This is a genomic window from Comamonas sp. JUb58 (genome assembly GCF_004364775.1).
In the GTDB taxonomy this organism is placed as follows: Bacteria; Pseudomonadota; Gammaproteobacteria; order Burkholderiales; family Burkholderiaceae_C; genus Comamonas.
Genome location: NZ_SOAL01000006.1, coordinates 168,120 through 225,525, shown reverse-complemented (window position 1 = coordinate 225,525; position 57,406 = coordinate 168,120). Strand labels below are relative to the sequence as shown.

Sequence of the window (57,406 nt, the reverse complement as noted above, 5' to 3'; positions counted from 1 at the left end):
TGGCATTGCACAGCCAACCCCCCTCTTTTATTGCTCTATAGATGACCAAACAATATGCACAAGGCAGGCAATTAGCCGCAAATAAGGGGTGTCCAATGTCTTCGAGCGTTCAGCTGGGCCGCTGCCCTGCGCTAATACGCTATCTAGTCAATTACTACTGGCACTATTTGGGAATTTATTGACGCCAGCACCCCGTTTTAGCCCCGGCGGTGCTGAGGGTCTTTGGAGATATCGGGCATAAAAAAGCCGCAACGGCGTGCGGCTGTGGTTGGGTTTGCAGGGCGCTTAGCTGCCTGCGCTCTCCGATGTTTCCGGCAGCTCTTCAAAAAACACCAGATGGTTGCCAAAGGGATCGGCAATGCGCATCTCCAGCATGCCCCAGGGCATGCGCTCCAGCCCAGGCTTGGCATAGCGGTAGTTCTTGGCCAGCAGGCTTTGCTGAAAGGCCTCCAGTTGCGGCCAGGCAATGCGCACCGTGCTGCCGGGGCAGGCATCGCCATGGTGCTCGCTCACATGCAGCAAGCAGGCCAGCCCCGCAGCACTGCGCAGGCTGAGCTGTTGGTAGAGCGGAAAGTCGTCGCCAAAGCGGTGTGTCCAGTCCTGCGCAAAGCCCAGAAACTCCTGGTAAAACTCGGCGGCGCGCTGGGCATCAAAGCTGCGCAGCACCGGGATTACGCAGGGCTGAAAGCTGGAGGTATCGGCCATCGCAGCGATCTCCTTAACCCAGTGCGGCAATGACATCGGCCGGCGCTTGCACCAGCTCGATCAGCACGCCCTCACCCGCGATGGGGAACTCGTCATTGCTCTTGGGATGCAGAAAGCAGATGTCATGGCCTGCGGCGCCTGGCCGAATGCCGCCTGGCGCAAAACGCACGCCCTGGGCCGTGAGCCATTCGACAGCCTTGGGCAGGTCGTCAATCCACAGACCGATGTGGTTCAGCGGCGTGACATGCACCGCAGGCTTTTTGTCGATATCCAGCGGCTGCATGATGTCCACCTCGACCGCAAAAGCGCCCTTGCCCATCGCCAGAATGTCTTCATCGACGTTTTCGCGTTCGCTGCGGAAGGTACCTGTTTGTGACAAGCCCAGCATGTCCACCCAGAGTTTTTTCATGCGGTCTTTGTCGGTGCCGCCGACGGCCACTTGCTGGATTCCCAAAACCTTGAACGGACGCTGTGCTGACATGCTGAATGGCTCCTTGTGTGAGATGGTGTGTGGCTTGTGCCGTGGCGGTCATTGTGCCAAGGCTTGGCAGCTTGGGCAGTAGAACGCGCGACGAAAACCGGTGGAATATAGCGCTTGCGCATCTGTATGAATTGATCGACATTGCTTACATATTGCAGCCAAATGCCGATCAGAAAAGTGCCCGGTGTTTACCCTAGATAATTACAATTGAAAGAAGTCAAACAGCGAATAGAGTATTACTATACTTGAATGGCTTTTTGAGTCCGCGGTTTTCCCAGCCCCCTCCCCACCATGTTTGCCACCCCGCTCTGTTTGATGCACCGATCGCTTGCCCAGCCGGCAGCGCAGAAGGCATGCCAACGATCCCTCGCGGGACAGCCATGCCGCGATTAAGTCCGCCAATGCCGGCAATGCCCGTGAGCAACGCCAAGCCTGCGCGCAGCTTTGTCGTGCCCAAGCGCAAGCGCAGCTTGCTGCTGAGCATCTGGCCTTTTGTGGCGCTGGCGATTGTGCAGACCGTGCTGGCCATCTCCAGCCTGCACATTCTGGGGGCTATGCGGGCTTTCAGCTCGGGCGAGAGCCAGTGGAGCAAGGGCCAAAAGGACGCCACCTATGCCCTGGCTCGCTATGCGGTCAGCGGAGACCCTGCTGCCTATGATCAATTTCACCAAGGCCTGCACATCCCCATGAGCGACATGCAGGCGCGGCTGATGCTGGAAGACCGTGGCTATGCTGCGCGGCACCAGGCTGCTTTGTTGCTGTTGCAAGGCCACAATGAGCCCGAAGAAATCAATGCGCTGATCTGGCTGACGGTGTATTTCAAGCACACCCAATCCATTGGCCAGTTGCTGGGTCGTTGGCAAGATGCAGATGAGCCGCTGCAGGAGCTCCAGACCCTCGCCGGCGATATCCATTCCAGCCTGCAACTGGCTCCCCCAACCCCAGAGCAAAAGCAAAGCTGGCTAGCACAGATCAATGGGCTGCAGATTCAGCTGTCGGAGGCCGAGCGGGCTTTCAACAAGGTGCTGGGTGATACCTCGCGGGCGATGAACAAATGGCTGTGGTCCATCAATATCGGCATTGCGCTGGCCATGTTAAGCCTGCTGATGGGCCATACCTGGCGCCTGCAGCGCAAGACGGCCCGCGCCGAAGATGCGCTGGACCTGGTCAGCGAGCGCGCCTCGACCACCCTGGCCGCCATAGGCGAGGCCGTCATCACCACCGATGCGGCCGGCCATGTGATGTACATGAACCGTGCCGCCGAAGAGCTGCTAGGGGAGAGTCTGGAACAACTGGTCACGATGGAGCTGGTCAAGCATATCCATGCCCCACCCTCCTTTGCAGGCAGCGACAGAGACAATGCGATCCCACTGGTGCAGACGGCCATTGCCGATGCGTTGCAAGGGCGTGAGCACCCGCGCGAGACGATCTTCCGTCTCTATGATGCGCAATACCATGTGCGCGAGGTCAGGCTGGCTTTCACCCCCATTGGGGACGACACCGGAACCACCGAGGCCGTGTTTGTGCTGCACGATGTGAGCCAGGAGCAAAGCTATATTCGTGAGCTGGCCTGGCAGGCGACCCATGACCAGTTGACCGGCCTTGTCAACCGCTATGAGTTCGAGCGTCTGCTCGGCGTGCTGTTGGCGCAGACCAAGGATGCCCGCACCGCACCTGCCAACCATGCGATCATGTACCTGGACCTGGACCAGTTCAAGGTGATCAATGACACGGCCGGCCATATCGCTGGCGACGCCATGCTGCGCGCCATGAGTGCCATGCTGCAGCGCTGCCTGCGCACCGGGGACACGCTCGCTCGTGTGGGTGGCGATGAGTTCGCCATCTTGCTGACGCAGTGCTCTTTCGATGAAGCCAAGCGCATTGCCGAGCAGATCCGCGATGCAGCGCAGAATGTGCGCATCCAGTGGGGCGAGCGCAGCCTGAGCGCGGGCATCAGCATCGGCCTGGTCAAGCTGGCGGCGCCACTGGCCTCCGTGGAAGAAGTACTGCGCGTGGCCGACATGGCCAGTTACGGCGCCAAGCAGCGCGGCCGCAACAATGTCTACGCCTACGATCCTGGTGTGGACCAGGAAATTGCCCGCTATGTCGGCGAGATGGAATGGGTGGAGCGCATCAAGGCCGCCCTCGAAGGCGGGCATTTCTGCCTCTATGCCCAGTCGATTGTGGCGCTCAGCCCTGCGGCCGACGACATCGCAGGCGGTGGCCTGCATATCGAGGTGCAAATCCGCATGCGCCTGCCCGATGGCAACATCATCAGCCCAGTGCTGTTCATTCCTGCAGCAGAGCGCTACGGGCTGATGCCGATGGTGGACCGCTGGGTAGTCAAGCAGACCTTGCGGACCTTGGTCCATCTGCAGAAAACAGGACAAAGCCCGGCCATCTCTTGCTGCGCCATCAACCTGTCGGGCACCTCGCTGGGCGATGAACGACTGCTGGACTTTTTGCAGGAGCAGATTGCGTTCTATGGCGTGGACCCAGGCACGCTGTGCTTCGAGATCACCGAGACCGCTGCCATCACCCACCTGCCCAATGCCATCCGTCTGGTCAAGGCCTTGAAGGCGCTGGGCTGCCGCTTCTCGATGGACGACTTTGGCGCCGGTGTTTCTTCTTTCGGCTCCTTGAAGAACCTGCCCGTGGATTTCCTCAAGATCGATGGCGCCATCGTTGCGGACATGCTCAACGAGCCGGCACACCGCGCGATGGTCGATGCCATCAACCACCTGGGCCATGCGCTGGGCATGAAGACCATCGCAGAATTCGCCTCCACGCCCGAGATTGTCGAAACCTTGCGCAGCATGGATATCGACTATGCCCAGGGCTATGCGGTAGGTCGGCCGCAGCCTTTTTCCGACACGGCCGTCAAGCCAATTCCTGGTTCCTCCTAGTCAGCTGCCGAAGCATCCGCTTGAACAACATGGGACTCGCGTTGCTTGCCAAGGCGCTTGCCTCAACCATGCATGGCTTAGCCTCAGGGCTGAACTGGCTCTCAGGCATGCATTCAACGGTCTGATCTGACCAAGCCGCCATCAGCAACCGCGCACCTGGGCGGCTAGTACCGTCAAATGCCGACAATCCTAAGCCCTTAATTTTTCATATTTACTTTATTAAGTCCCTTCGTTAAATTGATGTTTTCAATCAATAGATTGAAAACGATCGTGTCTCACAATACTAAAAATTCCCTCCGAAGCTCTCTGCGTCTGACCAGTGCCCTCGTTCTTTGCGCCCTCGCCGGGATAGCCCAAGCTGCCCCATTTACCTATGTGTTGAACCGCTATGACAACAATGTCTCGGTGGTCGATCTGGCCAGCAATAGCATTGTCTCGAGCATGCCAGCGGGGATGATTACACCTACCGAGATCGCCATCGACAGCGATGGGAGCCGTGCCTACCTCTCCAGCACTTGGTCAACCGTCGTGTCCGTCCTGGATTTGAAAAAGGGCAGTTTGCTGCACACCATTTCGCTAGGGAACTCAGGGGCCGACGTCGCCCTCAGCGCATCGGGCGATACAGCTTACGCGGGCATGACCAGCTCCAGCGGCCCAGCAATCGCAGTGATTGACACTGCAACAAACCAGATCACGCGCACCATCGCTATTAGCGCGATCAACTCCAGCGCCATTGCCCTTCACCCTGATGGCTCAAGGCTGTACTCGCTGGAGATGCGGGACACCCCGAATACAGGGACGGTCGCCGTGATTGACTTGGCCAGCCATACGGTAGTGGACTGTCTTGCTGTCGGCATAGAATCCACCGACATCAAGGTCAGCCCTGCCGGCACTTTTGCTTATGTGGTCAACCGCGATTCCATGCAAGCGAATGGCAGCATCACGGTAATTGATACACGAACCAATACCGTCGATGCAACGATTCCGGTAGGCCTGCGCCCTTCGGGGCTGAGCTTCAACCCCACAGGTAGCCAAGCTTATGTCACCAATTCCGGAGACAACACGGTGTCGGTCATCGACACCACCAGCCATGCCGTGGTCGGATTGATCACAGCCGGAAACGGCCCTAAACATGTGGCCTTCAACCCCTCTGGATCGCGCGCCTATGTGACGAACCAGCTTGGCAACACCATGTCTATCATCGACACCGCCACCCAACGGGTGACTGCATCCGTTCCAGTGGGCAGGGATCCTTGGGGCATTGCCTTTGTGGGTGAAGCAACGGGTCCAATCGTGAACATCACCATGGCGCCTGCCATCAACTCGCCCAACCAAGCCCAGTACGGCATTGCGGGCACCTGTACACCTGGCGCGGTCGATGTCCGTATTGAGCTGACGGATGGAAGCCTGAGCATCGGCCCCCTGACCAGCACCTGCAGCCCCACCGGCCAATGGACGCTCAGCAACCTCTGGCCGATGGCCCTATCTCCATCACCGCCGAGCAAACCGACAGTGAGGGCGCTACCGGCTCTTCGCAGACCTCCGTTACCGAGCATACTGTTGACGGCACCGACAACGGTGGCAACAAGCCGGGAAATGTACAAGCGGTACCCGTTAGCGGCGTTTGGGCAGGTCTGCTCCTGATGGTGGCCGGCCTGGGTGCCATCCACCGCAAGCGCCAAAAGCTGCAGGATTAAGGATGACCAAGGGGCCCCCACATCCCCTTTTTCGAGTCTAAAAAACAAAGGCGCCAAGCGAAAACTTGGCGCCTTTTTTGGCTATCTCAGCGCGGCAATGCCGCCGTCTTAGCGGCCGCTCTTGCGCGCGGGGCTAGACTTCTTGGCCGCACCAGGCTTGCCTGCGCCGGAACGCACACCTGCACGGGGTGGCAGACCGGTGTGCTGGGTCAGCAACTGACCCGGCTTGGGCTGCGCACTGCGGAAGCGCACATCGCCCTTGGGCTCTTGCTGCTCTTGCGGGCGGCGCGGTGCCATCGCCACGGCCTTGCCATCCTTGTTGGTGGTGTAGCCCAGGCCGATGCCACCCTTGGAGGCAGTGCTGTTCTTCTTGCGCGCACTCTGGTAGCTGCCGTCGACCAGCGGTTGGAAGGTCGGGATCAAGTGCTGCTTGCCGTTGCCGATCAGGTCCGAGCGGCCCATGGTCTTGAGCGCCTCGCGCAGCAGCGGCCAGTTGTTCGGGTCGTGGTAACGCAAAAACGCCTTGTGCAGACGGCGGCGCTTTTCACCGCGCACGATGTCCACCCGCTCTTCGGCCTCGTCGCGCATCTGGCGCCGCACCTTGGTGAGCGTATTGCGGCCGCTGTGGTACATGGCCGTGGCCGTGGCCATCGGGCTGGGGTAGAAGGTCTGCACCTGGTCGGCGCGGAAGCCATTCTTCTTCAGCCAGATCGCCAGGTTCATCATGTCCTCATCGCTGGTGCCAGGGTGGGCGGCAATGAAGTAGGGAATCAGAAACTGCTTCTTGCCCGCCTCTTCGCTGAATTTTTCAAACAGCTGCTTGAAGCGGTCATAGCTGCCAATGCCCGGCTTCATCATCTTGTTCAGCGGGCCGGCCTCGGTGTGCTCAGGGGCGATCTTCAGGTAGCCGCCCACATGGTGCTGCACCAGCTCCTTGATGTACTCGGGCGACTTGACGGCCAGGTCATAGCGCAGGCCCGAGCCGATCAGAATCTTCTTGATGCCGGGCAGCTTGCGCGCGCGGCGGTAGATCTTGATCAGTGGACCGTGGTCGGTGTGCAGGTTCGGGCAGATGCCGGGGAACACGCAGCTGGGCTTGCGGCAGGCCGCCTCGATCTGAGGGCTCTTGCAACCCAGGCGGTACATATTGGCCGTGGGCCCACCCAGGTCGGAGATGGTGCCGGTGAAGCCCTTGACCTTGTCGCGAATGTCTTCCAGCTCCTGGATGATGGAGTCTTCCGAACGGCTCTGGATGATGCGGCCTTCGTGCTCGGTGATGGAGCAGAAGGTGCAGCCACCAAAGCAGCCGCGCATGATGTTGACCGAGGTGCGAATCATCTCCCAGGCCGGGATCTTGGTCGCGCCTTCGTGGCTACCCGTCTCATCGGCATAGGCGGGGTGCGGGCTGCGCGCATAGGGCAGGCCAAACACCCAGTCCATTTCGGCGGTGGTCAGCGGGATGGGGGGCGGGTTCATCCACACATCGCGGGCCGTGGTGCCTTCACCATGGGCCTGCACCAGTGCGCGGGCGTTGCCGGGGTTGGTCTCCAGGTGCAGCACACGGTTGGCGTGGGCGTAGAGAATCGGGTCGCTCTTGACCTCTTCAAAGCTGGGCAGGCGCAGCACGGTGCGGTCGCGCGCCGGCATCTTGGACTTGTGGCGCAGCGACAGGTTGGGCACAAACTGCAGCGGCTGCACATTCGACAGCGTGGGTGCGCTGGTGCTGGCAGCGCCTGCTGCCGTGCCACAGGCCGCGGCGGCGGGAGCTGCATCAGCGCCCTGCTTTTCTGCGTCTTCCTTCGCGCAGCTTTGGCCCTGGGCCTCCGCCTGCTCGCTGGTCGTCATGTAGGGGTTGATGTGGGGCTCCACCTCACCGGGCTCGTCGACGGTGGTGGAGTCCACCTCGAACCAGCCCTCTTCCGATGCGCGGCGGAAGAACGAGGTGCCGCGCACATCGGTGATGTTCTCTACCGGCTCGCGTGCGGCGATGCGGTGGGCCACTTCCACCAACGCACGTTCGGCGTTGCCATACAGCAAGATGTCGCACTTGCTGTCCACCACGATGGAGCGGCGCACCTTGTCGCTCCAGTAGTCGTAATGCGCGATGCGGCGCAGCGAGCCTTCGATGCCACCCAGCACAATGGGCACATCCTTGTAGGCTTCGCGGCAGCGCTGGCTGTAGACGATGGCCGCACGGTCCGGGCGCTTGCCACCCACATCGCCAGGCGTGTAGGCGTCGTCGGAGCGGATCTTGCGGTCAGCCGTATAGCGGTTGATCATCGAATCCATATTGCCCGCTGTCACGCCCCAGAACAGGTTGGGCTTGCCCAGCGCCTTGAAGGCCTCGGCACTTTGCCAATCCGGCTGCGCAATAATGCCCACGCGAAAACCCTGGGCCTCCAGCACACGGCCAATGACGGCCATGCCAAAGCTGGGGTGGTCCACATAGGCGTCGCCGGTGACCAGGATGATGTCGCAGCTGTCCCAGCCCAGCTGGTCCATCTCGGCACGGCTCATCGGCAGAAATGGCGCAGCACCAAAGCGCTTGGCCCAGTACGGCTTGTAGCTGGTCAGCGGCTTGGCAGCACGTTCAAAAAAAGAAACATCAATCGGGGCAGACATGGGCAACAACAGTCGTGGAGTAATGCACGCGGGGCTCGGTGCCAGCGGTGGCAGGGTCCGATATTCTAAAAAAATAGCCCGTAGCGCGCATTTGTACGGGTATTGATGCTATGTATTTGGAAGCATCTGCGGGGGCAAAGCCCCAGTTCAGACCAGGGCGGTCAAGGCATTGCAGCGCGGCTCCAGGTTTGGGCAATTGCTGGCACCGGGCTTGCGGGGCCATGGCCATCAAGGCATGGGGTGCTAAAACCGCATTTTTTGCGCTGCATCAAATAGCCCGCCATTGTCGCATGGCTCAGCATGGCACCGCAAATAAAAAAGGCAGCTCAGGCTGCCTATGGCGTTCATGCGATGCGGGTTCTATCTATTAACTTGCACCGAAGCCTGGCGCTCTTGTTCAGCGCCTTACCACTCACCGCCTTCGCGAACGCGTTGGGCCAGGTCCACATAGCTGCCATCGTCATTGGCACTGGGGGTCGTTGGCAGCGCTGCCAATACTTCAGTCACATAGGCGGGCGTCTCCAAACCTGCACGTCCGAACCCATGGTTGTTCAAGGAATCCAAATTGGTTTGCAGTTGGTGTTGCATGGTCGCTCCGGGTAATGTGTCAATCGGTGGTATGAAATGGTTCTTAAAAAATCGGGGTAGACTCGCGCCTGGCTGCGCCTGAGGTCTCCACTGCGGTCAGCCACTCCATCACTGGAGCGCGCTCCCGTCATTGAAACAATGATATGTGTCTAACGCATGACATCTAGGCGACGTTGACGCATCACAGTGTAAGCAAACGTCTTGTCCACGCAACGCATGCCCTACACCCTCGCCCAGGCTGTTCACAGCGAACTGATCATCAAGAAAAGCCGCTTCATCGGCTGCGTTCAGCCAGTGCAGGACCGCGCACAGGCCCTGGTCATTGTTCAAAGTCTGCGCGAGCAACACCCCGGTGCCAACCATGTCTGCTGGGCGCTGATGGCGGGCGGGCAGTCTGCCGCGGTCGATGATGGCGAGCCCAGCGGCACTGCCGGCCGGCCTATGCTCGATGTACTGCGTCACCAACAGATCGAAGGCGCTCTGGCCACCGTGGTGCGCTACTTTGGTGGCGTCAAGCTGGGTGCTGGCGGCCTTGTCCGCGCCTATACCGATGCGATTGCGCAGGCCATGCTAAAGGCCGAGAAAATCGAGCGCCAGGCGATGACCCGCTTGCAATGCCGGTTACCCTATGCACTGGAAGGCGGCATGCGGCGCGAAGTCAGTAGCGCCAATGCGCAGTTGCTCAATGTGAGCCATGGCGATGATGTGCTGGCCGAGATTGAACTGGTCGCATCGCAGGCGCCTGACTTTGTGGCCAGGATGAATGAGCTGGGCCAAGGCCGCCTGACCTGGATCGACGAGCCCATCTGAATCCAGGCGACCGGAGCCAGGTACCGCGTGTGCACTCGCTTCCATGTAAAAGAGTAATTCAATATTGCTCTCAGACATGCATGCGCTTTTCAGTGCCGTTATCATCAAACGCGACCGGTATGCGCTAGCGGGTAGCGCATGGAAATAGCGAGACTAACTATGGCGATTCATTTATGGGATTACGCACCTGACGCGCTGGAAGTATCGATGAGCGAGCTGCTGGTGGCCACGGCCGAAGGCGCCGACGACCTGATCGACCAGAACGTGAAAGAGGTACTGCATGGCCTGCGCGAGCATCTGAAAATGGACGTGATCTTTGTTTCTGAGATCCGCAATGGCCAGCGCACCTTCAAGCATGTGGACCACAGCCCCGACAAGGCCTTGATCGAGACCGGTGGCGGCTCCTCGCTGGAGCAGTCCTTCTGCCAGTGCGTGCTGGACGGCCGCCTGCCGCCGCTGGTGCATGACGCCGCAGAACATATCGAATCGGCCAAGCTCCCTGCCACGCCCTTCCGCGTCGGCGCTCATATCAGCACCCCTATCATCCTCGCCGATGGCCAGATCTACGGGACCCTGTGCTGCTTCAGCACCGAGCCCGATCCTACGCTGCGCGATACCGATCTGCAGAAGCTGGCCGTCGTTGCCAAGCACACCGCCAAGCGCATTGATGTGCGGCGCGAGACGGAGCGCGATGCCGAGCTGGAGAACTGGAAGCTGCAGCCGCTGGATGAGAAAAAGCAGGGCTGGCAGTTCCCGACCAAGAAGGGAAACTGAGCGGCCAACGCTGCTGTAGCCAATGCAGCAGCGCCGCAATAGGCGCTGCCGTTTCTCTCGCTACAATGGGCCGATTCGCGGGTGTCGTTCAGTGGTAGGACTCTTGCTTCCCAAGCAAATAATGTGGGTTCGATTCCCATCACCCGCTCCAGACAAAACAAAACGCGCCTCGAGAGGCGCGTTTTTCATGGGCTGCTGCTGCGGCGATCAGTGGGTGTGCAAACCACCGTTGACCGAGAACTCAGCGCCGGTTGCATAACCGCCATCTTCCGATGCCAGCCAGGCAATGATTGCAGCGATCTCGGTGGGTTCACCCAGGCGCTTCATCGGGATGGTGCCGACGATCTTCTCCAGCACATCGGGGCGGATGGCCTTGACCATGTCGGTGCCGATATAGCCGGGGCTGACGGTGTTCACCGTCACACCCTTGCCTGCCAACTCCTGGGCCAAGGCCATCGAGAAGCCGTGCATACCCGCCTTGGCGGCCGAGTAGTTGGTCTGGCCCGCCTGGCCCTTGGCGCCATTGACGGAGCTGATGTTGACGATGCGACCCCAGCCCTTTTCCACCATGTCGGCGACGACCTGCTTGGTCACGTTGAACATGGAGTTCAGGTTGGTTTCGATCACCGCTTGCCAGTCCTCTGGCGTCATCTTGATGAACATGCGGTCGCGGGTAATGCCGGCGTTGTTCACCAGCACATCGATGGTGCCATGCTCAGCCTTGGTCTTGTTGAAGGCTTCCACCGTGGATTCCCAATTACCGACATTGCCGACCGAAGCATGGAATTCATAGCCAAGCGCCTTTTGCTCGCCCAACCATTTTTGGAAATCGCGCGTGGGCCCGCAGCCCGCAATCACCTTGAATCCATCTTTGTGCAAACGCTGGCAAATGGCCGTCCCAATGCCTCCCATACCGCCGGTTACGTAGGCCACTTTTTGACTCATTCACATCTCCTTGGTTTCGCTTGAAATGCTTGTGCACTACCACTGTAACCAAGAAAAGAGGTGCGGAAACGCTCGTTTACGCCAAGCGAACAATTTCTTGCAGTACCTATAAATTTCGGTGATTTTGACCGTGGATTGCAACAAAAACGCGCCTGATTAAAGCGCGCTTCTGATCGTTTTCGCGCCGCCTCATCGCAAACCCTATTACGAAGCAGACAGCCATAGTCAGGTATTTGAAGGACCGATGGATGGCAGCAACGCCCGCACCTACCCCGACTACGCTAAACCGTTGAACGCATGAAACCGCCCTAGAGGCGGTTTGTGCTGAAGCAGATTTGCGGGAAGCTCAGACGCGTTCCACCGCCAGCGCCACGCCCATGCCGCCGCCGATGCACAGGCCAGCGATACCGCGCTTGGAGCCACGGCGCTTCATCTCGTGCAGCAAGGTGACCAAGATGCGCGCACCGGATGCACCGATGGGGTGGCCGATGGCGATCGCGCCGCCGTTGACGTTGACCTTGCTGGTGTCCAGACCCAGCTCTTGGTTCACCGCACAGGCCTGGGCTGCAAAGGCTTCGTTGAGTTCGAACAGATCGACGTCCCCCGCTTTCCAGCCGGTCTTGGCCAGCACCTTGCGCACGGCATGCATGGGGCCCATGCCCATGATCTTCGGGTCCAGGCCCACGGTCGCAAAACCGGCGATGCGTGCCAGCGGCTCAGCTCCCAGCTCTTTGGCCTTCTTACCGCTGGCAATCACCAGCGCAGCAGCGCCGTCGTTCAGACCCGAGGCATTGCCAGCGGTGACCGAGCCGGCCTTGTCAAAAGCGGGCTTCAGGCTGGCCAGGGCCTCGCCATTGGTCTTGCGGTTGATGTACTCATCCGCCTTGAAGGCCACCGGGTCACCCTTGCGCTGCGGGATTTGCACGGTGACGATTTCTTCGTCGAACTTGCCAGCGTCCTGCGCAGCCGCAGCTTTTTGCTGGCTGGCCAGCGCAAAGGCGTCTTGCTGGTCGCGGTCGATATGGAATTCCTTGGCCACGTTCTCGGCCGTGATGCCCATGTGGTACTGGTTGTACACGTCCCAGAGGCCGTCAACGATCATTGTGTCGGTCATCTTCCAGTCGCCCATGCGCTGGCCGTCACGCGAGCCGTTCAGCACGTGGGGCGAGAGGCTCATGTTTTCCTGGCCGCCGGCCACGATGATCTCGGCATCACCCTGGCCAATGGCCTGGGCCGCCAGCATCACCGACTTCAGGCCCGAGCCGCAGACCGCGTTGATGGTCAGCGCCGGGGTCTTCTTGTCCACGCCGGCCTTGATCATCGCCTGGCGTGCGGGGTTCTGGCCCACGCCAGCGGCCAGCACCTGGCCCATGATGACTTCATCGACCTGGTCCGCGCCGACCTTGGCACGGGCCAATGCTTCCTGGATAACGGTGGCACCCAGGTCCGTCGCCGGCACCTTGGCCAGCGAGCCACCAAACTTAGCAACTGCCGTGCGCACGGCGGAGATGATGACGATGTCTTCCATGATTCTTCCTTTTCAAAATGGCACGGATGCCGTTGTCTCAGACGGCCCTGCGGTGCTGATTATTGCACCGCAGCATTTGAATGGCGACCCAGAAATTGCAACCAGACTGACAAGCCACTGGCGATCAGGCCTTGGCCTGCACATAGCTGCCGGGCGCCGGCTCCAGCTCACGGTAGTCGGTGCGCGCGCGGCCATAGCTCTTGGGTGCAGCCACTTTTTTGCCAGCATGCTGGGCCAGCCACTGGCTCCAGTCGGTCCACCAGCTGCCGGGCAGCTCATCAGCACCGTCGATCCAGGCATCGATGTCGGCCGGCAGCTGACCATCTTCACGCAGCCAGTGGCTGCGCTTGTTCTTGGCAGGCGGATTGATAACGCCGGCAATATGGCCTGAGGCGCCCATGACAAAGCGCTTGTCACCGCCCAGTACCTGGGTGGATGCGTAGGCCGCGCCAATCGGCACGATATGGTCTTCGCGCGAGCCATAGATGTAGATCGGCATGTCGATCTTGCCAACATCGAGCTTTTCGCCGCAGACACTGAGCGCGCCGGGCTGCACCAGCTTGTTTTCCAGGTAGAAATTGCGCAGGTACCAGGCGTAGTAAGGCCCAGGCAGGTTGGTGCAATCGCTGTTCCAGTACAGCAGGTCGAAGGGCGGCGGGGTCTCGCCCTTGAGGTAGTTGCCCACCACATAGTTCCAGACCAGGTCTACCGGGCGCAGAAAGCTGAAGGTCGAGGCCAGTTCCTGCCCGGGCATCAGGCCGTTCTGGCCCATGGTCAGCTCGCGGAACTTGACGAAGTTCTCGTCGATAAACACGTCGAGAATGCCGGTGTCCTTGAAATCCACCAAGGTGGTGAGCAAGGTGGCACTGGCCACCGAGTCATCGCCGCGTGCCGCCAGCACCGCCAGCGCGTTGACCAGCATGGTGCCGCCCACGCAAAAGCCCAGCGCGTTGATCTGGGGCTTGCCGGAGATGGCCTTGACCACCTCGATCGCTTCCAGCACGGCGCTGCCGATGTAGTCGTCCCAGCCCTTGTCGCCAAGGCTGGCATCCGGATTGCGCCAACTGACCACAAAGGTACGGTGGCCCTGGGCCACGCTGTAGCGGATTAGCGAGTTGTCCGGCTGCAGGTCGAGGATGTAGTACTTGTTGATGCAGGGCGGCACAAACAGCATCGGCCGCTCATAGACCTGGGTGGTCAGCGGCTTGTATTCGATGAGCTGGAACAGCTCGCTCTGGAAGACCACGGCCCCTTCGCTGGTGGCCACATTGCGCCCCACTTCGAACAGCGACTCATCGGTCATCGAGACATGGCCCTGGCGCATATCGGCCAGCATGTTCTGCAAGCCCTGGGCGATGCTCTGGCCCTGGGTATCCAGCGCCTTTTTCTGCGCTTCGGCGTTGAAGGCCAGGAAGTTGCTGGGCGCCGTGGCCGCCAGCCACTGCTCCACCCCAAAGCGGACACGGGCCCGGGTTTTCTCGTCGCCTTGCACGGCATCGACCATGTCCATCATGGTTTTGGCATGCAGCGCATAGCTGGCGGCTGTGAAGCTGGAGACCGGATTTTGCTGCCAGGCCTCGCCGGCAAAGCGCCGGTCCTTGGGCAAGGCCACCTCGCCTTTGGCGCCTTCGGTCCACAGCGCCAGGGCCGCTTGTGCGTATTGCGCCTGGATGGCCTGGAGCTTTTCCATGTCAAAGCTGACTGGTGGCGTGCCGCCTGGCAGGGCCCCCAGGCCCGGCAGGCCGGCGCTGAGGCCCTTAGGTGCGCCTACGGCATTGAAGGGAGATGCCATGGTCTGCAAGGACTGCAGGCGTTCCATCCATTGCTGGGTCATCTGGCTGAGTTGCTGGAACTGGTCGCTGCCCAGTCCCCAATACGGTTGCTGCGTCATCGTCGTCTCCCTGAACAGGCTCCATGCGTGGCGTGGGCTTGTGCCCATCTTAGGCGCAAAAAATGGCAGCCGTGTGCTGGTGGGCAGCAAGTTCGGGTAAATTCCAGGGCATGTACCTGATAGCGATAGCCTGGCTTTATGTGGTGGTGCTGATGGCGGTGGTCGAAGCGGCCAGCCCGCAGGGCAGCCTGCTGGGTGCTTTTTTCACCTTGCTGCTGTACGGCGCGCTGCCGCTGGGTTTGCTGCTGTTCATCGCCGGCACGCCCGCGCGGCGCCGGATGCGCCACCGGGCGGATGCCGAAGCGCAACAGCCCCCTGCCCCACCGCCGCCCGATGCCCCTTAATGCGCTGAATGCCGCAGGCGCAAGCTGCTGAACACACCCGACATCGCGGCAAAGCCGGCTGCCAGGTACAGCGCCACCGTCGTGCCATGGCCGCTGGCCACCGGCCACAAGGTGAAGATAATGGCCACCAGCACAGCACCCAGCGATTGCCCGGTCAGCCGCGCCGTGCCCAGCATGCCGCTGGCCGCGCCGGCACGGGCCAGCGGTGCGGAGGTCACAATGGTGTGGTTGTTGGGCGACTGGAACAGCCCAAAGCCCAGGCCGCACAAGGCCATGCGCCAACCAATGTTCAGATCGCTGGGTTCCACCGGCAGCAGCGCCAGGCTGAGCAAGCCCAGCGCCAAAATCGCCATGCCAATGCCGCCCAGCAGACCGTCTTCCACCCGTCCAATCAACCGGCCAGCCAGCGGAGCCACCATCACGATGGCCACCGACCAGGCCGTCATCAGCATGCCCGCCGCAAAGTGGCTACGCTGCAGCGCATCCAGCAGCAAAAAAGGCAGCGCGATAAACGACAGCATCTGCGCAGCAAAGGCACCAATCGATGCACCCATCGACAGCGCAAAAACGGGAATGCGCAGCAAATCCAGCGGCAACAAAGGCAGGCTCAGCTTGCGCTGGCGCAGCACATACCAGGCACCCAGCATCAAGCCCAGGCCCAGCATGAACCAGCCCGATGCGGCAGAGCCACCTGTCTGCATGTCATGGCGCGCGCCAATGCGCTCGGCGCCCAGGAACACCAGCGAAAACATCGCAAAATTCAGCACCACGTCGATGGGCGTCAGCTTGGCATGTGGGGCATCCAGCAACTGCTGCGGGTTGCGGGGCAAGGCCTTGCGGCCCAGCCACAGGGTCAGAATGCCCAGCGGCACATTGATGGCAAACAGCCAGGGCCAACTGGCTACCGACAGAATCAGCGCGGCAACGCCAGGGCCGGCCACCGATGAGATGGCGACTACCAGCGAGTTGAGCGCCATGCCCTTGCCCAGCTTGGCGGCCGGGTAGGTCAAGCGCACCAGCGCGGCATTGACGGCCATCACCCCGGCCGCACCCATGCCTTGCAGACCACGCGCGGCAATCAGCAGCCACAGGGATTGGGCCAGCATGGCCACGGCCGACGCCAAGGTAAAACAGACGAGGCCTACCAAGTAGACCTTGCGGTAGCCAATGCGCTCGCCCAGCGCAGCCAGGGGCAGTAGCAGGCCCAGGGTGCCCAGCTGGTAGGCATTGATGATCCAGATCGCCTCGGCGGGCGATGCCTGCAGCTGTTTGGCGACCGTGGGCAGTGCCAGGTTCATGATGCTGCCATCGAGCACGGCCACGATCAGGCCCAGCACGATGACCAGCATCGCCAGGCGGCGCTCGGGCATGGGCAGGCCCTGGTTCAGCGAGGCCGGTTGCATGCCGATCTCAGCCATGGCGGACCACCCGTCTTTTGGGGAGCCTGCTCGTCATACAGCGGCGCTTTCCAGGGCCTGGGTCTTGCCCGGGTAGAGCATGGTCAGGTGGGGAATGCCATCTTCCAGATAGGGCTCGGAGACGACTTCGAACCCACAGCCTTCATAGAACTTCTGCAAATAGGCCTGCGCGCCAATGCGGATGGCAGCTCCCGGCCAGAGGCGGTCGGTTTCCGCCATCGCGTGGCGCATCAGCTCCCAGCCGGCGCCGGTGCCACGCATGGCCTGCATGACGGCGACACGGCCAATCGAAGGCTCTGCATAGGCCAGGCCCGGTGGCAGCACCCGTATATAGGCCTGCAGTGTTCCTTGCGCATCGCGCCCCAGCAGGTGCCAGGCGTCCTGGTCTTTGTAATCCAAGTCCTGGAAGGCGACCTGCTCGGCGATAAAGACCTGGCAGCGCACATGCAGCAGGTCATACAGCTGCTGCAGATTGAGCGCCGAGAAGGGTTGGAAGGACCAGCTCAGCTGGTCTACCGTTGAAGAAGGCTTTGGCATGTTCTGTCCATCTATTCGAAGGCCTGGGGACAGAGGCCACAGGCCTGGCTGCGCTCTGGCGCAGCATTGCGCAAGCGCGAAAGTCAGTCCGTCTTGATCTGCTTTTTGGCCGCCTGCAAAGACTGCACGACCTCCGGCATCACGTATTTGAAGGTACCCGTGGCATGGCTGCACAAGGCGCCCTGCTCGTCATACAGCCAGGCCTCACAAAAGGCCATGCGGCTGCTGCGCGAGAGCAGCTTGCCCTTGGCCACCAAGGCGCCCTTGGCCGGCGCCATGAAGCTGGTTTTCATCTCGATCGTAACTGCGCCGCTGCCAGGGATGGCACTGCGGGCCGCGTGGGCCATCGTCACATCGAGCAAGGTCATCGAGGCCCCGCCATGGGTCACCTCATAGCTGTTGAGGTGTTCGGGCCGGGCCCGGTAATGCAGTTCCGCCTCGCCGTTTTCCCAGCGGTGCAAGCTAAAGCCCAGGTGACTGACAAAGGGGATTTCAACTTCAAAGGGCAGCACAGCACAGGCTCCAGCAACAGGCAAGCGTGGAGCATACCGCTTTTGGGCCCTGCCCTGGGGCAAACCCTGACATACAAGCGACAGGCAGTCGGGCAATACGCTGGCGATCACCGTTACAGCGTGGCGATGGCTACCTCGCCACGCAAGCGCTGCTGCACCACGTTGGCCATGCCTGCAGGGGCCTGGGCCAGCAAGGCCGGCCAGCTGCTCTGTGCCTGCCGCACCACATCTTTGAGCAGGCTGATATGGCGTGGCACGCGCAGCAAACCGGCGCTCTTCAGCAGTGCGGCCACATCATCCCAGCTCAGCGCCCGCATGGTGCTGTCAATGGCCTTGTTGACGGCGTACTGCTGCGGGGCGGAGCCTTCAAAAAAGGCGGCGACGCAGACACAGTCGTAGACCGGCGCCAGGCGCGGCTGCCGCCCATCGGGATAGACCAGCGCCCAGTTCTTCAGGTGGGCATCGGTATTGCCCATCAGGATGGCCGCTACCGTGCGGGCCAAGAACTCGCGGGTATCGGCCACCGGCTGGGGGCTCAGGCGATCGAGCACGCGCAGCATGGTCGGCCAGTCCTGCTGCAGGCCCTTGCCATATTTGTGGCGGGGCGCATAGCCCAGGGCCTGGTTGAACTCTTCCATGTGCACGCGGGTGCCGTCGGGCAGGTGGTCAAAGCGCTGCACGGCCAAGATCTCGTCAAACGGCAGGTGCTCGGGCAGATCGGCCTGGGCACGGCTGATGATCTGCGCGTCCGCCGTCGTCAACCCCAAGGCCTGGCACAGCTGGTAGCAGCTGTACTCATTGGCCACCAGGTCCGGGTGCTGGGTGCTGGGGAGCTTCAGGATCACGCTGCCCGCCGCACCCCGACGGCGCACCGTGTAGCGCCGGCCATCCTGCACGGCGCTGAACTTGGTGACGATGCCTGGCAGCGATGCGGCATCAGCCACCGGAAATTCGACAAAACCTGGTTCGAGCACATCCAGGCCTTGCGAGGTGTGCCAGTGGCGCACCACGTCGGGGATGGCTTCATCGCGCGGCACGGGCTCCACTTCCAGTGCACCCATCAGGTCATGGCCGGCAGCGGCCAGCAGCTCAAACTCGTCATCGGGCGAGCAGCCCCGCTCAGCGGCTAAGCGCTGGCGGTTATGGCCTTCTGGCAGCAGGTTCTGAAAGTAGACCGGCCAGCGCCCATCGGTGCGCACCAAGCGGGCATCGCGCGCGGCATGCAGGATGCGCTGGGTGTCGGCCTCGCTAGCACCCTGGTAGCTCAGCGACAGCGCCGGACGCTGGGGATCGTTGATATAGCTGTCCTCGAACGAGACCCGCAAGATATCGCCGTACTGCGAGAGGTAGCCAATCGCCCGCCGCCCACCGCCCATGCTGCCGGGCAGGTGCATATAGAGACGCAGGTAGCGGATGGAGGTGCTCATTCAGTGCCCCGCTTGCGCTCCGCCATGCCTCAGGGCTTGCGGCCCGCCAGGCTGTCTACTACCGAAGGAGGAGCTTCCGCACCGGTAGGCTGGCCCAAAAACTTGCCGCCTGACTGGATAAAGGCCTGCAGTGCGGGCAGCAAATCAGCCGGCACTGCCACCAGCTGCATGCCCAGCACCCGGGCCATCTCAGCCACAGTCGAGTAGCGCGGGTCCACATCGCCCGTTTCGGTGCGCTGCACCGCCATGCGCGACAGCCCTGCCTGCTCAGCCAGTTGGGCCTGGGTCAATTGTTGGGCTTTGCGGGCTGCCACCAAGGTGGACATCAAAGGGGTAGTCATGCTGCATATTCTACTCTTTATTGAAAAAATGAGTAGATTAAATAACATAAGCACCACTATTTAAGATGCAATAAATACTCATTTTTATAGAAATGAGTATTTTGACAATCATTTTCCGCAAATACCAAAGGGCTAGGCCACCCAAATACAAGCGGCAAAACGCCCAGTGCCTCCGGTCGGAGATCCATCCCGGCGGTGCGAGAAGAAGCGCTCCGGATTGGCTACCGTGCACCAGTTCTGGCTGCCGTCGTTGCCAAACAGCTGGGCCAGCCCCAAGCGCTGCAGGCGGTGGCGAGCCAGGCCGCTCAGGTTGGCAAAAAACTTGCCCGGCTTGCCGGCTGCAAACAGCGGCGCGCAATCCGGGTCCGGCTCCACAAAGGCGGCCTGCACCTCGGCACCCACCTCAAACGCAGGCTGGCTGATGCAAGGGCCCAACCAAGCCATGGTCTGCGCAGCAATCTGGGCATCGCTCAGGCCCGCCTGACCCGCTTGCAACCGCACGCGATCAGCGTAAGCCGCAAAGCAGTTCTCCAGCACCCCTACACCACCCTGCCCCAGCAAGCCGCGCCAGCCGGCGTGGGCGGCACCCACGACTGGCAGCTGCTGGTGGCAGAACAATACGGGCAGGCAATCGGCGGCCATCACGGTGCAGCCCAGGCCGGGTACATCGCTGACGCAGGCATCGGCCGGCTGCTCAGCGCCGCCGCCCTCGCCCAGCACCTGCACATGGGTTCCGTGTACTTGGCGCACAAACACCGGCTGGCGTGGGCTCGCCTGGTCTGCGCATGGGCCGGCTTGCAACTCCAGGGCCTGCATGGCCTGGGCCAGCAGTTCCCGGTTGTTCTGCACATGGGCGGGCACATCGCCCACGCTAAAGCTCAGGTTGGTGGTGCCAAACAGGCCTTCGCTGGCACCGCCGCCACGGGTGGTACAGAGCGCAAACACGCCCGGTGGCGTGGGCCACTGGGGCAGCAACCATTCAGCGGGAAAGCGCGATACTGCGGCACTCATGGCTGGGCATCCGGGCAGGCGGCGGGCTGGGCCTTTTGCACCGCATCGGTCGCAAAGGCCGCTTCATAGGCGGCCATCGTCAACGGCAGGCCGTCAAGATTCACCTTGAAGCGCTGGGCATTGAAAATCTGCGGCACCAGCGCGCAGTCGGCCAGGGTCAGGCTATCGCCCCAGCAAAAGCGCGATGGCGACAAGCCCTGCGCCTGGCGCTCGGCGGCCAGCAACACCAGCTGGCGCTCAAAGGCCTCCAGCCCCGTACGGCACCAGTGCTGGTACCACTGGGTTTTTTCGGCATCGCTGTGGCCCAGCTCGCCGGTCAGGTAGGCCAGCACGCGCAGGTTGTTGATCGGATGGATCTCGCAAGCCACCTGCAAAGCCAGCGCACGGATGCGGGCACGCGCCAAGGCATTGCCCGGCAGCATGGACGGCGTCTGCGGGTAGGCCTCGTCCAGCCACTCGATCACGGCCAGCGACTGGTTCAGCCACAGGCCGTCATCGGTCTCCAGGGCCGGCACCAGCGCATCGCCTACATGGCTGGCAAAGGCGGGCTCGCGGTGCTCGGCCTTGACCAGGTGCACCGGCAGGTAGTCATAGGCCAGGCCCTTGGCCTGCATCGCAATGCGCACCCGGTAGGAGGCAGAGGAGCGGAAATAATTGTGCAGCTTCATGGCGACCGAGCATAACGCAGGGCGCTGCAGTCGCGGGTGAGCCAGTCGCCCGCATGACAGCTGTCGCCGTCTCGCATGCCAAGACCAGCAAGGGGTGTGCCTGGGAGCCTGCAGGCTGCTTTGTTTTGCCGCATAATTTTTGGCACCGCTTCAACCGGGCGGTATTTCTCCGCCTCCAACCAAAGTCCAGCATGAGCCAATACGTCATTCCCCCGGCCGCGCCAACGAGCGTGCCTGTCCAAGGCAGCGACCAGCTGTTCCCCGTGCGCCGCGTCTACTGCGTGGGCCGCAACTACGAAGATCATGCCAAGGAAATGGGCTTCACCGGCCGCGAGGCACCCTTCTTCTTCATGAAGCCCGCCGACGCCGTGGTGCCCGTTGCCACCGGCAGCACCGGCCAGATTGCCTACCCAACGCTCACCAGCAACCTGCACCATGAGATCGAGCTGGTCGTGGCCATTGGCAAGGGCGGCAAGAACATTGCAGCTGCCGATGCCGCCGCGCACATCTGGGGCTATGGCGTGGGTCTGGACATGACCCGCCGCGACCTGCAAAACGAGATGAAGAAGCAGGGCCGCCCCTGGGAAATCGGCAAGGCCTTTGAAGGCAGCGCGCCCATCGCAGCCCTGGTGCCCGCCGCCCAGGCCGGCGATGTCAACAACGCCGAGATCTGGCTCAAGGTCAACGGCGTTGAACGCCAGCACAGCAATGTGCAAAAGCTGATCTGGAACATTGCCGAGACCATTGAAGTGATCTCGCAAGCCTGGGAGCTGCAAGCGGGCGACCTGATCTTCACCGGCACGCCAGAAGGCGTGGCCGCCGTCGTCAAGGGCGATGTGCTGGAAGGCGGTGTGACCGGCCTGCCCTCGTTGAAGATCGAACTGGTGTAATACCAGGACAACGCGCCACCCACAGCGGTGGCGCTTTTTTTCGCCCCTGGCCGCCAGCGGCGCGCCCTTGACGCACAATAGACCGCATGACCTCACGCGCCCCCGTTGATTTTTGCCGCCGCTGCGGCACCAAGGTTGAGCACCGCCTGCCCGATGACGGCGACACCAAGATCCGCGCGATCTGCCCCGCCTGCCATACCGTGCACTACGAGAACCCGCTGAACGTGGTGGGGACCGTCCCCTATATGGGCGACAAGGTGCTGCTCTGTCTGCGCAATATCGAACCCCGCAAAGGCTACTGGACCCTGCCAGCCGGCTTTATGGAGCTGGACGAGACCACGGGCCAGGGCGCCGAGCGCGAGACCGATGAGGAAGCCGGCGCCGACATCACGATGGGCCCGCTGTTCTCGCTCGTCAATGTGCCGCATGTCGGCCAGGTGCATTTGTTCTACTTGGCGCAGCTGCAAAGCACCGAATTCAAGCCCGGCTGGGAGACCATCGAAGCCCGGCTCTTCAGCGAAGCCGACATCCCCTGGGACCAGATCGCCTTCCGCACTGTCAAGGTCACCTTGCAGCGCTATTTTGAAGACCGCAAGCGCGGTGCATTCGGCATCCATGTGATCGACCTGGAGACGCCCACCGGCCCCTTGTTCCCGCCCAAGCCTGCTGAAACCTCCAGCTCGACCGCCTCCTGATGAGCGAGCCAGCCATGACCTCCAGCTTGATCCGCACTTCCTCGGTCCGCCGCCGCCTGCTCGGCGGCATGGCCTTGCCCGCCGTCGCCGCCGCCAGTGGCTGCCCGGCCTGGCCCATGCTGCCAAGCTGCAAGACATAGCGCTGGCCCTGGTCGAGAAATACAAGCTCGGCCACAGCCTGCCGCAGGTTGGCCTGCAAATTGCCACCAAGTCGCCCGAATACCAGGCCTTGATCGACAAGATGGGCCAGCAGCAAGCCGACCAGGCGATGATTGCTGCCACGCGCTCGGCCGCGGCCGACTACCAGAAGCGCTGGGATACGCAACTGGCTGCCGCCTATGCGCAGAACTTCAACGAGGCCCAGCTGCAATCCTTGTTGGACCAGGGCCCCCAATCGCCGCATGCGCAGCTGATGCAAAGCAAGCAGGCCGACATCAACCGCATGATGCAGCAATCGAGCTCCAGCCTGCTGCGCGAGATGATGACCAAGGCCTATGCCAAGGCGCAGCAGCCAGCCGCTGCGCCCAGCCCGGCTCCTAAAAAGTCAAAGCCTTGAGCCGCTGAAGCAGCAGCCCTGCCGAGTACCTATGACAATGCCGTACCCAATGCCGAGCGGGTACGGCATTTTTTATGCCCCGGCTGATTAGCGGCTGTCGCGCTTGGCCTGTGCAGCCCGGGTTTTGGACTGGCCGCTCGCCTTGATTTTCTTGTTCACCGGCTGCGCCTTGATGGGATTGCCCCGGCTGGCAGCTGCCGGCTGGCGGGTGGGCACTGCGCCGCGTGCAGCGGCGGCAGCATTGCCACCCACCTCGGCACTGGCAGCAGCGATTTTGCGTGCTTTGGCGGGAGCGGCTGCTGCTTTTTTGGCAGGCGCCTTGCTGGACTTGGCGGTCTTCACCGGCTTGGCCGCCGTCTTCTTGACTGCGGCTGCTTTCTTGGGGGCGGCCTTGGTAGCTGCCTTCTTGGCTGCCTTGCGCGGCGCGGCCGCCGTGGTTTTGGCGGCAGCCTTGGCAGCAGGCTTCTTCAGCGCCTTCTTGGCAGCAGACTTGGTGGCTGTCTTGGTAGCAGTTTTGGCCGCCGCCTTCTTGGCCGCCTTCGCAGGCGCCGCAGTCCGCTCGGTCGCGGCAGTGGCCGCGCTCTTTTGCGCGGTGGTTTGCAGCTTGGCCAGCCGCTCTTCAAAACGGCCCAGCACTTCCTGCATCACTTCGGCCTTCACTTCGGTGCGGTTGTTGTCATTGCCTGCAGGCCGGCGTGCGGCAGCCGGGCCCTTCTGGGTTTTCACCGTCTGGCGTTGGTAGAGATCGCGGTACTTGGCGCGCAAGGTACGGCTGCGGGTGATCTTGCTACTGAGCTGACGCTCGGTCAGATCCTTGTTCGCATTGGCACGGCTGGCTTGGAACAGCTCCAACTCAGGCTTGGTCAGCAAGGTCTGAACTTGTCTCAGTGTATAGCTCACGGCATCTCCTCTGCATAAAAAAGCAGGGCCGCCGGATGGCAGCCACTGGCGTTTTTCATCGTATTGACATCTGCTGCATGCCGATGTCAGAGAAAGCCCCTATCCCGAGGGCTGCATCTGCTGTCAGGCAGCGCTGCCTGCCGTGCCGTTTGCGCCAGATCAAGGCGCGCCGTTTTGCAGAAGCCGCAGCATCGCTGCCTCGTCCAGCACCGCCACGCCCAGCTCCTGCGCCTTGGTCAGTTTGCTACCCGCATCGGCGCCGGCCACCAGGTAATGGGTCTTCTTGCTGACTGAGCCGGAGACCTTGGCGCCTGCGGCTTCGAGCAGGTCCTTGGCTTCATCGCGGCCCATGGTGGGCAAGGTGCCGGTCAGCACCACCGTCATACCGGCCAGAATCTGCGCGGGCTTTTCGGCGGGCACTGCCTCATCCCAGTGCACACCCGCAGCGCGCAGCTGCTCCACCACCTCGCGGTTGTGCGGCTGGGCAAAAAAGGTGTGCAGGCTGTTGGCCACCACCGGGCCCACGTCGTTCACCTGCAGCAGGTCTTCGACCGAGGCATCCATGATTGCGTCCAGCACACCAAAGTGCTTGGCCAGGTCCTTGGCCGTGGATTCACCCACATGGCGAATGCCCAGGCCAAACACAAAGCGGGCCAGCGTGGTTTTCTTCGAAGACTCCAGCGCTGCCAGCACATTCTGTGCGGACTTCTCTGCCATGCGCTCCAGGCCCGACAAGGTCGCAATACCAAGTTTGTAGAGGTCGGGCAGGCTGCGGATCACGCCACTGTCAACCAGCTGGTCCACCAGCTTGTCACCCAGGCCTTCGATGTCCATCGCGCGGCGGTGCGCATAGTGCAGGATGGCCTCCTTGCGCTGCGCCACACAGAACAGGCCGCCGGTGCAGCGGTGGTTGGCCTCGCCTTTTTCGCGCACCACATCGCTGCCGCAGACCGGGCATTGGCTGGGCATCGAGAAGTTGGGCACATACTGCGGCCGCGCACCAGGCACCCGGCCTGCCACCTCGGGGATCACATCGCCGGCGCGGCGCACGATGACATCGTCACCCACGCGCACACCCTTTTTGCGGATGTCGAACACATTGGACAAGGTGGCATTGGTGACGGTGACACCACCGACAAACACCGGCGCCAGACGGGCCACCGGGGTGAGCTTGCCAGTGCGGCCCACTTGCACCTCAATGCCTTCGAGCCGCGTGACCATCTCCTGGGCCGGGTACTTGTGGGCCACGGCCCAGCGCGGCTCGCGGCTGACAAAGCCCAGCTCCTGCTGCAGCGCACGGCTGTTGACCTTGTAGACCACGCCATCGATCTCGTAGCCCAGGTTGGCGCGTTCGGCGCCCATGCGCTGGTGGAAGGCCACCAGCGCATCCGCGCCCTTGGCCACACAGACCTGCGGCGCCACCGGAAAGCCCCAGGCGCGCAGCTGCATCAGCATCGCGTAGTGGCTGTCCCACTGCATGCCGCCTTGGGCCACCGGGGTGACCTCGCCCAGGCCATAGGCGAAAAAGGACAGCGGGCGCTGGGCAGTGATGTTCGAATCGAGTTGGCGCACGGCGCCGGCTGCCGCATTGCGTGGGTTGACAAAGGTCTTGCCGCCGGCAGCCACCTGCTTGCGGTTGAGCGCATCAAAATCATCGCGGCGCATATAGACTTCGCCGCGCACTTCCAGCACTGGCGGCACGGCGGCATCCTGGCGCAGCTGCAGCGGTATCTGGCGGATGGTGCGGATATTGTGGGTAACGTCTTCACCCACTTCGCCATCGCCGCGCGTGGTGGCCTGTACCAGACGCCCGCCCTCGTAGCGCAGGTTCATCGCCAGGCCGTCGAATTTGGGCTCGGCCACATACTCGACCGGCGGGTCACTCGGGTCCAGGCCCAGCTCCTTGCGGATGCGTGCATCAAAGGCTTGCGCGCCGCTGGCTTCGTTGTCGGTTTCGGTGCGGATGCTCAGCATCGGCACCGCATGGCGCACGGGGGTCAGGCCCTCCAGAATCGCGCCGATCACGCGCTGGGTGGGCGAGTCGGGGCTCAGCAGCTCGGGGTGGGCTTTTTCCAGCGCTTCAAGCCGCTGGTAGACCCGGTCGTACTCGCCATCGGGCACCGTCGGCGCGTCCTGCACATAGTATTCATGCGCCCACTGCACCAGTTGCGCACGCAAGGCCTGCACCTCGGCGGCGGCATCCTGCGGAGCGTCGCCGGCGGGCGACGCGAAAAGATCAATATTCTCAGCCATGCGGCTTGACTCCGAAAATCTGGCAAAGCACGGGGCTCTGCGTGGTCTGATGCCTGCGACTATACGGCCAAAGCCGCCGCTGCACTGCCTAATCAGCGGCAGCCAGAACGCAAAAAAGGCTGCACAGGCAGCCTTTTGCGAAACGCTGGCGGTTTAGCTGAACAGGCGCCGTGCAGCCAGCGAGCCCGCTGCCAGATCGCGCAGCTCGAGTTGGTCGTAGAGGTTTTCCAAATCCTGGGCGATGGGGTCCACCACCATGATCGGCAAGGGCGTGCCATTCTGGTCGCAGATGACACCGTCCATCTCGGCGCACAGCGCTTCGGCAGCCGTGCGCATCTTGTCGAAAGGCTTTTCGCTGCGGGCCACATGCGGCACATCCAGGCTCAGCAGCACATCGCGCAAGGCGCTGGCTTCCGGGTCGTCGGCCAAAGCCGCTTGCGCGTCATAGGTCAGCGCCAGGATCGCAGGCATCTGCTCGATGCCCGAGGGCATCACCATGCGGCCAGGGCCAGCGGGCACAAAACCATGCTTGGCAGCCACCTGGGCCACATAGCCGGGGCTCCAGGAGGCGCGCTTGGCGCGCAACATAAAGGCCAACTGCGCATCATGCTCGCTGGCGAAGGCATCCAGCTCGCGGGCCCGGGCCACTTCCTGCAGCATGTCCGGCGTGTCCTGCGCGGCGCCGATGCTGTCGGCAAACTGCTGGACCTTGGTGACGAACTCGGAAAACTCGATCTCGTTCATCGGGCCATGGCGGTTGGCCAGCTGCACGCCGGCCTGGAAGCCGGTGTAGCGGGCACCTGCGCGTGGCAGCTCCCAGGTCTGGCTGGTTTCGTTCAGGCCCTCAATATTGAAGGCCTTGTTGCCAGCGCGAAAGCTGCTGGGCATGGCCGCAATCGCGGCATTGCCGGAGACGATGCCATCGGTGTGGATGGTAGCGATCGCATCGGTGAGGGGGTCGAGAATTTGCTGGCGGTCGCCCAGGTAGGTGCCGGGGTTGCCGCTGCGCGCTACGGCGCCTGCGCCAAAAGCGTCAGCGCTGTGGCCGCTCAGGCGGGGGCCTTGGCCGCCCAGCTGCGCATCCAGCACCGGGTCGCCGGTGGCCGACGATGCAGCGCGGCCATCAAAGCCGGGCTCGTAGCGCAACTCGGAGTCGCTCTGGCCGGGCTCCTCTGGCCGGGGTTTCTTGGGCTCATTGCGGCGTGCCGACCAGGTGTTGTAGGCGATGTACAAAACCAGAATGACACCAAAGGTGATCACCAACGCCAGTTGAAAATTACTCATACGTTTTCGTTCTAAAAATCTATCACGCCGAATCCGCCATCGACAAGGCAGACTCCATATCCACGGCCACAATGCGCGAGACGCCCTGCTCCTGCATTGTCACACCAATCAGCTGCTGGGCGATCTCCATCGCGATCTTGTTGTGGCTGATGAAGAGGAACTGCGTGCTGCGGCTCATCGAGGCCACCAGCTTGGCATAGCGCTCGGTGTTGGCATCGTCAAGCGGCGCGTCCACCTCATCGAGCAGACAGAACGGTGCCGGGTTCAGCTGGAAGATCGCAAACACCAGCGCAATCGCGGTCAGTGCCTTCTCGCCACCCGACAGCAAATGGATGGTCTGGTTCTTCTTGCCAGGCGGCTGGGCCATCACCTGCACGCCCGAGTCCAGAATCTCGTCGCCGGTGATGATCAGCTTGGCCTGGCCGCCGCCAAACAGCTCAGGGAACATGCGGCCGAAATGGCTGTTGACGGTGTCGAAGGTGCCCGAGAGCAGTTGCCGGGTCTCGGCATCGATCTTCTTGATCGCGTCTTCCAGGGTCGTCATGGCCTGGGTCAGGTCTTCCATCTGCGAGTCGAGGAAGGTCTTGCGCTCGCGGGCATGGTTCAACTCATCCAGGGCAGCCAGATTGACGGCGCCCAGCGCTTCAATTTCGCGGTGCAGGCGGTCGATCTCACCTTGCAGACCCGTCAGGCGCACCTGGCCATCCCTGACCGAGGCGGCGATGACCTCCAGATCGGCCTGGGCTTCCTGCAGCAAGGTGGTGTACTGCTCCAGGCCCAGTTGTGCGGCCTGCTCCTTGAGCTTGAACTCGGTGATGCGGTCGCGCAGCGGCTGCAACTCGCGCTCAAACTGCTGGCGGCGCTCATCACTGCTGCGCAGCCGGGCCGTCAGGTCGTCGTACTCGCTGCGGCGGGCGGCCAGGTCCTTCTCGCGCTCCATCTTCAGGTTCAGCGCATCTTGCAGGCCGCCTTGCGCTGCTGCGTCGTTGAGGCGCTTTTGCTCTTCTTGCGCACGCAATTGCTCATCGCCCAGGGCTTTGGCCTGCTGCATCGCCGTTTCCATCGTGCGGTTGAGCTCGGCGCGGCGCGCTTCCATGCTGCGCTGGCCAAACACCGCTTCCTGCGATTGGCGCTCCAGCGCGCGCAACTGCTCGCGGGCACTGGCCAGCTTGCGCTCGGACTCATACACGGTCTCATCGAGCTGGGCATGGCGCTCCTGGCTGTCGGCCAGCTGCATGTCCAACTCTTCAAACCGGGCCTCGGCCGCAATCCGGCGCTCCTGGATTTCTTCGAGCTGCTGCACCACCTCGCCCAGGTCGGTGTCGATCTGGGCGGTGCGGGCGCGGGCCTGCTCGGCCAGTTGGGTCAGGCGCAAGGTTTCCACCTGCAGCTCATGGGCGCGGTTGCGGGTTTGCGCGGCCTCGGCGCGCACGGCCACCAGGCGCTGTGATGCATCGGCATAGGCGCTCTCGGCACGCACCAGCGCATTGCGCGCCTCTTCGCCAATCAGCGATTGGGCGCGCAGTTCTTTCTCCAGATGTTCAATTTCCTGGGCCCGAGCCAGCATGCCGGACTGCTCGGAGTCCTGCGCATAAAAGCTCACGCTGTGCAGGCTGACGGAATGGCCGGTCGGCACAAAAATGGTTTCACCGGCCTGCAGGCGGCTGCGCTGGGCCAGCGCCTCGTCCAGGCTGGGGCAGGTGTAGCAGCCGCAAAGCCAGTCGACCAGCACGGCGCGCAGGCCGGCATCATGTACGCGCAGCAAATCAGACAGCTGCGCGAGTTTGCCCGCTGGAGCCACGGCCGGTGCTTGCGGCACGCTGTAAAAAGCCATGCGGGCCGGTGGTGCATCCTGGGCACCCGCGCCCAAAAAGCCGCGCACCATGTCGAGGCGGCTGACTTCCAACGCGGCCAGACGCTCGCGCAGTGCGGCTTCGAGCGCGTTTTCCCAACCGGGTTCGACCTGGATACGGCTCCACAGGCCCTGCAGGCCATCGAGCCCATGCTTGGCCAGCCAGGGCTGCAGCTTGCCATCGGTCTTGACCTTTTCTTGCAGCGCCTTGAGGGCCTCCAGCCGTGCCGACAGATCGGCCTGCTTGGCGCCTTCCTGGTTGACCTGTTGCTGCTTGCTGCGCCGCGCCTCGTCGAGTTGGGGAACGCTGTCCTGCAGTTCCAGCAGCCGCCCTTCGGCAATCTCGGCGGCCTCGGCCGCTTCCTCGTTTTGCTGCTGCAGGTTCAGAAGGCGGGTTTCGTCCGGCGCAGCCATCGCATTGCGGTCGCTGCGCAAACGCTCGCTGCGCACTTCCAGGCCACGGCTTTGTTCGTTTAGACTGCGTTGTTCTGCCGCCAGCACCTGGATCTGCTGCTGCACCTGGGTGACGGAGCTGCGCTGGTCGTTGGCGCGCTGCTGGGCCAGGCGCAGCGCTTCTTCCATATCGGGCAGCTGCAGGTTTTGCTCTTCGAGCTGGGCGGCCAGCATCTCGGCGCGCTCTTCGGCATCCATGCCCTGGCCGGCCAGGTTTTCCAGCTCGGCCTCGGATTCGTCCTTGCGGATGGTCCACTGCGCAATCTGTTCGGCCAGCTGCACCAGGCGGTTCTCCACACGCTGGCGGCCTTCGACCACGTAGCGGATTTCGGCTTCGAGCCTGCCGACTTCGGCGGTGGCTTCATAGAGCTTGCCCTGCGCCTGGTTCACCGTGTCGCCCGCGGCATAGTGCGACTGGCGGATGGTTTCCAGGTCCGCCTCCACATGGCGCAGATCGGCCATGCGCGACTCCAGGTCATTGACGGCCTTGAGGCCTTCGATGCGCACCTTCTCCTGCTCTTGCTCAGCGTCGCTGCGCTTGAGGAACCACAGCTGGTGCTGCTTCAAGGTGGCGCTGGCATTGAGCGCGTTGTACTTGGCCGCTACCTCGGCCTGCTTTTCCAGCTTGTCGAGGTTCGCGTTCAATTCACGCAGAATGTCTTCAACCCGGGTCAGGTTCTCGCGCGTGTCGTTGAGGCGGTTTTCGGTCTCGCGGCGGCGCTCCTTGTACTTGGAGACGCCTGCGGCCTCTTCCAGGAACAGGCGCAACTCTTCGGGGCGCGACTCGATGATGCGGCTGATGGTGCCCTGGCCGATGATGGCGTAGGCGCGCGGGCCCAGGCCGGTGCCCAGGAACACGTCCTGCACATCGCGGCGGCGCACCGGCATGTTGTTGATGAAATAGCTGCTGCTGCCATCACGCGTCAGCACACGCTTGACTGCGATTTCGGTGTACTGGCTCCACTGGCCACCGGCACGGTGGTCGCTGTTGTCAAACACCAGCTCCACGCTGGAGCGGCTGGCCGGCTTGCGGTGCGTGGTGCCGTTAAAGATCACATCCTGCATGGACTCGCCACGCAGCTCACTCGCCTTGGACTCGCCCAGCACCCAGCGCACCGCATCCATGATGTTGGACTTGCCGCAGCCATTGGGGCCGACCACGCCCACCAGTTGCCCTGGCAGCATGAAATTGGTGGGCTCCGCAAACGATTTGAAGCCAGCAAGCTTGATGGAATTGAGGCGCACAGTGCTCGTTTTCTCTTGGATGGGCGGCGATCACCTGCCTTGCGCTGTCGCAAACCGGCAGGCCCACATAAAACGGGGCTGACCAGGCTTGCCGGGCAGGTGCCAATAGGCCCAGGGATCTCTTCTGATGAACAAAGCGGTAGAACTCAGGCCGACATAATACCGTGCACTCCTGGCCCAGCAGCGACAAAAGCGCCTGCGGCTGCGGTTTTGCGCCCGAGGCAGGGTCAAATAATGTTGCGCCGCCGCACTGCTGCGGCCTGCGCCGGCCAGACTGGCTATATACACAGGCCCACGCAGGAAAAGCCGCAAGGCAGACAATGGCTGCATGGATTCAAGCATGTCTACGCGCCCGGCTGCTGCTGCGGCCACCGCATCCACCGCCAGCGCGGCAGCGCCGGCACTGCAGCCCGGTGCCCAATGGCACAACGGCTTTGCCAGCCTGCCGCCAGTCTTCTACACCCGCCTGCAACCCACGCCGATGCCGGAGCTGGCCATGCATGCGCGCAATGAGGCACTGGCCCAGGACATGGGCCTGCGCCCCGAATGGCTGGACAGCAGCGAGGCCACCCAGGTGCTGGGCGGCAATGCGCTGCTGCCGGGCATGGATGCGCTGGCCAGCGTTTACAGCGGCCACCAGTTTGGCCACTGGGCCGGGCAACTGGGCGACGGCCGGGCGATTCTGCTGGGCGAGATCCGCTCCGCGACCTCCCCCCAGGGCCTGGAGTTACAGCTCAAAGGCGCCGGCAAGACGCCCTATTCCCGCATGGGCGACGGGCGCGCGGTGCTGCGCTCCTCCATCCGCGAATACCTCTGCAGTGAAGCCATGTATGGTCTGGGTGTGCCGACCACACGTGCACTGTCACTGGTCACCTCACCTCAGCCTATTTACCGCGAGACGGTGGAGACCGCTGCCGTGGTCGCCCGCGTGGCGCCCAGCTTTGTGCGCTTTGGCCATTTTGAGCATTTTGCCGCCCGTGATGACCAGGACAGCCTCCGCAAACTGGCGGACTATGTGGTGGAGCGCTACATGCCGGACGTTGCCCAACACACCAGTGGCAGCGCCGAGCGCTATGCCGCGTTTCTGGCCGAGGTGGCCGAACGCACCGCGCGCATGATTGCGCTGTGGCAGGCCCATGGCTTTTGCCATGGCGTGATGAACACCGACAACATGAGCATCCTGGGCCTGACGATTGACTACGGCCCCTTCCAGTTTCTGGACCACTACGACGCCGACCATATCTGCAACCACAGCGATACCGGCGGCCGCTATGCCTTTGCCCGCCAGCCACAGGTGGCTTACTGGAACCTGTTCTGCCTGGGCCAGGCGCTGCTGCCCTTGATCGACGACGAGGCCACCACCTTGGCCGCGTTGGAGCGCTACAAAACCGCGCTGGAGCCTGCGATGCAGCGTGCGCTGGGCGCCAAGCTAGGCCTGGATCCTGCCCGCAGCACTGCGCCGGAAGCGGTGGCCGGCGTGGTCAACCCCTTGCTGGCCCTGATGCAACAACACCGCACCGACTACAGCCTGTTCTGGCGTGCGCTGTCGCAAGCAGTGGCCGATGACCGCCTGCCGGCGCTGGCCCATTGGTTCAATGGCGATGCGGCGTTTGAGACCTGGCGCGAGCAGTACCAGGCACTGCTGCAGCCCGGCGACGCAGCTGCCACTGCTGCGCGCATGTTTGCCGCCAACCCGCGCTATGTGCTGCGCAACCATTTGGGCCAGCAAGCCATCACCGCCGCCCAGCAGGGCGACTGGGCGCCATTCGCCCGCTTGCAAACCGTGCTCGCAACACCATATGCAGAGCATCCCGGCTGCGAAGACCTGGCCGCCCTCCCGCCCGACTGGGCGCAACATATAGAAATCAGCTGTTCATCATGAGCTTTCCCGTCCAAAAATCGGATGCCCAATGGCAGGCCGAACTCGCATCCAAACAAGCCGAATCGGTGGCCTTCCAGGTTACCCGGCATGCCGCCACCGAACGCCCCTTTACCGGCAAGTACGAGGCCCATTGGGCCGATGGCAGCTACCACTGCATCTGCTGCGGCGCCAAGCTGTTTGACAGCGACACCAAGTTTGACGCTGGCTGCGGCTGGCCCAGCTTTTCCGAAGCCATCCCCGGCGCGATCCAGGAAAACGTGGACCGCAGCCATGGCATGGTGCGGGTGGAGACCGTCTGCGCCCAGTGCGGCGCCCACCTGGGCCATGTGTTCCCGGACGGACCCCAGCCCACCGGCCTGCGCTACTGCATGAACTCGGCTGCGCTGGACTTTGAAAAGCAGGATTAAGCCAGTGATGGCGCTGGGGCCGGCGGCTCCAGCTCACGCTGTGTGGAACTTTGGCAGCGTCCCTTGCTCTGACAACGCTGCCAACCGTAGCTTTGGCTTCAGCGCAGCTTAAGCTGGACGCAAAACAGCTCGCGTATCATTGGCGGCTTGCCTGCAGACGCCTTATTCAACCAAACACAAGCACCCAAAGCCCTGCTCTCTTGTCCGTACCGTGCCCCGCATTGAGCGGCGCCGTGCACAGCCCGCATCGCCTGATATGAAATTTTTGATTGATTTTTTCCCCATCCTGCTGTTTTTCGCAGCGTTCAAGGTCTGGGGCGTGTTTGTGGCCACAGGGGTGGCCATTGTGGCGACCATTGCGCAAATCGCCTACCTGCGCTTCAAGGTTGGCAAGGTGGAGCCCATGCAATGGATCAGCCTGGGCGTGATCGTGGTGTTTGGCGGCGCGACCCTGCTTTTCCACGACGAGTCTTTCATCAAGTGGAAGCCCACCGTGCTGTACTGGGTGATGGCGGCCGTGCTGCTGGGCGGCCAGTGGTTCTTCAACAAGAACCTGATGCAAAAGCTGATGTCGGCACAAGTACAGCTGCCGCAGCCGGTCTGGAACACGGTCAATTACAGCTGGGCCATCTTTTTTACCATCATGGGCATCGTCAATATCTGGGTGGCCTACCAGTTTGATTTGGACACCTGGGTCACCTTCAAGATGTTCGGCGGCCTGGGCCTGATGCTGGTCTTTGTGCTGGGCCAGGCCATGTACCTGAGCCGCCACATCCAGCAAAACCCGGAAGACCAACCCTGATCTGCGGCCCGAGCCTGCTGCATATCAGTACGGCTCGCCGCCAGCCCGCGCTACTCCCCTTTTTCTCTATGCAAGCCCAGGACATTACCGCCACCGCTATTGAAGCGGTGCTGCGCAACAAACTCTCGCCCACCCAGTTGGAAGTGATCGATGAAAGCGGCCTGCATGCCGGCCATGTCGGTGCCAATGGCAGCGGTTTTGGCACCCATTTTCGGCTGCGCATCGCTTCACCCTTATTTACTGGCACATCACGCATTGCCCAGCATCGGCTTGTGTATGATGCGCTCCAAGCATTCATTGACGCGGGTTTACATGCCCTTGCCATTGAAGTCCTGAATACACCAAAACAATGAAATCACTGGTGTATATTTCCTTTACAGATAAACAATTTGGATTTCGCATGAAAAAACAGCTCTTGTCCGGTCTGGTTGCAGCTGCCCTGCTTGGTTCAGCCGCGCTGCCCGCAGTGGCCCAGAACATTGGCGTCGTCAACGGCAAGCCAGTGCCTTCGTCCCTGCTGAAGACCTTCAAGGAACAAATGGAGCGCAGCGGCCGCCCTGTGACCGCTGAGCAAGAAGGCCAGATCAAGGAAGCCATCATCGAGCGCGAAATCTATGCCCAGGCTGCCAAGGCCCAAGGCCTGGATGCGACCGATTCCTTCAAGGGTCAGCTGGAGCTGGCTCGCCAAGGTATCCTGACCCAGGAACTGTTTGCTGCTTACGAAAAGGCCCACCCTATTTCTGACGCTGCTGCCAAGGCCGAGTACGACAAGTTCGTCGCGACCAACCAAGGCAAGGAATACCATGCCTTCCACATCCTGGTGGACAGCGAAGACAAGGCCAAGGCCCTGATCGCCCAGATCAAGAAGGGTGCCAAGTTTGAAGACCTGGCCAAGAAGGAATCCAAGGATCCAGGATCGGGCCAGCGCGGTGGCGATCTGGACTGGGGCAATGCAGCCAACTACGTGCCTGAGTTCTCCGAAGCCATGACCAAGCTGAAGAAGGGCCAGATGACGGACACCCCCGTCAAGACCCAGTTCGGCTACCACATCATCCGCGTGGACGATGTGCGTGAAGCACAGCTGCCCAAGTTCGAGGAAGTCAAGCCTCAGATCGAGCAACAACTGCGCCAGCAACAAATCCAGAAGTACCAGCAAGAACTGCGTGAAAAGGCCAAGGTCGAGTAATTCTCGCCACCTCGCTTCTGCTTCCAACCCCTGCCCCGTGCAGGGGTTGTGCTTTGTGGGCTGCGACTCGGCTTGTTGCAGCGCTACACTCAGATGGTTCTGGCCAGACCTAGCCAGGTCGGCCCTCTTCCTTGCGGCGGCCACACGCTGCCGCTGCCTTTACAAGAAAGAAAACCCCATGCGTCTTTTGCACACCATGCTGCGCGTTGGCAATCTCCAGCGCTCCATCGATTTCTACACCCAGGTGCTGGGCATGCGCCTGCTGCGCACCTCGGAAAACCCCGAGTACAAGTATTCGCTGGCCTTTGTTGGCTACGAAGACGGCAACCCCGGCCAGGCCGAGATCGAGCTGACCTACAACTGGGGCACCGAGAGCTATGACCTGGGCACGGCCTATGGCCACATCGCCCTGGGCGTGCCAGATGCTTACGCCGCTTGCGAAAAGATCAAGGCCAATGGCGGCAATGTCACCCGCGAAGCCGGCCCTGTGAAAGGCGGCACCACGGTGATCGCTTTTGTGACGGATCCTGATGGCTATAAGATTGAACTCATCCAGCGCGACGAAGGTGGCGCAGGTGGCGGTCTGCGCTAAGGCCTGCCCGGGCGTTTTTCAGTAACGCCCGCTACAACCCAAAAGCCAGGCACTTGCCTGGCTTTTTTGCATTCCACATACGATCTGGCCGATCAACGGCTATCGCCGTTGTGCTGCTTGTTCTTATACATGTCCAGGTCAGCATGCTTGAGCAGGCTTTGCGGATCCGCACCATCCTTCGGGAAGATGGCCTGACCGATAGCAGCACCCAGGTGCACCAGCTCGCCTTCAGGCACGCCCTTGAGGGTCTGCAGCGCAGGGGCGAGCACCTCCAGAATCTTGGCCTTCACCACCTTGATCTGCTCATCGCTGTGGATGCCCTGCAGCACGGCGACAAACTCATCCCCACCCAGGCGGATCAGCACATCATTGCTGCGCAACACCTCCTTGAGGCGCTGCACCACCTCGATCAAGGCCAGATCCCCGTTGTCATGGCCCCAGCGGTCATTGAGCGGCTTGAACTGGTTGAGGTCGATAAAGAGAATCGCAAATACGGCGGGCTTGCCGCTGCCCGGCCGGGTCAGGGTTTCCAGGATGTGGTTCAGCGCGCTGCGGTTGGCAGCCCCGGTGAGGGCATCGGTAAACAGGCGGTGCCGCATATGGTGCACATTGTTGGCCAGCTCGCCAATCTCGTCATTGCGCTCCACGCCGATGGGCACATCGATCTCCCCCTGGCCCACCCTGCGCACCGCATAGGTGAGCGAGCGCATGTCCTTGGCCAGGCCTCCAAAGATGCGCAGACCCAGCGCCAGTGCAATGCCCAGGGCCAACAATCCCAGGGCCACCACCAGCACCACATGGGCGCGGATGCCGGCCAGCATCTGCTGGTGCGGCACAGCGACCACGGCCAGCCAGTTCAGACCCGCTTCATCGGTGACGCGGCGGTAGGCCACTTCGATCGCATGGTCCTTGGCATCAAAGATCAGCGCGGTGCTGGCAACCTCGTTGGACTGTGAAAACTCATGGACCAGCTGCCGGTACACCACCTTCAGCATCGGATTGCCTGCGCGGGCGGCATTGACCCGGCTGGGCGGCTGCTCGCCGTTCTCGCGGATATTGTCCATGCCGGTGCCGGCAATCAGGTCGCCATTGGGTTCCAGGATGAAAGCCTGCGCCCCTTGGGACAAATGCAGGCCATCGACAAAAAGCCGCAGCTCGTTCAGAAACACATCGGTAGCCACCACACCACTGGGCTGGCCATCTGCTCCAAACACCTGCCGCGCGCGCGTCATCACCAGGTCCTTGGCATTGAAATCGATATACACCGGCGTCCAGATATGGCCGGCCACACCCTGCGCCAGCCGGTACCAGGGACGGCTGCGTGGGTCGAACAGATTCGACTCTTTGGACAGAAAGATCGGCTCCGCCTCGATGCCTGTCAGCAGGTAAATGCTGCGCACATCCTGCGCATGCAGCTTGATACGCAGCTCCGCCTGGCTGGCTTGGCTGCGCAGCAGCCCAATGCCTTGCCCATGGCGGTTGCCGTAATAAACATAGTCGCCCTGGTGCTGCGTCAGCGAGGTGGCCGCCCACAGGCGGGTGCGCAGCGCCACCATGTCGTCCTCGATCCGATCCGGGGCCTGCAGCCCGGCCGGAAAGCTCGCCTCGATGATCGAGCCCGAGCTGAAGATATGCCGGTCCACGGCCTGGCTGATGCGCTCGGCCATCTCGACCATCAGCTGCTTGGACAGCATCGATACCGTCTTGCTGCCCGTCCAGTACCACAGCACGCCCAGCACCCCCGTCAGCAATGCAATCAGCATCACAAAGGGCAAAATCAGGGTGATCGTCAGCGACGAGGCTTTACGGACGGGCATAACCAGGCAAAGAATGGCTTAGATGGCGCGGTGGGCAGGTATTGGTATAGATACTGTCAGTTAATTCTTACTTTAACCGTTTTTATGGATTACATAGGCCGATAGACCTGCGTAATAACTCTACTCGTTTGCCGTAGCTTGCCACAGCAAGCCCAAGTGGGGCTTAGGATTTTTCTGGCACCCTAGCGACAGATACCGCAATTACCCTCAGCTTGGTCAAAAGATAGTTGCACTGGACATTCTTTTTTTAGGAGGAGAATAGAGCCCGGCACAAAAGCAGCCGATACCCTCGCAGAGCGGTCTCAGTATAACCAACCAAATACATTTAATTACATTAATTCGGGATAAATCAACCCCTGATCGGCGGAAATCATCCATCCTTGAGTTACAAATTAGCTATAAGCTGATAGAATCAGTGAATAACAAAATGCGATTTAGCATGATTTGTGTCCACTCCTGTCCCCGTTGGACCGGGCTTTGGCTTAGCAACTCCCGCTGAATGGGCGTGCGGCCACCGTCTTCAGTCCGGCGACGGATGTTGCCGCTTTGTTTATAGATTGATGATCCCATGGCCACTGAACTGCTTCTGAACAAAAGGCTCTCCCGCAGAACCCTCAACAGCTTGGGGCGACATGCCATCACCACGGTGGATCAGGTGGTTGAAGCCTATCCCGAGCGCTTGCTCAAGCTCAATGGGGTGGGGATGACGGTCCTGCGCGACATCGAGCGCACCTTGTTCCCCGGCCAGCAGTTCCAGCCCCATTCCGGCCGCTACAAGACCTGGAGCGAAGAAGGTTCCAGCCATTCGCTGCGCGACCAGGGGCATTCCGACAAGTAAGCCACCACCAGGGCCGTCCCCGCCGCGGCCAACGCTGGGGCGTCAACGCATCGACTGCCGTGGATGACCCCCACACCACTGGCTATACACTCCCTGGGCATGAATCTTCTGCAACGATGGATGGCATCGCAGAATGAACGCCATGCCATCAAACAAGGGATGCGCGCGCTCAGCAAGGAATGCATGGCGGCCGTCCAGCACAGCCTCCCCCACGCCCAGCGCATCCATGCGCGTGCCCTCTGGTATGGCGACCAAACCAAGGCAGCAGTCGTTTGGACCGATGAACATGGGCAGCAGCGGCGCTGGGGCATCTACCTGCTGTTTTTCCGCTGCCGCGATGCCAAGGGGGAACGGGCGGCCATCATTGCGCAGTCGCTTGCGCAATTCCTAGCCCCGGCAGCCCCCGAAGACAACCATGGCGATATCGCCTGCCGCAGCGCTGCCGAGGTGGCACAACGCCTGCTGGCCTTGGCGGCCGTGGTGTCGCGCGCACAGAGGCTTGCTCAAGGCGTTCAGCATCCGGTCATCGACCAGGCCTGGCTGCAGTCGCATGGCATTGCAGGTTTTTTCTCCGCCTCTGAAGCAGCTTTTTGGCAAGACCCGCAACCTGGCAGGCAAGCCCTGGTCAATGTCAGCTGGCGCGCAGAGGCCATGCTGCCCATGGTCTGGGCCTTAGGTGGCATGCCCGCCCTGCCTCCCTCTGACGAGCGTGCATCCATCTGGGCTTGGCCGCTGCTGCAGCAGGCCGTCCAATCGCCAGCGCAGTTCATTGTCCAAGCGTGCTTGCGCGACGAAGAGGCCATCGCCGATGAAGAAGAACGGCTGGTCGACGAGCACTGGCAGGTCACTGACGCACGGCTGCACCGCAGGCCCATGCCTGCCCACCTCGATGGCGGCATCGTGCTGGAGCGCCGCTATGCCCTCAGCTGGATGATCGGCTACGGCCAAGACTGGGACTGCGTGCCCATCGACACCTGACAACGGGCCCGCCAAGAAAAATGGCACGCCAGCGCTTGCGCCTGCGTGCCATGGGGCCAGATGGAAACTTGTATCAGGCCTTGCGTGGCAGGGCTGCGGCCTCGCGGGCCAGCAAGGTGATGTGTTCCCAGTCGCCGCGCTCCAAGGTGTCGGTCGGCACCAGCCAGGAGCCACCTACACAGACCACATTCTTCAGTGCCAAAAACTCGGGCGCATTGGCAGGCGTGATGCCGCCGGTGGGGCAAAAACGCACTTCGGCGAAGGGACCCTGCCAGGCCTTGAGCATGTTGATGCCACCGGCTTGCAGCGCGGGGAAGAACTTCAGCTCATTGAAGCCGTCTTGCTGCGCCTGCATGATCTCGCTGCTGGTGGCCACGCCGGGCAGCAGCGGCAAACGCGCTTCGCGGCAGGCTTCGCCAACGCTGGGGGTGTAGCCCGGGCTGACCGCAAAGCGGGCCCCTGCCGCCGCAGCCGCACGTGCATCAGCGGCATTGCGCACGGTGCCTGCGCCCACGATCGCCTCGGGCACGGACTTGGCAATCGCCTCGATCGAGGCCAGGCCCTGGGGCGTGCGCAGGGTCACTTCCAGCACGCGGATACCGCCAGCGACCAGGGCCTTGGCCATGGACACAGCGTGATTGACATCGCGCAGCACGATCACCGGAATCACCGGTGCGTCTTGCATGATCGATAAGGCGGTCAGTTGCTCAGCCATGTGCAGGCTCCTTCTTCTGCGCTCAGCGCATTGCGCCGGAATCCGGCAAACAGTTCTCGGCCAAGGCCGCGGCCATTGGCGCGCAGCTGCTCGGCCGGTATCGTGGCAAGCGGGCGTGCCTCCCAGACGGCGGCATCCACTTCGGCCTGCATGATACCGGTTTCAGCATCCAGCAGCACCATATCGCCGCTCTCAATTTTGGCCAGGGGGCCACCGGCCAGTGCTTCAGGCGACACATGGATGGCAGCAGGCACCTTGCCCGAAGCACCACTCATGCGGCCATCGGTCACCAAGGCTACCTGGTAGCCCTTGCCTTGCAGCACGGCCAAGGGGGGGGTGAGCTTGTGCAGCTCAGGCATGCCATTGGCCTGCGGGCCCTGCCAGCGCACCACGCAGACCACGCCGTTGTGCCCATTGGTCTGGCAGGCCTGCTCCAGCGCCCCCGATTTGAAGGCCGCCTGCAGCGCATCCTGCGAATCAAACACCCAGGCCGGTGCGCGCAGCACATGGCGGTCCAGCGGCACGGCGCTGACCTTGATCACGCTGCGGCCCAGATTGCCGGTCAGCAGCTTGAGGCCACCGGTGGGGCTGAAGGGGGCGCTGACGGGGCGCAGCACGCTGTCGTCACCCGATTCGGTGGCCGCTTGCCAGACCAGTTGGCCCGCTTCCACGCGCGGCACGGTGGCGTAGGCCGCCAGGCCCTCGGGGCGCACCGTCAGCACATCGCCATGCATCAGGCCTGCAGCCAGCAGCTGGCCAATCACGTAGCCGGGGCCGCCTGCCGCCTGGAACTGGTTCACATCGGCCGCCCCATTGGGGTAGACGCGTGCCAGCAAGGGCACGACCGACGACAACTGCTCAAAATCATTCCAGTCGATGACGATGCCCGCAGCACGTGCCACCGCCACCCAGTGGATCAGGTGGTTGGTCGAGCCGCCCGTGGCCAGCAAGGCCACCATGGCGTTGACAATGCAGCGCTCGTCCACCACGCGGCCAATCGGCGCAAAGCGCTTGCCGGCGGTGATATTCAGCACGGTGCGCATCGCCTCGCGGGTCAGCAGTTCACGCGCACCATCTTCAGGGTTGATAAAGGCATTGCCCGGCACATGCAGGCCCATGGCTTCGAGCAGCATCTGGTTGCTGTTGGCCGTGCCGTAGAAGGTGCAGGTGCCCGCATCATGGTAGGCAGCCATCTCGGCTTCGAGCAGCTTTTCGCGGCCCACCAGTCCCTGGGCGGCCAGCTCGCGCACCTTGGCCTTGTCGTTGTTGGACAGGCCAGAGGTCATCGGCCCCGCTGGCACAAACACCATTGGCAGATGGCCAAAATGCAGCGCGCCGATCAGCAAACCAGGAACAATCTTGTCGCAGACACCGAGCATCAGCGCCGCATCAAAGGTGTCATGGGTCAACGCCACCGCCGTGCCCATCGCAATCGCATCGCGGCTGAACAGGCTCAGCTCCATGCCCGGCATGCCCTGGGTCACACCGTCGCACATGGCGGGCACACCACCCGCCACCTGGGCGGTGGCGCCGTGTTTGCGGGCCTCGTCCTTCAGAATGTCGGGGTAGCGCTGCAGCGGCGCATGGGCCGACAGCACATCGTTGTAGGCCGTGACAATGCCGACATTCGGGCCCTTGACCTCGACAATGCGCAGCTTGTCATTGACTGGCACACCGGCTACCGCATGCGCCACATTGGCGCAGCCCATGGAGCGCATCTGCGGCGGCCGCTGGGCCATGGCATCCAGCTGCGCCAGATAGTCGCTGCGCGTGGCAGCGCTCTTGGCGCGGATGCGGTCAGTGACTGCCTGTAGAACGGGGTGGATCTGCATCATGGGGAATCCTTTGCATGAGAGGGATGCACAACCTAAGCCGCAGCATCCCCTTATTTATGTAATTTTTATAGCACAGCAGCCGCATGCGGCGCTGGCACTAGGCTTTGTCAGCGCCTAAGGCTGCTGTGCATCCAGCCACTGCTGCACTTGCTGGGCAATGCGGTCCAGCGGGGTGTCGGCATCCACGGTCAACACCTGCGCCTCGTCGCGCGGGTCTTCCAAGGTGGCAAACTGGTTGGCCACCAGCTGGGGCGAGAAAAAATGCCCCGCACGCTGCTGCACCCGCGCCAGGGCCGTGTCGTAGCTGAGGTCCAGAAACACAAAGCCCAGCCGGCCCTGGGACGCACGCAACAACGCGCGGTACTGGCGCTTGAGCGCCGAGCAGGTCAGCACCACACCATGGTCATCATCCGCCTCGCCCAGCAACTGCGCCAGGCGCTGCAGCCAACCAGCGCGATCAGCATCGGTCAATGCAATGCCTGCCTGCATCTTGGCTACACTTTCGGCCGCATGGTAGCTGTCGCCTTCAACCAGGCGCCAACCCAGTTGGATTGCAATGGCTTCAGCGGCGCTGGATTTGCCGCATCCCGACACCCCCATCACCACCAGAGCTACAGGACGCCGACGCGAAGAATCACTAGAGGACATGATCATTGGGTTAGCGCTATCCAATACAGGTAAAAATAAGCACTGCCCTTAGGTCACGCCGCTTGAACAAGCCGATTCAAACTTTCAGCCAAGTTCTTGTGACGCCTGCAGGCAATGCCTTGCTCCCCAATTACATTGGGATAGCGCTATCATACCGGATATTGCTTGCTGAGCCGACCGGAGAATTGCTTGCCCCTGCCCCCTTCTACCCCATTGTCTGAGCCAGTTGCCGAGCCCCCTGGCCGCCGCTCGCGTGCCAGCGGGCGGGTCACCTTGCAGGATGTGGCGGATGCCGCAGGGGTCAGCCCGATGACGGTGTCGCGTGCGCTGCGCGGTGAGCGCCGGGTGGCAGTGGCGCTGGCCGACAAGGTGCGCGAGGTGGCTTTGCGCCTGGGCTATGTGCCCGACCCGGCCGCGCGCGCGCTGGCATCGCAGAAAAGCAAGCAGGTGCTGGTCATCGTGCCCCTGCTCAGCAATACCTTGTTTGTGGATTTGATCGAGGCGGCGCACAAGGTGCTGTTTGCCGCAGGCTACCACCTGCTGATTGGGGTATCGCACTACAGCGCCGCTGAAGAAGAGCAGCTGCTGCGCGCCTACCTGCCAATGCGCCCGGCCGGCCTGATGCTGACCGGTTACGAGCGCAGCGCCGGCAGTGCCCAGCTGCTGGCCGCCAGTGGCACGGCCTGCGTGCATTTGATGGAACTGCACCCGGCCAACGCTGCCGCTGGCATGCACAGCGTGGGCTTTTCGCAGGTGGATGCCGGGGTGACGATGACGGAGCACCTGCTGGCCCAGGGTTACCGCCGCATCGCCTTTTGCGGCGCCCAACTGGATGCCCGCGTCATGCAGCGCCTGCAGGGCTACCGCCAGGCCTTGCAGCAGGCGGGGCTGGCCGACCCAGGTCTGGAGATTCTGAGCCCCGAGCGCTCGTCACTGGCCCTGGGTGCGCAACTGCTGGAGCAGGTGCTGCAACTTGGTGGTGGCGTGGATGCCGTATTTTTCTGCAACGATGACCTGGCCCAGGGCGCGCTGCTGGCCGCCAACCGCCTGGGCTTGGCTGTGCCCATGCAAATCGCGATTGCCGGTTTCAACGACCTGCCTGGCAGCGCGCAGATGGTGCCGCCGCTGACCACCATCCACACGCCCCGCAGCGCTATTGGTGCCGAGGCGGCCACCATGCTGCTGCAGCTGCTGCAAGGCCAGCCGGTGGCACAGAACCGGCTGGATCTGGGCTACCACCTGGTGCGGCGCGCCAGCACCTGACGAATTAAACCGCTACCACTCGCCCAAGGCCCAGCTGCTGGCCACCGCAAAATACTCGCGCAGCCACACATTGAACCGGGTCAGCAACGGTGTGGGGGCCGCCACGCCAATCGGATGGCTAAAGCCCTGGTTGCGGGCAATCTGCAGCGCGCGCCAGAGGTGAAAATCGCTGCTGACAATCGCAATCGGCTGCGCCAGATCCACGCCGCGCTGCTGCAGCATCGGGCCGGTCCATTCCAGGTTGAGCACGGTGCTGGTACTGCGCTCTTCCACCACCATCGTGGCCGGGTCCAGCCCATGGCTCTGGGCCAGGTAGCGCGCCATGATGGCGCCCTCGCTCTCTTCCTGCCCAAAATCCACCCCACCGGTGACCGCGAGCACCGCCTTCGGCTGCAAGGCCGCCAGCTGCGCAGCGGTATCGAGCCGCATGGCCAGCGCCGGGCGCGGCTTGCCGTCTTGCGTGCCACTGCCCAGCACCACGATCGCAGCCACCGGCGCTGTGGTCGCCGGCGTCTGCCCCAGGCCGGCAATGTGCTGCCAGAGCCAGCCCACGCTAATCACCCACAAGGCCAAGCCCAACCAGGCGGCACGCCACAGTGCGCGGCGCCAAGGCGCTGCTGCGCACCAGGCCAGCACCGCCGACCAGCGCCAGGCCAGATAGCCACCGGCCAGGCCCAGCCCCACAGGCACCAGCACCCCCAGGTGAAAGTGCCCTGCAGCCAGAGGCACGATACCCAGCCCTAGCAGCACCAGCGCAGCCAAGGCCAACAAAGCTCGTTGCATTCCCATCCTCTCGTACACCCTTCATCACCCACAAAAAAACCCGCTGCGGGGCAGCGGGTCTGCATTATCGCGAAGCAGTCAGATCATTCAAATTCCAGAATGATATCGTCCACCGCCAGCGAATTGCCCTTGGCAGCGCTCACCTTGCTGACCACACCGTCTTGCGTTGCAAACAGGATGTTTTCCATCTTCATCGCCTCGATGACCGCCAGCTTCTCTCCTGCCTGCACCTTCTGGCCCGGCTGCACCGCCACATCGACCAACAGGCCGGGCATGGGCGAGAGCAGGAACTTGGACAGATCCGGTGGTGCCTTGTAGGGCATCAGCTGGTACAGCTCGGCGCCGCGCTGCGACAGCACCAAGATATCGCGCTGCGTGCCGTTGTGGATCACGCGCAAGGCCAGCGGGTTCTTGGCCGTGCCGCGCTCGATCTGTGCGGTAAAGGGCTGGCCATTGCAAGTGCCATGGGTGACGACATCGCGCAGCACCGCTTCGCTGCTGAACTGGTAGGTCTTGTCGCCAATGCTGACCTTGCAGACACGGGCCTCGTCGTCAAAATCGGTCACTTCGGCCGAGACAAAGCTGTGCTGGCCTTCGGCACCCAGCACCACTGCCGTGTAGCTGATGCCCACCCGCACCTGGTGGCCCAGCATCTGGCCGCTGATGGTGGAGGCACGCGCGCGGTAGCGGCGGTTGCGGAACATCGCCAGCGCCACCAGAAAATCCGTGTCCTCATGGGGCACGTCTTCGGCATGAAAGCCGTGGCCATAGTGCTCGGCGATAAAGCCGGTGTTGAACTGGCCCGAGACAAACTTGGGGTGGGCCAGCAGCGCTGCCTGGAAAGGAATGTTCGAGCTGATGCCCCGGATCGCAAAGCCGTTGAGCGCCTCGCGCATCTTGGCAATCGCCTCGTTGCGGTCCTTGCCATGCACGATCAGCTTGGCAATCATCGAGTCGTAGTACATGGGGATCTCGCCGCCCTCGTACACCCCGGTATCGACGCGCACACCCTGCAAATGGGCGGTATCGGCCTGCCACATGGTCTGCTTGGGCGGCTCAAAACGCACAAGGCGGCCGGTAGATGGCAGGAAATTGCGGAACGGGTCTTCCGCATTGATGCGGCATTCGATGGCCCAGCCATCGCGCTTCACATCGGCCTGGCCGAAGGACAGCTTCTCGCCCGCCGCCACGCGGATCATCTGCTCGACCAGATCGAGGCCGGTGATGCACTCCGTCACCGGGTGCTCCACCTGCAGGCGGGTGTTCATTTCCAGAAAGTAGAAGTCCTGGTCCTTGCCGACGACAAACTCCACCGTGCCCGCGCTTTGGTACTGCACAGCCTTGGCCAGTGCCACGGCCTGCTCGCCCATGGCCTTGCGGGTGGCATCGCTGATGAAGGGCGATGGCGCCTCTTCGATCACCTTCTGGTGGCGGCGCTGGATCGAGCATTCGCGCTCATTCAGGTAGACCACATTGCCATGGCTGTCGCCCAGGATCTGGATCTCGATATGGCGCGGCTCCTGCACGAACTTCTCGATAAAGATCCGGTCATCGCCAAAGCTGTTGCGGGCTTCGTTCTGGCAGGCGGTAAAGCCTTCCAGCGCTTCCTTGTCGTTGTAGGCCACGCGCAGGCCCTTGCCGCCGCCGCCGGCCGATGCCTTGATCATCACCGGGTAGCCAATGCCCTGCGCAATGCCCACCGCCTTCTCCGCGTTCTCGATGGCATCGTTATAGCCAGGGATGGTGTTCACCTGGGCTTCGTTGGCCAGCTTCTTGGAGGCAATCTTGTCGCCCATCGCGGCAATCGAATGCGCCTTGGGGCCGATGAAGGCAATGCCTTCGTCTTCGCAGCGCTTGGCAAAGGCCTCGTTTTCCGACAGGAAACCATAGCCTGGGTGGATGGCCTGCGCGCCGGTCTGGCGCGCCGCATCGATGATGCGGTCGGCCAGCAGGTAGGACTCGCGGCTGGGCGCTGCGCCAATATGCACCGCCTCGTCGGCCAGCTTCACATGGCGCGCGTCCTTGTCCGCATCGGAGTAGACCGCAACGGTCTTGATGCCCATGGTTCGGGCCGTGGCGATCACGCGGCATGCAATCTCGCCGCGATTGGCAATCAGGATTTTGCTGAACATGGTTGTCGTCTCTTTGTTGAATCTCTCGGTTGGCCACCATGCTGCCGTGCTTACGGCAGCGCCTTGTCATGCGCCCATTGCCCGCCGGGCATGAGCAAATAGTCTTCGCAATCGATCTCGCTGCAGCGCACACTGCCCAACAGTTGCAGCATCACCTGGTCCTGCGTGCGCACATCGGTGGAGCGCCCCTGCACCTTGACGGCCAGCAGGCGGCTGTCCTTGCCCCAGCGGGCAATTTCATGGCCTTCGACCACAGCTGCCGTGCTGTCCCAGCCATCGCGGTGGGCCGTGCGCACCGTCGCCAGCCTGCGCGACAGGATGCGCTCGGGCCGCACGCCCACCAGCACGACCTGGCCGCGCAAGCTAGCGAGGTTTTTGTCCAGGGTGGGCAAATCCACCACCCGCTTGGCTTGGTACTGGCGCACCATCGCCTGCAGCCGCTGGGCATTGGCGCTGTACTCGCGCTGCTGCTCGGGCTGACCGGCATTGTGCTGCTGCTGTGCCGCGGCGTTGTTGCTGTACTGCTGGAACAGCAGCTCGCGCCCCTGCAGCGAGGCCGTGGCCCGCACCACCGGCGCGGGCAGATGGCCATCGGCATCGGCCGCCAGCTCAAAGCCCTGGTACAGCATCAGCCGCACCAGGTTCTGTGCCGCTGCCGGGCAGGCACGCTGCCAGTGCTGCAAGGCCGCCTGCAGCCATTGCCGCGCTACCTGCTCGGAGCCCAGTGGTGAATGGATGTCCACCAGCACATGCAACGCCATCGCTGCGCAGGCATCGGCCGGCGTGTTGCCGTCCAAGGCTGCCTGCACCCAGAGGCGCCCGCCCTTGCCTTCGCTGTCGGCCAAGGGCCCCAGATCGAGCAGCACCTGGCTGTCGGCCAAGGGCCGAGCCGCGCGCACGGCCGGCCGGCTGAGGAAAATCCCCCGGTCAAAGCGGCCCTGCCAGACAATCGGCGCCGCGCCGGCATCGCTGCGCGGCAGCCACTGCGCCCGTCCCTCGCCCTGGGCCAGGCCGTTTTCACAGCCGCCTTCGTACGAAAACACGTACTGCCAGGACTGGGCCAGCGGCGCGCCACTGCGGGCCACACAGCTGCTGCCCGGTGCTGCCGGCATGCCAGGCTGGGTTTGCGCCCCCGCCGCCACACCCATGCCGACCACGGCTGCGCACAGCAGGCGCTGCGCCAGCACGCGCTGCGCCCGCCGTCTTGCGGCCATGCGGGGTGGGACAGAGGTGGAGCGCATCCGGGCCTGCAGCGTTTAGAGCGGGATGTTGCCGTGCTTGCGCCAGGGGTTCTCAAGCTGCTTGTTCTTGAGCATCTCCAGGCTGCGGCAGATGCGCTTGCGCGTCTCGTGCGGCAGGATCACATCGTCGATAAAGCCCCGGGCGCCAGCGACAAAGGGGTTGGCAAAGCGGCTCTTGTACTCGGCCTCGCGTTTAGAGAGCTTTTCCGGGTCGTTCTTGTCTTCGCGGAAGATGATCTCGACGGCGCCCTTGGCGCCCATCACCGCAATTTCCGCCTGTGGCCAAGCCAGGTTCACATCACCGCGCAGGTGCTTGGAGGCCATCACGTCATAGGCGCCGCCGTAGGCCTTGCGGGTGATGACGGTGATTTTCGGCACCGTGCATTCCGCGTACGCATACAGCAGCTTGGCGCCGTGCTTGATGATGCCGCCGTATTCCTGGCTGGTGCCGGGCATGAAGCCGGGCACATCGACAAAGGTGACCACGGGGATGTTGAAGGCATCGCAAAAGCGCACAAAGCGGGCCGCCTTGATGGAGCTCTTGATATCCAGGCAACCGGCCAGCACCAGCGGCTGGTTGGCGACAATGCCGACCGTCTGGCCTGCCATGCGCGCAAAGCCGATCAGGATGTTCTTCGCGTACTCGGGCTGCAGCTCAAAGAAATCGCCATCATCGACAGTCTTGAGGATCAGCTCCTTCATGTCGTAGGGCTTGTTGGGGTTCTCGGGCACCAGGGTGTCGAGCGACATGTCGGCACGGCTGACCGGATCGGTGGTCGCGCGCACCGGTGCCTTTTCGCGGTTGTTCAGCGGCAGGTAGTTGTAGAGGCGGCGCAGCATCATCAGCGCTTCGACATCGTTGTCAAATGCCATGTCGGCCACACCACTCTTGCTGGTGTGGGTCAGCGCGCCACCCAGCTCTTCTGCGGTCACCTGCTCATGCGTCACGGTCTTGACCACTTCGGGGCCGGTGACAAACATGTAGCTGGAATCCTTGACCATGAAGATGAAGTCGGTCATCGCGGGCGAGTAAACCGCGCCACCGGCGCAAGGGCCCATGATCATCGAGATCTGTGGCACCACGCCCGAGGCCAGCACATTCTTCTGGAACACGTCGGCATAGCCGCCCAGCGACGCCACGCCTTCCTGGATACGGGCGCCGCCCGAATCATTGAGGCCGATGACCGGTGCGCCGACCTTCATCGCCTGGTCCATCACCTTGCAGATCTTCTCGGCATGGGTCTCGGACAGCGCGCCGCCAAACACGGTGAAATCCTGGCTGAAGACAAAAACTAGGCGGCCATTGATCATGCCGTAGCCGGTGACCACGCCATCGCCCGGGATCTTGGTCTCTTCCATGCCAAAGTCGGTGCAGCGGTGCTCGACGAACATGTCCCACTCTTCGAAGGTGCCGTCATCGAGCAGCAGCTCGATGCGTTCGCGCGCAGTGAGCTTGCCCTTCTTGTGCTGTGCGTCGATGCGCTTTTGCCCGCCGCCGAGGCGGGCGAGTTCACGCTTTTTCTCCAGTTGTTCCAAGATATCTTGCATGTTCCATCCTTGAAGCTTGCTAGGTTGTCTCTCTGTCTTGATCTGGGGTCGCCGCCCGGGTCAATCCGCTTTGTGAATCATCGCTGCACTGCTTTGCGCCTGCAGCAGGTTTCTGGCCGCCGTCGATGCCGCCAACTGGCCCGATGCGACTTGCTGCTGCACAGCAGGCAGCATATCGCGCACGCCAGGGTGGCTGCGAAACGCCAGCTTCAGTCCATGGTCAATGCGCTCCCACATCCAGGCCAGCGATTGCTTTTCGCGCCGCATCGCCAGGCAGCCATTGCTGGTCTGCATCTGGCGGTAACTGCTGACGGCCTCCCAAAAGGCCTCCACACCATGGCCCAGCAGCGCGCTGATCTGTATCACCCGGGGCTGCCACAGCGCACCGCGCGCGGCATGGTCATGGCTGCCATGCATGCCCAGCAAGCGCAGGCTGGAGGTGATCTGCGCCTGCGCACGGGTGGCGGCGTTCGGGTCGATGTCGGCCTTGTTGATGACCACCAGGTCCGCCAGCTCCATCACGCCTTTTTTGATGGCCTGCAGGTCATCACCAGCATTGGGCAGCTGCAGCACGCAGAACATGTCGGTCATGCCATGCACCGCAATCTCGCTTTGGCCCACACCGACGGTCTCGACCATCACCACGTCATAGCCCGCCGCTTCGCAGACCAGCACGGCCTCGCGGGTCTTCTCTGCCACACCGCCCAAGGTGCCGCTCGATGGGCTGGGGCGGATATAGGCTTCGGTGCGCATGGAGAGCTGCTCCATACGCGTCTTGTCGCCCAGGATGGAGCCACCCGACACGGTGGACGAAGGGTCAATCGCCAGCACCGCCACACGCAGTCCCTTGCCGATCAGATAAAGCCCCAGGGTTTCAATAAAGGTGGATTTGCCGACGCCCGGCACACCGCTGATACCCAGGCGAAAGGATTGGCCGGTATGCGGCAACAACGCCGTCAGCAGCGCATCACCCAAGGCGCGGTGGTCGGCACGGGTGGATTCCAGCAAGGTGATGGCCTTGGCCATCGCGCGGCGCTGCAGAGCAGGGTTGTCCCCTTGCGTAATGGCGGCAACGCGCTCGGCGACCTCGGTATTCATGCCGCCGCCCGATCACCACATTGCTGCCACGCCCCTGCACCAGAAGCGCATGCAGCCATCATTTGTTTCGCCAACACCATATCCACTACCTCTACGCCGGGGTCCACTGGTACAACAGGTCAATCGGATCGCCGCCCGTCTGCACAAAGCCATGGCGCTCATAAAACCGGATCGCATCGCTCTGGTTGAGCACCTCCAACCACACCGCACGACCTTGCAGCCGCGCTTGGGTTTGCACCTGCTGCAGGGCCCAGTCGCCGATGCGGCGGTTATGCCAGGCCGGCAACAGGTACAGATGCTGCAGTTTCAGGCGGACATCGTCATAGGGCACCAGGGTCAGCAGCCCAGCGCGCTGCGGGCCCTCACCTGCCCCCTCATCCACGCAGATGTGCTGCATGTACTGCGGCTCAAACTGGCCCAGAAAACGCTTGCGGGCATGCTCCATGTTGAAGATGCCCAGCCGCTCCAGGCTGGGGCGCATGGCGGCTACACGCAGCGCAAACAGCGCTTCGAAATCGCTGTGGGCCACCGGGGCGAAGGAGAGATTCATGGTTTCTCCAGGCCTTTCTTCATCTTTTGGTGCAGCAAATAGCCACCATAACCCAGTGCCACCCAAACGCCCAACCCGACCAGTATCTGGCCCCAGCCCGGCAAAGTTAGCACTCTGTACAACATGTACAAATACAGGATGCCAAGGACAGGCTCCACGAACATCATGACAAGGGTCTTCAAATAGTCTTGCCAGAAAGGTGCTTGTTTGCCCTTGCGCATACTGATTTATACGGCGACCGCCTTCTTGATCTGCTCCAGCACATCCTTGGCGCTGGCCGGGATCGGCGTGCCGGGGCCATACACGCCTTTGACGCCGGCGTTGTAGAGGTAGTCGTAATCCTGCGCAGGAATCACGCCGCCAACAAAGACGATGATGTCGTCGGCGCCCTGCTTCTTCAGCTCTTCGATGATGGCGGGAACGAGGGTCTTGTGGCCGGCGGCCAAGGTGGAGACGCCGACGGCATGCACGTCGTTCTCGATGGCCTGGCGGGCGCATTCCTCGGGGGTCTGGAACAGCGGGCCCATGTCCACGTCATAACCCAGGTCGGCAAACGCGGTGGCCACCACCTTGGCACCCCGGTCATGGCCGTCCTGGCCCAGTTTGGCAATCATCACGCGGGGGCGGCGGCCTTGCTCTTCAGCAAAGGCAGCGATTTCGCCCTTGAGATTTTCCCAGCCTTCGGCCGAGTCATAGGCGGCGGCATAGACGCCGGTCACCTTTTGCGTATCGGCGCGGTGGCGGCCAAAGGATTTTTCCAGCGCGTCGGAGACTTCACCGACGGTGGCGCGCAGCCGCACGGCCTGGATGCACAGGTCGAGCAGGTTCCCCTCACCGGACTCTGCAGCATCGCTCAGCGCCTGCAATGCCTTGTCAACGGCAGCGGCATCGCGTGTGGCCTTGATCTGGTTCAGGCGCGCAATCTGGCTGTCGCGCACCTTGACGTTGTCCACTTCCAGGATGTCGACCGGGTCTTCCTTGGCCAGCTTGTATTTGTTGACGCCGACAATCACTTCCTTGCCCGAGTCGATGCGCGCCTGCTTCTCGGCCGCTGCAGCCTCGATCTTGAGCTTGGCCCAGCCGCTGTCCACCGCCTGGGTCATGCCGCCCATGGCATCGACCTCTTCGATGATCTTCCAGGCGGCATCGGCCATGTCCTGGGTCAGCTTTTCCATCATGTAGCTGCCGGCCCAGGGGTCGATCACGTTGGTGATGTGGGTTTCTTCCTGGATGATGAGCTGGGTGTTGCGTGCAATGCGGGCGCTGAACTCGGTGGGCAGCGCGATCGCTTCGTCAAGCGCATTGGTGTGCAGCGATTGCGTGCCGCCAAACACGGCGGCCATGGCCTCGATCGTGGTGCGCACCACATTGTTGTAGGGGTCCTGCTCGGTCAGGCTCCAGCCACTCGTCTGGCTGTGGGTGCGCAGCATCAGGCTCTTGGGGTTCTTGGCCTCAAAACCGGTCATGATGCGGCACCACAGCAGGCGGGCGGCACGCATCTTGGCGATTTCCAGGTAGAAGTTCATGCCCACCGCCCAGAAGAAGGACAGGCGACCGGCAAAGGCATCCACATCCATGCCCTTGGCGATGGCGGTTTTCACATATTCCTTGCCATCCGCCAGGGTGAAGGCCAGCTCCAGCGCCTGGTTGGCACCGGCTTCCTGCATGTGGTAGCCGCTGATCGAGATCGAGTTGAACTTGGGCATGTTCTGGCTCGTGTACTCGATGATGTCGCCGATGATGCGCATGCTCGGCTTGGGCGGGTAGATGTAGGTGTTGCGCACCATGAACTCTTTGAGAATGTCGTTCTGGATGGTGCCCGAGAGCTGGTCCTGCGCAACGCCCTGCTCTTCTGCCGCCACCACATAGCCGGCCAGCACCGGCAGCACCGCGCCATTCATCGTCATCGACACCGAGACCTTGTCCAGCGGAATGCTGTTGAACAGGATCTTCATGTCTTCGACCGAGTCGATCGCGACACCGGCCTTGCCGACGTCGCCGGTCACGCGCGGGTGGTCGCTGTCATAACCCCGGTGGGTGGCCAGGTCGAAAGCAACCGACACGCCCTGGCCGCCGGCAGCCAGCGCCTTGCGGTAGAAGGCGTTGGATTCCTCGGCGGTGGAAAAACCAGCGTACTGGCGGATGGTCCAGGGCCGCACCGCATACATGGTGGCCTGCGGGCCGCGCAGATAGGGCGCAAAACCCGGCAGGGTATCGGCAAAAGGCAGGTCGGCAATATCAGCGGCGGTGTAGAGCGGCTTGACGGTGATTCCATCGGGCGTCAGCCAGTCCAGGCTTCCGACATCGCCACCGGGGGCGGATTTGCTGGCGGCCTTGTCCCAGGCGGCGCGGTCGGCCTTGGGAAACTCGGATGCAGTGTTGTGCTTCGCGGAATCAGTCATGTCTCAAGCTCGGAATACGTTATAGACAATGCATATTGGCCTACCCACGGCCGCCAGGCAAGTGTACATTATTCATAATTATGAATGCAGAATTTTGAATTTCAGTCGCCTTCTGTACAATGGCGCCACCGATGAGCCTCCCCAATTTTGCGCCGCGCGCGCTGTACCAGGACGTTGCCGAGCTACTGCGGCAACGTATTTTTGCGCACCAACTGCCGCCTGGCAGCTGGATCGATGAGTTGAAGATTGCCGAAGAAATAGGCATCAGCCGCACGCCTTTGCGTGAGGCTTTGAAGGTTTTGGCGACCGAAGGCCTGGTCACTATGAAGCTGCGCCGTGGCGCCTATGTGACTGAGGTGTCGCAAAAAGACCTGCTCCAGGTCTACCACCTACTGGCTTTGCTGGAGAGCGATGCCTCCGCCGAGCTGGCCCGCTGCGCCAGTGCCGAACAGATTGCCGAGCTACAAGGCCTGCATGATGTGCTGGAAGCCGCCGTCCATGAGCGCGATGCCTTTTTTATTGCCAATGAGCAGTTTCATATGCGCGTGCTGGAAATGCTGGACAACAAATGGCTCAGCCAGATGGTGGCTGACCTGCGCAAGGTGATGAAGCTCAACCGCCACAACTCGCTGTTCAAATCCGGCCGCATTGAGGAATCGCTGCAAGAGCACCGCGCCTTGATGCGGGCACTGGCTGCGCAGGACAGCAGCGCAGCTCGGGCCTGCGTGATGCTGCACTTCAAGAACGGCTTGGCAGCTGCATCCTAGCCCTGGGGACGCAGCGCTGCCTGGGCTGACTCAGCCCTTGAGAAAATGCGCAGCGCCCTGCGCTGCCCGCACGCCGCTCGACAAGGCGGCTGTCAGCAGATAGCCGCCTGTCGGCGCCTCCCAGTCCAGCATCTCACCGGCGCAAAACAGGCCGGGACGGACATTGCACATCAGGTCATGCGAGAGCGCAGTAAAGGCCACACCACCGGCGGTGCTGATGGCCTCATCGATGGGGCGCGTGGCGACCACGGTGATGGGCGCCGCCTTGATGGTGCGCGCCAGCAGCTCGGCATTCTGCATGCCCTCCTTGCCCAGCACTTCAAACAGCAACGCAGCCTTGATGCCATCCAGGCCCAGCCGGCTCTTGAGGTGGCTGGCCAGGCTGCGTGAGCCGCGCGGATGGCGCACTTCGGCCAGCACGCGCTCGGCGCTGTGGTCGGGCAGCAGATCGACGAGGAAGGTGGCACTGCCCTGGGCCTTGATGGCATCCCGCAGCGGTGCAGACACGGCATAGATCAAGCTGCCTTCCACACCAGCGTCGGTCGCGACAAACTCGCCACGGCGTGCAAAGCCCGCTTCGCTGCCGTCGTCAAAACGGATCGCCACGGATTTGAAAGGCTGGCCTGCAAACTTGCTGGCAAAAAACGGCGACCAGCCTGGTGCCGTCTCGCCATCGGCGGCTGGCAGCATGCGCACATCAAAGCCACAGTTTGCAGGCTCCAGCGGCACGGTACCCACGCCCGCCTGCGCCAGCAGCGGCATCCAGGCGCCGTCCGAGCCCAGGCGTGCCCAGCTGCCACCGCCCAGCGCCAACACCGTGGCACGGGCTTGCACGCTGCTCTCACCATCCGGCGCCGCAAAGCGCAGTGCGCCTGCCTCGTTCCAGCCCAGCCAGCGGTGGCGCATCGCAAAACGCACACCCGCTGCCCGCATGGCCACCAGCCAGGCACGCAGCAGCGGCGCGGCCTTCATGTCTTTGGGAAACACACGGCCCGAGGTGCCTACAAAGGTCTCGATGCCCAGATCCTGCGCCCAGGCCTGCACTTCGGCAGCGCCAAAATACTGCAGCCAGGACGCGACCACCGCCTGTTGGCGCCCATAGCGCGCGACAAACGGTGCCATCGGCTCGGAATGGGTGAGATTGAGTCCGCCGCGCCCGGCAAGCAGGAACTTGCGGCCTACCGACGGCATGGCGTCATAGACCGTTACCTGCAAACCGGCCTGCGCCAGGCGGTGTGCTGCCATCAGGCCAGCCGGGCCGCCGCCAATGACTGCGACATCCACGGTGGCAGGCGAAGAAGAGGATTGGCTGGGCAAGGTCATGGCAAAAGCAAAGCAAAAGAGAACAAGGGGGCGAACCATACACCAAGTCCGGCCCCTGGCAGACAAGGATTGCTACTTTTCGCAAACTGCTGATGCAGCGCATACCCGCAACAGCACATCGGAAGGCGGCCTCTAGTACCATTCCGCTATGGATCGTCCCGTCATTTCCCTGGTTGACCTGCGTCGTTATGACGCCCGTCTGGCCATGCCCACGCCTGCTGGTGCCACGCTGTCGCACGGCGGGGCGGTGCGTGACCAGCGCCAACGGCCGCTGCGGGATTTGCGCATCAGCGTGACGGACCGCTGCAACTTCCGCTGCAGCTACTGCATGCCCAAGGATGTGTTCGACAAGGACCACCAATACTTGCCGCACCGTGATTTGCTCAGTTTTGAGGAAATCACCCGCACTGCCCGGCTGTTTGCGCAGCTCGGCGTCGGCAAGCTGCGCATCACCGGTGGCGAGCCGCTGCTGCGCAAGAACCTGGAGGCGCTGATCGCCCAGTTGGCCCAGATCGAGACCCTGGACGGCTCGCCCATGGATCTGACCCTGACGACCAATGGCTCCATTCTGGCACGCAAGGCCCAGGCCCTCAAAGACGCCGGGCTCAAACGCCTGACCGTCAGCCTTGACAGCCTGAGCGACCCGCTGTTCCGCCAGATGAACGACATGGATTTCCCGGTCGCCACGGTGCTACAGGGCATCGAGACCGCGCAGGCCGTGGGCTTTGCCAATATCAAGGTGAACATGGTCGTCAAGCGCGGCGTCAATGACCATGAGGTGATCGCGATGGCGCGCCACTTCCGCGGCAGCGGCGTGACCTTGCGCTTTATTGAATTCATGGACGTGGGCGCCACCAATGGCTGGCGGCTGGAAGAAGTGCTGCCCTCGGATGCCGTGCTGGAGCCCCTGCAGTCGGCCTTTGCGCTCACCCCCTTGTCGGCCACCGCACCCGGAGAGACAGCGGTGCGATGGGGCTATGTCGGCGCTAACGGCCAGCATGACCCGAGCCTGGGTGAGATTGGCCTGATCAGCAGCGTCACACACGCCTTCTGCCAGGACTGCAACCGCGCACGCCTGTCGACTGAAGGCAAGCTGTTTTTGTGCCTGTTTGCCAGCGAAGGCTGGGACCTGCGCGCCATGCTGCGCAATGGCGCCAGCGACAGCGACCTGCGCCAGGCCATTGCCCAGGTCTGGGGCCAGCGCAGTGACAACTACAGCGAGCAGCGCAGCCAGCACCCCGAGATCGCGCTGCAGCGCCAACGGGT

49 protein-coding genes, 1 tRNA gene and 1 pseudogene (1 of these 51 running past the window's edge) are annotated in these 57,406 nt (G+C 62.5%); 21 read left to right on the top strand and 30 right to left on the bottom strand.

From position 1 onward, the window contains the following. Positions 1-285 precede the first annotated feature (285 nt). Positions 286-705, bottom strand: a complete 420-nt coding sequence (locus tag EDF71_RS08535; RefSeq protein ID WP_133856153.1) for a glyoxalase superfamily protein — start codon at positions 703-705, stop codon at positions 286-288. A 13-nt stretch (positions 706-718) separates the two neighbouring features. Further along, the gene (locus tag EDF71_RS08530) at positions 719-1,186 is read right to left on the bottom strand and encodes a VOC family protein (RefSeq protein WP_133856152.1); all 468 of its coding nucleotides are present in this window, start codon (positions 1,184-1,186) and stop codon (positions 719-721) included. Positions 1,187-1,596: 410 nt separating this feature from the next. On the opposite strand from EDF71_RS08530, the gene EDF71_RS08525 reads away from it, so the two are divergent. Together EDF71_RS08525 and EDF71_RS08520 are read left to right on the top strand one after the other, a co-directional pair. Next, positions 1,597-4,092, top strand: a complete 2,496-nt coding sequence (locus EDF71_RS08525) for an EAL domain-containing protein (RefSeq protein ID WP_166656489.1) — start codon at positions 1,597-1,599, stop codon at positions 4,090-4,092. A gap of 270 nt (positions 4,093-4,362) precedes the next feature. Beyond that, entirely contained in the window at positions 4,363-5,736 is a 1,374-nt protein-coding gene (locus EDF71_RS08520; protein WP_166656488.1) for a hypothetical protein, read from the top strand. A 161-nt stretch (positions 5,737-5,897) separates the two neighbouring features. On the opposite strand, the gene EDF71_RS08515 is transcribed toward EDF71_RS08520, so the two are convergent. Both EDF71_RS08515 and EDF71_RS08510 read right to left on the bottom strand, forming a co-directional pair. Beyond that, on the bottom strand, positions 5,898-8,411 hold the full coding sequence (locus EDF71_RS08515; protein ID WP_133856149.1) for a YgiQ family radical SAM protein: 2,514 nt from the start codon (positions 8,409-8,411) through the stop codon (positions 5,898-5,900). 405 nt (positions 8,412-8,816) lie between these two features. After that, positions 8,817-8,999 carry a hypothetical protein gene (locus tag EDF71_RS08510; protein ID WP_021028080.1) on the bottom strand — a complete coding sequence of 61 codons (183 nt, stop codon included), beginning with the start codon at positions 8,997-8,999 and terminating at the stop codon, positions 8,817-8,819. A gap of 216 nt (positions 9,000-9,215) precedes the next feature. On the opposite strand from EDF71_RS08510, the gene EDF71_RS08505 reads away from it, so the two are divergent. The 3 genes from EDF71_RS08505 (at position 9,216) to EDF71_RS08495 (ending at position 10,734) form a co-directional block, all read left to right on the top strand. Continuing rightward, on the top strand, positions 9,216-9,809 hold the full coding sequence (locus EDF71_RS08505; RefSeq protein WP_133856148.1) for a YigZ family protein: 594 nt from the start codon (positions 9,216-9,218) through the stop codon (positions 9,807-9,809). Between the two features lie 159 nt (positions 9,810-9,968). Next, positions 9,969-10,583, top strand: coding sequence for a GAF domain-containing protein (locus tag EDF71_RS08500; RefSeq protein WP_133856147.1), 615 nt, complete (start codon positions 9,969-9,971; stop codon positions 10,581-10,583). A 77-nt stretch (positions 10,584-10,660) separates the two neighbouring features. Further along, positions 10,661-10,734 (top strand) — tRNA-Gly (locus EDF71_RS08495). Between the two features lie 56 nt (positions 10,735-10,790). Here EDF71_RS08495 and phbB read toward each other — a convergent pair. From phbB to phaC, 3 genes are all read right to left on the bottom strand, one after another. After that, on the bottom strand, positions 10,791-11,528 hold the full coding sequence (phbB, locus tag EDF71_RS08490) for an acetoacetyl-CoA reductase (protein ID WP_133856146.1): 738 nt from the start codon (positions 11,526-11,528) through the stop codon (positions 10,791-10,793). Between the two features lie 346 nt (positions 11,529-11,874). Next, complete coding sequence (locus EDF71_RS08485) at positions 11,875-13,056, bottom strand: acetyl-CoA C-acetyltransferase (protein WP_133856145.1); 1,182 nt, start codon at positions 13,054-13,056, stop codon at positions 11,875-11,877. A 124-nt stretch (positions 13,057-13,180) separates the two neighbouring features. Beyond that, complete coding sequence (gene phaC / locus EDF71_RS08480; RefSeq protein ID WP_133856144.1) at positions 13,181-14,947, bottom strand: class I poly(R)-hydroxyalkanoic acid synthase; 1,767 nt, start codon at positions 14,945-14,947, stop codon at positions 13,181-13,183. A gap of 110 nt (positions 14,948-15,057) precedes the next feature. Here phaC and EDF71_RS25400 point away from each other — a divergent pair. Then, a pseudogene (locus EDF71_RS25400) lies at positions 15,058-15,237 on the top strand (hypothetical protein); the annotation flags it as partial. Between the two features lie 50 nt (positions 15,238-15,287). On the opposite strand, the gene EDF71_RS08470 reads toward EDF71_RS25400, so the two are convergent. The 7 genes from EDF71_RS08470 to maiA all read right to left on the bottom strand — a co-directional run bounded on the left by EDF71_RS08470 (position 15,288) and on the right by maiA (position 21,205). Then, positions 15,288-16,709, bottom strand: a complete 1,422-nt coding sequence (locus EDF71_RS08470) for an MFS transporter (protein ID WP_133856142.1) — start codon at positions 16,707-16,709, stop codon at positions 15,288-15,290. A 33-nt stretch (positions 16,710-16,742) separates the two neighbouring features. Continuing rightward, positions 16,743-17,246, bottom strand: coding sequence for a GNAT family N-acetyltransferase (locus EDF71_RS08465; protein WP_133856141.1), 504 nt, complete (start codon positions 17,244-17,246; stop codon positions 16,743-16,745). An 83-nt stretch (positions 17,247-17,329) separates the two neighbouring features. Then, a complete protein-coding gene (locus tag EDF71_RS08460; protein WP_021028096.1) occupies positions 17,330-17,758 on the bottom strand; it encodes a PaaI family thioesterase in 429 nt (142 codons plus the stop codon). Between the two features lie 113 nt (positions 17,759-17,871). Beyond that, a complete protein-coding gene (locus EDF71_RS08455; protein WP_133856140.1) occupies positions 17,872-19,185 on the bottom strand; it encodes a HipA domain-containing protein in 1,314 nt (437 codons plus the stop codon). 29 nt (positions 19,186-19,214) lie between these two features. Then, complete coding sequence (locus tag EDF71_RS08450) at positions 19,215-19,526, bottom strand: helix-turn-helix transcriptional regulator (RefSeq protein WP_133856139.1); 312 nt, start codon at positions 19,524-19,526, stop codon at positions 19,215-19,217. A gap of 132 nt (positions 19,527-19,658) precedes the next feature. Next, entirely contained in the window at positions 19,659-20,537 is an 879-nt protein-coding gene (locus tag EDF71_RS08445) for a polyphenol oxidase family protein (RefSeq protein WP_133856138.1), read from the bottom strand. Then, positions 20,534-21,205: a maleylacetoacetate isomerase gene (maiA, locus tag EDF71_RS08440; RefSeq protein ID WP_133856137.1), complete on the bottom strand. Its 672-nt coding sequence runs from the start codon at positions 21,203-21,205 to the stop codon at positions 20,534-20,536. The genes EDF71_RS08445 and maiA overlap by 4 nt, the downstream gene beginning before the upstream one ends. Before the next feature lie 191 nt (positions 21,206-21,396). Between maiA and EDF71_RS08435 the strand changes: the two genes are divergently transcribed. The 4 genes from EDF71_RS08435 (at position 21,397) to EDF71_RS08425 (ending at position 23,346) form a co-directional block, all read left to right on the top strand. After that, entirely contained in the window at positions 21,397-22,095 is a 699-nt protein-coding gene (locus EDF71_RS08435; protein WP_133856136.1) for a fumarylacetoacetate hydrolase family protein, read from the top strand. An 86-nt stretch (positions 22,096-22,181) separates the two neighbouring features. Further along, a complete protein-coding gene (locus EDF71_RS08430) occupies positions 22,182-22,790 on the top strand; it encodes an NUDIX hydrolase (protein WP_133856135.1) in 609 nt (202 codons plus the stop codon). 14 nt (positions 22,791-22,804) lie between these two features. Further along, positions 22,805-22,930: a hypothetical protein gene (locus EDF71_RS25550; RefSeq protein ID WP_279586281.1), complete on the top strand. Its 126-nt coding sequence runs from the start codon at positions 22,805-22,807 to the stop codon at positions 22,928-22,930. Positions 22,931-23,019: 89 nt separating this feature from the next. Beyond that, positions 23,020-23,346: a hypothetical protein gene (locus EDF71_RS08425; RefSeq protein WP_133856134.1), complete on the top strand. Its 327-nt coding sequence runs from the start codon at positions 23,020-23,022 to the stop codon at positions 23,344-23,346. 87 nt (positions 23,347-23,433) lie between these two features. On the opposite strand, the gene EDF71_RS08420 is transcribed toward EDF71_RS08425, so the two are convergent. The 4 genes from EDF71_RS08420 to smc all read right to left on the bottom strand — a co-directional run bounded on the left by EDF71_RS08420 (position 23,434) and on the right by smc (position 31,333). Next, on the bottom strand, positions 23,434-24,246 hold the full coding sequence (locus EDF71_RS08420; RefSeq protein ID WP_133856133.1) for a hypothetical protein: 813 nt from the start codon (positions 24,244-24,246) through the stop codon (positions 23,434-23,436). A 159-nt stretch (positions 24,247-24,405) separates the two neighbouring features. Continuing rightward, the gene (ligA, locus tag EDF71_RS08415) at positions 24,406-26,499 is read right to left on the bottom strand and encodes an NAD-dependent DNA ligase LigA (RefSeq protein WP_133856132.1); all 2,094 of its coding nucleotides are present in this window, start codon (positions 26,497-26,499) and stop codon (positions 24,406-24,408) included. 153 nt (positions 26,500-26,652) lie between these two features. Further along, entirely contained in the window at positions 26,653-27,783 is a 1,131-nt protein-coding gene (locus tag EDF71_RS08410) for a cell division protein ZipA C-terminal FtsZ-binding domain-containing protein (RefSeq protein ID WP_133856131.1), read from the bottom strand. Positions 27,784-27,805: 22 nt separating this feature from the next. After that, a complete protein-coding gene (gene smc / locus EDF71_RS08405) occupies positions 27,806-31,333 on the bottom strand; it encodes a chromosome segregation protein SMC (RefSeq protein WP_133856130.1) in 3,528 nt (1,175 codons plus the stop codon). A gap of 340 nt (positions 31,334-31,673) precedes the next feature. Here smc and EDF71_RS08400 point away from each other — a divergent pair, with 340 nt between their 5' ends. From EDF71_RS08400 to gloA, 6 genes are all read left to right on the top strand, one after another. Beyond that, positions 31,674-33,215 carry a protein adenylyltransferase SelO gene (locus EDF71_RS08400; RefSeq protein ID WP_243854224.1) on the top strand — a complete coding sequence of 514 codons (1,542 nt, stop codon included), beginning with the start codon at positions 31,674-31,676 and terminating at the stop codon, positions 33,213-33,215. Further along, complete coding sequence (msrB, locus tag EDF71_RS08395; RefSeq protein WP_133856128.1) at positions 33,212-33,622, top strand: peptide-methionine (R)-S-oxide reductase MsrB; 411 nt, start codon at positions 33,212-33,214, stop codon at positions 33,620-33,622. Before EDF71_RS08400 ends, msrB begins: the two co-directional genes overlap by 4 nt. A 256-nt stretch (positions 33,623-33,878) precedes the next feature. Next, positions 33,879-34,424, top strand: a complete 546-nt coding sequence (locus EDF71_RS08390; protein WP_133856127.1) for a septation protein A — start codon at positions 33,879-33,881, stop codon at positions 34,422-34,424. Between the two features lie 68 nt (positions 34,425-34,492). Beyond that, positions 34,493-34,777, top strand: coding sequence for a BolA family protein (locus tag EDF71_RS08385; RefSeq protein ID WP_133856126.1), 285 nt, complete (start codon positions 34,493-34,495; stop codon positions 34,775-34,777). A gap of 47 nt (positions 34,778-34,824) precedes the next feature. Then, positions 34,825-35,610, top strand: a complete 786-nt coding sequence (locus tag EDF71_RS08380) for a peptidylprolyl isomerase (protein ID WP_133856125.1) — start codon at positions 34,825-34,827, stop codon at positions 35,608-35,610. A 178-nt stretch (positions 35,611-35,788) separates the two neighbouring features. After that, positions 35,789-36,202, top strand: a complete 414-nt coding sequence (gene gloA / locus EDF71_RS08375) for a lactoylglutathione lyase (protein WP_133856124.1) — start codon at positions 35,789-35,791, stop codon at positions 36,200-36,202. A gap of 92 nt (positions 36,203-36,294) precedes the next feature. Here gloA and EDF71_RS08370 read toward each other — a convergent pair whose 3' ends face one another. Beyond that, positions 36,295-38,019, bottom strand: coding sequence for a diguanylate cyclase (locus EDF71_RS08370; RefSeq protein ID WP_133856123.1), 1,725 nt, complete (start codon positions 38,017-38,019; stop codon positions 36,295-36,297). 568 nt (positions 38,020-38,587) lie between these two features. Between EDF71_RS08370 and EDF71_RS08365 the strand changes: the two genes are divergently transcribed. Next, positions 38,588-38,857, top strand: a complete 270-nt coding sequence (locus EDF71_RS08365; RefSeq protein WP_133856122.1) for a DNA-directed RNA polymerase subunit alpha C-terminal domain-containing protein — start codon at positions 38,588-38,590, stop codon at positions 38,855-38,857. A gap of 99 nt (positions 38,858-38,956) precedes the next feature. Continuing rightward, positions 38,957-39,835 (top strand): DUF4272 domain-containing protein, encoded by an 879-nt coding sequence (locus EDF71_RS08360; RefSeq protein WP_166656487.1) that lies wholly within the window; start codon positions 38,957-38,959, stop codon positions 39,833-39,835. Positions 39,836-39,908: 73 nt separating this feature from the next. Here the strand turns inward: EDF71_RS08360 and eda are convergent, their stop codons facing one another. The 3 genes from eda to EDF71_RS08345 form a co-directional block, all read right to left on the bottom strand. After that, positions 39,909-40,550 (bottom strand): bifunctional 4-hydroxy-2-oxoglutarate aldolase/2-dehydro-3-deoxy-phosphogluconate aldolase, encoded by a 642-nt coding sequence (eda, locus tag EDF71_RS08355; protein WP_133856120.1) that lies wholly within the window; start codon positions 40,548-40,550, stop codon positions 39,909-39,911. Next, entirely contained in the window at positions 40,535-42,382 is a 1,848-nt protein-coding gene (gene edd / locus EDF71_RS08350) for a phosphogluconate dehydratase (protein ID WP_133856192.1), read from the bottom strand. Before edd ends, eda begins: the two co-directional genes overlap by 16 nt. 117 nt (positions 42,383-42,499) lie before the next feature. Next, positions 42,500-43,033, bottom strand: coding sequence for a gluconokinase (locus tag EDF71_RS08345; RefSeq protein ID WP_208301013.1), 534 nt, complete (start codon positions 43,031-43,033; stop codon positions 42,500-42,502). Between the two features lie 213 nt (positions 43,034-43,246). Here EDF71_RS08345 and EDF71_RS08340 point away from each other — a divergent pair, with 213 nt between their 5' ends. Then, the gene (locus EDF71_RS08340; RefSeq protein ID WP_133856119.1) at positions 43,247-44,296 is read left to right on the top strand and encodes a LacI family DNA-binding transcriptional regulator; all 1,050 of its coding nucleotides are present in this window, start codon (positions 43,247-43,249) and stop codon (positions 44,294-44,296) included. A 12-nt stretch (positions 44,297-44,308) separates the two neighbouring features. Here the strand turns inward: EDF71_RS08340 and EDF71_RS08335 are convergent, their stop codons facing one another. From EDF71_RS08335 to scpA, 7 genes are all read right to left on the bottom strand, one after another. Further along, the gene (locus EDF71_RS08335; protein ID WP_133856118.1) at positions 44,309-45,079 is read right to left on the bottom strand and encodes a YdcF family protein; all 771 of its coding nucleotides are present in this window, start codon (positions 45,077-45,079) and stop codon (positions 44,309-44,311) included. A gap of 83 nt (positions 45,080-45,162) precedes the next feature. Further along, positions 45,163-47,211 carry an acetyl-CoA carboxylase biotin carboxylase subunit gene (accC, locus tag EDF71_RS08330; protein WP_133856117.1) on the bottom strand — a complete coding sequence of 683 codons (2,049 nt, stop codon included), beginning with the start codon at positions 47,209-47,211 and terminating at the stop codon, positions 45,163-45,165. A 50-nt stretch (positions 47,212-47,261) separates the two neighbouring features. Continuing rightward, positions 47,262-48,452, bottom strand: coding sequence for a hypothetical protein (locus tag EDF71_RS08325; RefSeq protein ID WP_166656486.1), 1,191 nt, complete (start codon positions 48,450-48,452; stop codon positions 47,262-47,264). A gap of 15 nt (positions 48,453-48,467) precedes the next feature. Further along, positions 48,468-50,000 (bottom strand): acyl-CoA carboxylase subunit beta, encoded by a 1,533-nt coding sequence (locus EDF71_RS08320; protein WP_133856115.1) that lies wholly within the window; start codon positions 49,998-50,000, stop codon positions 48,468-48,470. Between the two features lie 60 nt (positions 50,001-50,060). Next, complete coding sequence (meaB, locus tag EDF71_RS08315) at positions 50,061-51,098, bottom strand: methylmalonyl Co-A mutase-associated GTPase MeaB (protein WP_133856114.1); 1,038 nt, start codon at positions 51,096-51,098, stop codon at positions 50,061-50,063. 91 nt (positions 51,099-51,189) lie between these two features. After that, on the bottom strand, positions 51,190-51,648 hold the full coding sequence (locus EDF71_RS08310; RefSeq protein WP_133856113.1) for a GNAT family N-acetyltransferase: 459 nt from the start codon (positions 51,646-51,648) through the stop codon (positions 51,190-51,192). A gap of 227 nt (positions 51,649-51,875) precedes the next feature. Continuing rightward, on the bottom strand, positions 51,876-54,050 hold the full coding sequence (scpA, locus tag EDF71_RS08305; protein WP_133856112.1) for a methylmalonyl-CoA mutase: 2,175 nt from the start codon (positions 54,048-54,050) through the stop codon (positions 51,876-51,878). Positions 54,051-54,181: 131 nt separating this feature from the next. Between scpA and EDF71_RS08300 the strand changes: the two genes are divergently transcribed. Continuing rightward, entirely contained in the window at positions 54,182-54,817 is a 636-nt protein-coding gene (locus EDF71_RS08300; protein WP_133856111.1) for a GntR family transcriptional regulator, read from the top strand. A gap of 30 nt (positions 54,818-54,847) precedes the next feature. Here EDF71_RS08300 and EDF71_RS08295 read toward each other — a convergent pair whose 3' ends face one another. After that, complete coding sequence (locus tag EDF71_RS08295; protein WP_133856110.1) at positions 54,848-56,140, bottom strand: TIGR03862 family flavoprotein; 1,293 nt, start codon at positions 56,138-56,140, stop codon at positions 54,848-54,850. 148 nt (positions 56,141-56,288) lie between these two features. On the opposite strand from EDF71_RS08295, the gene moaA reads away from it, so the two are divergent. Further along, positions 56,289-57,406, top strand: partial view of a GTP 3',8-cyclase MoaA gene (moaA, locus tag EDF71_RS08290; protein WP_133856109.1) — the 5' portion only. Its footprint extends 25 nt past the window's final position; only the first 1,118 of its 1,143 coding nucleotides appear in the window; it begins with the start codon at positions 56,289-56,291; its stop codon lies off the right edge, out of view.

Coding starts and splice junctions, on each gene's coding strand:
- EDF71_RS08535 (WP_133856153.1), bottom strand. CDS start 705: ATGGCCGATACCTCCAGCTTTCAGCCCTGCGTAATCCCGGTGCTGCGC.
- EDF71_RS08530 (WP_133856152.1), bottom strand. CDS start 1,186: ATGTCAGCACAGCGTCCGTTCAAGGTTTTGGGAATCCAGCAAGTGGCC.
- EDF71_RS08525 (WP_166656489.1), top strand. CDS start 1,597: ATGCCCGTGAGCAACGCCAAGCCTGCGCGCAGCTTTGTCGTGCCCAAG.
- EDF71_RS08515 (WP_133856149.1), bottom strand. CDS start 8,411: ATGTCTGCCCCGATTGATGTTTCTTTTTTTGAACGTGCTGCCAAGCCG.
- EDF71_RS08510 (WP_021028080.1), bottom strand. CDS start 8,999: ATGCAACACCAACTGCAAACCAATTTGGATTCCTTGAACAACCATGGG.
- EDF71_RS08505 (WP_133856148.1), top strand. CDS start 9,216: ATGCCCTACACCCTCGCCCAGGCTGTTCACAGCGAACTGATCATCAAG.
- EDF71_RS08500 (WP_133856147.1), top strand. CDS start 9,969: ATGGCGATTCATTTATGGGATTACGCACCTGACGCGCTGGAAGTATCG.
- phbB (WP_133856146.1), bottom strand. CDS start 11,528: ATGAGTCAAAAAGTGGCCTACGTAACCGGCGGTATGGGAGGCATTGGG.
- EDF71_RS08485 (WP_133856145.1), bottom strand. CDS start 13,056: ATGGAAGACATCGTCATCATCTCCGCCGTGCGCACGGCAGTTGCTAAG.
- phaC (WP_133856144.1), bottom strand. CDS start 14,947: ATGACGCAGCAACCGTATTGGGGACTGGGCAGCGACCAGTTCCAGCAA.
- EDF71_RS08470 (WP_133856142.1), bottom strand. CDS start 16,709: ATGGCTGAGATCGGCATGCAACCGGCCTCGCTGAACCAGGGCCTGCCC.
- EDF71_RS08465 (WP_133856141.1), bottom strand. CDS start 17,246: ATGCCAAAGCCTTCTTCAACGGTAGACCAGCTGAGCTGGTCCTTCCAA.
- EDF71_RS08455 (WP_133856140.1), bottom strand. CDS start 19,185: ATGAGCACCTCCATCCGCTACCTGCGTCTCTATATGCACCTGCCCGGC.
- EDF71_RS08450 (WP_133856139.1), bottom strand. CDS start 19,526: ATGACTACCCCTTTGATGTCCACCTTGGTGGCAGCCCGCAAAGCCCAA.
- EDF71_RS08445 (WP_133856138.1), bottom strand. CDS start 20,537: ATGAGTGCCGCAGTATCGCGCTTTCCCGCTGAATGGTTGCTGCCCCAG.
- maiA (WP_133856137.1), bottom strand. CDS start 21,205: ATGAAGCTGCACAATTATTTCCGCTCCTCTGCCTCCTACCGGGTGCGC.
- EDF71_RS08435 (WP_133856136.1), top strand. CDS start 21,397: ATGAGCCAATACGTCATTCCCCCGGCCGCGCCAACGAGCGTGCCTGTC.
- EDF71_RS08430 (WP_133856135.1), top strand. CDS start 22,182: ATGACCTCACGCGCCCCCGTTGATTTTTGCCGCCGCTGCGGCACCAAG.
- EDF71_RS25550 (WP_279586281.1), top strand. CDS start 22,805: ATGACCTCCAGCTTGATCCGCACTTCCTCGGTCCGCCGCCGCCTGCTC.
- ligA (WP_133856132.1), bottom strand. CDS start 26,499: ATGGCTGAGAATATTGATCTTTTCGCGTCGCCCGCCGGCGACGCTCCG.
- EDF71_RS08410 (WP_133856131.1), bottom strand. CDS start 27,783: ATGAGTAATTTTCAACTGGCGTTGGTGATCACCTTTGGTGTCATTCTG.
- EDF71_RS08400 (WP_243854224.1), top strand. CDS start 31,674: ATGTCTACGCGCCCGGCTGCTGCTGCGGCCACCGCATCCACCGCCAGC.
- msrB (WP_133856128.1), top strand. CDS start 33,212: ATGAGCTTTCCCGTCCAAAAATCGGATGCCCAATGGCAGGCCGAACTC.
- EDF71_RS08390 (WP_133856127.1), top strand. CDS start 33,879: ATGAAATTTTTGATTGATTTTTTCCCCATCCTGCTGTTTTTCGCAGCG.
- EDF71_RS08385 (WP_133856126.1), top strand. CDS start 34,493: ATGCAAGCCCAGGACATTACCGCCACCGCTATTGAAGCGGTGCTGCGC.
- EDF71_RS08380 (WP_133856125.1), top strand. CDS start 34,825: ATGAAAAAACAGCTCTTGTCCGGTCTGGTTGCAGCTGCCCTGCTTGGT.
- gloA (WP_133856124.1), top strand. CDS start 35,789: ATGCGTCTTTTGCACACCATGCTGCGCGTTGGCAATCTCCAGCGCTCC.
- EDF71_RS08370 (WP_133856123.1), bottom strand. CDS start 38,019: ATGCCCGTCCGTAAAGCCTCGTCGCTGACGATCACCCTGATTTTGCCC.
- EDF71_RS08365 (WP_133856122.1), top strand. CDS start 38,588: ATGGCCACTGAACTGCTTCTGAACAAAAGGCTCTCCCGCAGAACCCTC.
- EDF71_RS08360 (WP_166656487.1), top strand. CDS start 38,957: ATGAATCTTCTGCAACGATGGATGGCATCGCAGAATGAACGCCATGCC.
- eda (WP_133856120.1), bottom strand. CDS start 40,550: ATGGCTGAGCAACTGACCGCCTTATCGATCATGCAAGACGCACCGGTG.
- edd (WP_133856192.1), bottom strand. CDS start 42,382: ATGCAGATCCACCCCGTTCTACAGGCAGTCACTGACCGCATCCGCGCC.
- EDF71_RS08345 (WP_208301013.1), bottom strand. CDS start 43,033: ATGTCCTCTAGTGATTCTTCGCGTCGGCGTCCTGTAGCTCTGGTGGTG.
- EDF71_RS08335 (WP_133856118.1), bottom strand. CDS start 45,079: ATGCAACGAGCTTTGTTGGCCTTGGCTGCGCTGGTGCTGCTAGGGCTG.
- accC (WP_133856117.1), bottom strand. CDS start 47,211: ATGTTCAGCAAAATCCTGATTGCCAATCGCGGCGAGATTGCATGCCGC.
- EDF71_RS08325 (WP_166656486.1), bottom strand. CDS start 48,452: ATGCGCTCCACCTCTGTCCCACCCCGCATGGCCGCAAGACGGCGGGCG.
- EDF71_RS08320 (WP_133856115.1), bottom strand. CDS start 50,000: ATGCAAGATATCTTGGAACAACTGGAGAAAAAGCGTGAACTCGCCCGC.
- meaB (WP_133856114.1), bottom strand. CDS start 51,098: ATGAATACCGAGGTCGCCGAGCGCGTTGCCGCCATTACGCAAGGGGAC.
- EDF71_RS08310 (WP_133856113.1), bottom strand. CDS start 51,648: ATGAATCTCTCCTTCGCCCCGGTGGCCCACAGCGATTTCGAAGCGCTG.
- scpA (WP_133856112.1), bottom strand. CDS start 54,050: ATGACTGATTCCGCGAAGCACAACACTGCATCCGAGTTTCCCAAGGCC.
- EDF71_RS08300 (WP_133856111.1), top strand. CDS start 54,182: ATGAGCCTCCCCAATTTTGCGCCGCGCGCGCTGTACCAGGACGTTGCC.
- EDF71_RS08295 (WP_133856110.1), bottom strand. CDS start 56,140: ATGACCTTGCCCAGCCAATCCTCTTCTTCGCCTGCCACCGTGGATGTC.